Source organism: Butyrivibrio sp. AE2015 (assembly GCF_000420825.1).
GTDB lineage: Bacteria > Bacillota > Clostridia > Lachnospirales > Lachnospiraceae > Butyrivibrio.
The window spans coordinates 57,672-115,342 of the sequence record NZ_ATVR01000006.1; the positions used below are offsets into that span (position 1 = coordinate 57,672).

General features: G+C 38.3%; 50 protein-coding genes (2 of these 50 cut by a window edge). 33 read left to right on the plus strand and 17 right to left on the minus strand.

Going from position 1 to position 57,671, the window contains the following annotated elements:
• Positions 1-48 carry the 5' portion of a YgjV family protein gene (locus G585_RS0104800; protein ID WP_022773360.1) on the minus strand. The gene continues 558 nt to the left of window position 1, outside the view, so 48 of the gene's 606 nt are visible here — the first part of the coding sequence; it begins with the start codon at positions 46-48; its stop codon lies beyond the left edge, outside the window.
• A gap of 131 nt (positions 49-179) precedes the next feature.
• Between G585_RS0104800 and G585_RS0104805 the strand changes: the two genes are divergently transcribed.
• Both G585_RS0104805 and G585_RS0104810 read left to right on the plus strand, forming a co-directional pair.
• On the plus strand, positions 180-1,715 hold the full coding sequence (locus tag G585_RS0104805; protein WP_022773362.1) for a Na+/H+ antiporter NhaC family protein: 1,536 nt from the start codon (positions 180-182) through the stop codon (positions 1,713-1,715).
• A gap of 85 nt (positions 1,716-1,800) precedes the next feature.
• Positions 1,801-2,439: a phosphoribosyltransferase family protein gene (locus G585_RS0104810; protein ID WP_022773363.1), complete on the plus strand. Its 639-nt coding sequence runs from the start codon at positions 1,801-1,803 to the stop codon at positions 2,437-2,439.
• A gap of 60 nt (positions 2,440-2,499) precedes the next feature.
• Here G585_RS0104810 and G585_RS0104815 read toward each other — a convergent pair whose 3' ends face one another.
• The gene (locus tag G585_RS0104815) at positions 2,500-2,736 is read right to left on the minus strand and encodes a hypothetical protein (protein ID WP_022773365.1); all 237 of its coding nucleotides are present in this window, start codon (positions 2,734-2,736) and stop codon (positions 2,500-2,502) included.
• A 176-nt stretch (positions 2,737-2,912) separates the two neighbouring features.
• Between G585_RS0104815 and pta the strand changes: the two genes are divergently transcribed.
• The gene (pta, locus tag G585_RS0104820) at positions 2,913-3,896 is read left to right on the plus strand and encodes a phosphate acetyltransferase (RefSeq protein WP_022773366.1); all 984 of its coding nucleotides are present in this window, start codon (positions 2,913-2,915) and stop codon (positions 3,894-3,896) included.
• An 82-nt stretch (positions 3,897-3,978) separates the two neighbouring features.
• Here pta and G585_RS0104825 read toward each other — a convergent pair whose 3' ends face one another.
• The 5 genes from G585_RS0104825 to G585_RS0104850 form a co-directional block, all read right to left on the minus strand.
• Entirely contained in the window at positions 3,979-5,373 is a 1,395-nt protein-coding gene (locus tag G585_RS0104825) for a sensor domain-containing diguanylate cyclase (protein ID WP_022773367.1), read from the minus strand.
• A 103-nt stretch (positions 5,374-5,476) separates the two neighbouring features.
• Positions 5,477-6,751, minus strand: coding sequence for a nickel pincer cofactor biosynthesis protein LarC (gene larC, locus G585_RS0104830; protein WP_022773369.1), 1,275 nt, complete (start codon positions 6,749-6,751; stop codon positions 5,477-5,479).
• Between the two features lie 67 nt (positions 6,752-6,818).
• Positions 6,819-7,169 (minus strand): hydrogenase maturation nickel metallochaperone HypA, encoded by a 351-nt coding sequence (gene hypA, locus G585_RS0104835; RefSeq protein ID WP_022773370.1) that lies wholly within the window; start codon positions 7,167-7,169, stop codon positions 6,819-6,821.
• Positions 7,170-7,468: 299 nt separating this feature from the next.
• A complete protein-coding gene (locus G585_RS0104845; protein WP_022773373.1) occupies positions 7,469-8,773 on the minus strand; it encodes an ATP-binding protein in 1,305 nt (434 codons plus the stop codon).
• A 35-nt stretch (positions 8,774-8,808) separates the two neighbouring features.
• Entirely contained in the window at positions 8,809-9,975 is a 1,167-nt protein-coding gene (locus tag G585_RS0104850) for a replication initiation protein (protein WP_022773374.1), read from the minus strand.
• Positions 9,976-13,247: 3,272 nt separating this feature from the next.
• Between G585_RS0104850 and G585_RS0104855 the strand changes: the two genes are divergently transcribed.
• Together G585_RS0104855 and G585_RS0104860 are read left to right on the plus strand one after the other, a co-directional pair.
• Positions 13,248-14,072: a ParA family protein gene (locus G585_RS0104855; protein WP_022773376.1), complete on the plus strand. Its 825-nt coding sequence runs from the start codon at positions 13,248-13,250 to the stop codon at positions 14,070-14,072.
• A gap of 2 nt (positions 14,073-14,074) precedes the next feature.
• Entirely contained in the window at positions 14,075-14,740 is a 666-nt protein-coding gene (locus tag G585_RS0104860) for a hypothetical protein (protein ID WP_022773377.1), read from the plus strand.
• A gap of 59 nt (positions 14,741-14,799) precedes the next feature.
• On the opposite strand, the gene G585_RS0104865 is transcribed toward G585_RS0104860, so the two are convergent.
• Both G585_RS0104865 and G585_RS0104870 read right to left on the minus strand, forming a co-directional pair.
• A complete protein-coding gene (locus tag G585_RS0104865; RefSeq protein ID WP_013282588.1) occupies positions 14,800-15,084 on the minus strand; it encodes an HU family DNA-binding protein in 285 nt (94 codons plus the stop codon).
• Positions 15,085-15,294: 210 nt separating this feature from the next.
• Complete coding sequence (locus tag G585_RS0104870) at positions 15,295-16,665, minus strand: MATE family efflux transporter (RefSeq protein ID WP_022773378.1); 1,371 nt, start codon at positions 16,663-16,665, stop codon at positions 15,295-15,297.
• A 175-nt stretch (positions 16,666-16,840) separates the two neighbouring features.
• On the opposite strand from G585_RS0104870, the gene G585_RS0104875 reads away from it, so the two are divergent.
• The 10 genes from G585_RS0104875 to G585_RS0104920 all read left to right on the plus strand — a co-directional run bounded on the left by G585_RS0104875 (position 16,841) and on the right by G585_RS0104920 (position 27,744).
• The gene (locus tag G585_RS0104875; protein WP_022773380.1) at positions 16,841-18,460 is read left to right on the plus strand and encodes a response regulator transcription factor; all 1,620 of its coding nucleotides are present in this window, start codon (positions 16,841-16,843) and stop codon (positions 18,458-18,460) included.
• A gap of 2 nt (positions 18,461-18,462) precedes the next feature.
• Positions 18,463-19,788 carry a sensor histidine kinase gene (locus tag G585_RS0104880; RefSeq protein ID WP_022773381.1) on the plus strand — a complete coding sequence of 442 codons (1,326 nt, stop codon included), beginning with the start codon at positions 18,463-18,465 and terminating at the stop codon, positions 19,786-19,788.
• A 134-nt stretch (positions 19,789-19,922) separates the two neighbouring features.
• Positions 19,923-20,918, plus strand: coding sequence for an ABC transporter substrate-binding protein (locus G585_RS0104885; protein ID WP_022773383.1), 996 nt, complete (start codon positions 19,923-19,925; stop codon positions 20,916-20,918).
• A gap of 80 nt (positions 20,919-20,998) precedes the next feature.
• Positions 20,999-22,513, plus strand: a complete 1,515-nt coding sequence (locus tag G585_RS0104890) for a sugar ABC transporter ATP-binding protein (protein ID WP_022773384.1) — start codon at positions 20,999-21,001, stop codon at positions 22,511-22,513.
• A 3-nt stretch (positions 22,514-22,516) separates the two neighbouring features.
• On the plus strand, positions 22,517-23,584 hold the full coding sequence (locus G585_RS0104895; RefSeq protein WP_022773385.1) for an ABC transporter permease: 1,068 nt from the start codon (positions 22,517-22,519) through the stop codon (positions 23,582-23,584).
• Positions 23,585-24,625, plus strand: coding sequence for an ABC transporter permease subunit (locus G585_RS0104900; RefSeq protein WP_022773387.1), 1,041 nt, complete (start codon positions 23,585-23,587; stop codon positions 24,623-24,625).
• 27 nt (positions 24,626-24,652) lie between these two features.
• The gene (locus G585_RS0104905; RefSeq protein WP_022773388.1) at positions 24,653-25,684 is read left to right on the plus strand and encodes an ABC transporter substrate-binding protein; all 1,032 of its coding nucleotides are present in this window, start codon (positions 24,653-24,655) and stop codon (positions 25,682-25,684) included.
• Positions 25,685-25,775: 91 nt separating this feature from the next.
• Positions 25,776-26,150, plus strand: a complete 375-nt coding sequence (locus G585_RS0104910; protein WP_022773390.1) for a response regulator — start codon at positions 25,776-25,778, stop codon at positions 26,148-26,150.
• On the plus strand, positions 26,143-26,547 hold the full coding sequence (locus G585_RS0104915; protein WP_022773392.1) for an acetolactate synthase: 405 nt from the start codon (positions 26,143-26,145) through the stop codon (positions 26,545-26,547). The genes G585_RS0104910 and G585_RS0104915 overlap by 8 nt, the downstream gene beginning before the upstream one ends.
• Before the next feature lie 9 nt (positions 26,548-26,556).
• Positions 26,557-27,744: a MalY/PatB family protein gene (locus G585_RS0104920; RefSeq protein ID WP_022773393.1), complete on the plus strand. Its 1,188-nt coding sequence runs from the start codon at positions 26,557-26,559 to the stop codon at positions 27,742-27,744.
• Positions 27,745-27,861: 117 nt separating this feature from the next.
• Here the strand turns inward: G585_RS0104920 and G585_RS0104930 are convergent, their stop codons facing one another.
• Together G585_RS0104930 and G585_RS17150 are read right to left on the minus strand one after the other, a co-directional pair.
• A complete protein-coding gene (locus G585_RS0104930) occupies positions 27,862-28,824 on the minus strand; it encodes an alpha/beta fold hydrolase (protein WP_022773396.1) in 963 nt (320 codons plus the stop codon).
• Between the two features lie 4 nt (positions 28,825-28,828).
• Entirely contained in the window at positions 28,829-30,319 is a 1,491-nt protein-coding gene (locus tag G585_RS17150; protein ID WP_022773397.1) for an MFS transporter, read from the minus strand.
• Between the two features lie 161 nt (positions 30,320-30,480).
• Here G585_RS17150 and G585_RS0104940 point away from each other — a divergent pair, with 161 nt between their 5' ends.
• Genes G585_RS0104940 through sdaAA form a run of 3 tightly spaced genes read left to right on the plus strand, consistent with a single transcriptional unit; the run spans position 30,481 to position 32,545 of the window.
• Positions 30,481-30,981: a CinA family protein gene (locus tag G585_RS0104940; protein ID WP_022773398.1), complete on the plus strand. Its 501-nt coding sequence runs from the start codon at positions 30,481-30,483 to the stop codon at positions 30,979-30,981.
• Complete coding sequence (gene sdaAB, locus G585_RS0104945) at positions 30,981-31,649, plus strand: L-serine ammonia-lyase, iron-sulfur-dependent subunit beta (RefSeq protein ID WP_022773400.1); 669 nt, start codon at positions 30,981-30,983, stop codon at positions 31,647-31,649. The genes G585_RS0104940 and sdaAB overlap by 1 nt, the downstream gene beginning before the upstream one ends.
• A 17-nt stretch (positions 31,650-31,666) precedes the next feature.
• Entirely contained in the window at positions 31,667-32,545 is an 879-nt protein-coding gene (sdaAA, locus tag G585_RS0104950; RefSeq protein ID WP_022773401.1) for an L-serine ammonia-lyase, iron-sulfur-dependent, subunit alpha, read from the plus strand.
• On the opposite strand, the gene G585_RS0104955 is transcribed toward sdaAA, so the two are convergent.
• On the minus strand, positions 32,538-33,449 hold the full coding sequence (locus G585_RS0104955) for a NifB/NifX family molybdenum-iron cluster-binding protein (protein WP_022773403.1): 912 nt from the start codon (positions 33,447-33,449) through the stop codon (positions 32,538-32,540). The genes sdaAA and G585_RS0104955 overlap by 8 nt on opposite strands.
• Positions 33,450-33,628: 179 nt before the next feature.
• On the opposite strand from G585_RS0104955, the gene G585_RS0104960 reads away from it, so the two are divergent.
• Both G585_RS0104960 and G585_RS0104965 read left to right on the plus strand, forming a co-directional pair.
• Positions 33,629-35,134 (plus strand): flotillin family protein, encoded by a 1,506-nt coding sequence (locus G585_RS0104960; RefSeq protein WP_022773404.1) that lies wholly within the window; start codon positions 33,629-33,631, stop codon positions 35,132-35,134.
• A gap of 173 nt (positions 35,135-35,307) precedes the next feature.
• Positions 35,308-37,467: an ATP-dependent helicase gene (locus G585_RS0104965; RefSeq protein ID WP_022773405.1), complete on the plus strand. Its 2,160-nt coding sequence runs from the start codon at positions 35,308-35,310 to the stop codon at positions 37,465-37,467.
• Positions 37,468-37,470: 3 nt separating this feature from the next.
• Here the strand turns inward: G585_RS0104965 and G585_RS0104970 are convergent, their stop codons facing one another.
• A complete protein-coding gene (locus G585_RS0104970) occupies positions 37,471-39,282 on the minus strand; it encodes a carboxylesterase/lipase family protein (RefSeq protein ID WP_022773407.1) in 1,812 nt (603 codons plus the stop codon).
• A gap of 200 nt (positions 39,283-39,482) precedes the next feature.
• Here G585_RS0104970 and G585_RS0104975 point away from each other — a divergent pair, with 200 nt between their 5' ends.
• The 8 genes from G585_RS0104975 (at position 39,483) to larE (ending at position 48,902) form a co-directional block, all read left to right on the plus strand.
• Entirely contained in the window at positions 39,483-40,181 is a 699-nt protein-coding gene (locus G585_RS0104975; protein ID WP_022773408.1) for an ABC transporter ATP-binding protein, read from the plus strand.
• A gap of 10 nt (positions 40,182-40,191) precedes the next feature.
• Complete coding sequence (locus tag G585_RS0104980; protein WP_022773409.1) at positions 40,192-42,513, plus strand: ABC transporter permease; 2,322 nt, start codon at positions 40,192-40,194, stop codon at positions 42,511-42,513.
• A gap of 105 nt (positions 42,514-42,618) precedes the next feature.
• Positions 42,619-43,443, plus strand: a complete 825-nt coding sequence (locus G585_RS0104985) for a transporter substrate-binding domain-containing protein (protein ID WP_026663789.1) — start codon at positions 42,619-42,621, stop codon at positions 43,441-43,443.
• A gap of 20 nt (positions 43,444-43,463) precedes the next feature.
• The gene (locus tag G585_RS0104990; protein WP_022773411.1) at positions 43,464-44,120 is read left to right on the plus strand and encodes an amino acid ABC transporter permease; all 657 of its coding nucleotides are present in this window, start codon (positions 43,464-43,466) and stop codon (positions 44,118-44,120) included.
• A gap of 19 nt (positions 44,121-44,139) precedes the next feature.
• Entirely contained in the window at positions 44,140-44,892 is a 753-nt protein-coding gene (locus G585_RS0104995) for an amino acid ABC transporter ATP-binding protein (RefSeq protein WP_022773412.1), read from the plus strand.
• 96 nt (positions 44,893-44,988) lie between these two features.
• A complete protein-coding gene (locus G585_RS0105000) occupies positions 44,989-47,040 on the plus strand; it encodes a HelD family protein (protein ID WP_022773414.1) in 2,052 nt (683 codons plus the stop codon).
• Positions 47,041-47,057: 17 nt separating this feature from the next.
• Complete coding sequence (locus G585_RS0105005) at positions 47,058-48,044, plus strand: DUF3048 domain-containing protein (RefSeq protein WP_022773415.1); 987 nt, start codon at positions 47,058-47,060, stop codon at positions 48,042-48,044.
• Positions 48,045-48,059: 15 nt separating this feature from the next.
• Positions 48,060-48,902, plus strand: a complete 843-nt coding sequence (gene larE / locus G585_RS0105010; protein ID WP_022773417.1) for an ATP-dependent sacrificial sulfur transferase LarE — start codon at positions 48,060-48,062, stop codon at positions 48,900-48,902.
• 61 nt (positions 48,903-48,963) lie between these two features.
• Here the strand turns inward: larE and G585_RS0105015 are convergent, their stop codons facing one another.
• From G585_RS0105015 to G585_RS0105025, 3 genes are all read right to left on the minus strand, one after another.
• Positions 48,964-49,608 (minus strand): DUF4867 family protein, encoded by a 645-nt coding sequence (locus G585_RS0105015; protein WP_022773420.1) that lies wholly within the window; start codon positions 49,606-49,608, stop codon positions 48,964-48,966.
• A 119-nt stretch (positions 49,609-49,727) separates the two neighbouring features.
• The gene (locus G585_RS19860) at positions 49,728-50,174 is read right to left on the minus strand and encodes a hypothetical protein (RefSeq protein ID WP_034481271.1); all 447 of its coding nucleotides are present in this window, start codon (positions 50,172-50,174) and stop codon (positions 49,728-49,730) included.
• 16 nt (positions 50,175-50,190) lie between these two features.
• Positions 50,191-51,480, minus strand: coding sequence for a Y-family DNA polymerase (locus G585_RS0105025; RefSeq protein ID WP_022773422.1), 1,290 nt, complete (start codon positions 51,478-51,480; stop codon positions 50,191-50,193).
• Between the two features lie 260 nt (positions 51,481-51,740).
• Here G585_RS0105025 and G585_RS18760 point away from each other — a divergent pair, with 260 nt between their 5' ends.
• Entirely contained in the window at positions 51,741-52,118 is a 378-nt protein-coding gene (locus tag G585_RS18760; RefSeq protein WP_022773423.1) for a peptidoglycan-binding protein, read from the plus strand.
• Positions 52,119-52,203: 85 nt separating this feature from the next.
• Positions 52,204-54,771 carry a right-handed parallel beta-helix repeat-containing protein gene (locus G585_RS17165; RefSeq protein WP_022773425.1) on the plus strand — a complete coding sequence of 856 codons (2,568 nt, stop codon included), beginning with the start codon at positions 52,204-52,206 and terminating at the stop codon, positions 54,769-54,771.
• A 3-nt stretch (positions 54,772-54,774) separates the two neighbouring features.
• Here the strand turns inward: G585_RS17165 and G585_RS19475 are convergent, their stop codons facing one another.
• The gene (locus G585_RS19475) at positions 54,775-54,936 is read right to left on the minus strand and encodes a hypothetical protein (protein WP_022773426.1); all 162 of its coding nucleotides are present in this window, start codon (positions 54,934-54,936) and stop codon (positions 54,775-54,777) included.
• A gap of 172 nt (positions 54,937-55,108) precedes the next feature.
• Between G585_RS19475 and G585_RS0105045 the strand changes: the two genes are divergently transcribed.
• From G585_RS0105045 to G585_RS0105055, 3 genes are all read left to right on the plus strand, one after another.
• Entirely contained in the window at positions 55,109-55,540 is a 432-nt protein-coding gene (locus G585_RS0105045) for a hypothetical protein (protein ID WP_022773428.1), read from the plus strand.
• A gap of 158 nt (positions 55,541-55,698) precedes the next feature.
• Positions 55,699-57,018 carry an ATP-binding cassette domain-containing protein gene (locus tag G585_RS0105050; RefSeq protein WP_022773429.1) on the plus strand — a complete coding sequence of 440 codons (1,320 nt, stop codon included), beginning with the start codon at positions 55,699-55,701 and terminating at the stop codon, positions 57,016-57,018.
• A gap of 6 nt (positions 57,019-57,024) precedes the next feature.
• A protein-coding gene (locus G585_RS0105055; protein ID WP_022773430.1) for an ABC transporter permease crosses the window boundary here: on the plus strand, positions 57,025-57,671 show its 5' portion. 298 nt of this gene lie beyond the right edge of the window; 647 of the gene's 945 nt are visible here — the first part of the coding sequence; it begins with the start codon at positions 57,025-57,027; the stop codon falls past the right edge of the window.

Here is a 57,671-nt window from a genome sequence, read left to right on the forward strand (position 1 = left end):
AGCTGATCCCAAATAACCTATAGCCTCTATGATTGTCTTTGTATCCATTTTTACCTCTTTCTATTTATAACAAATTAACAATGGGAACATATCATATCAGAAAAACATTTATAGTTCAAATATATACTTTTTACACAATTACATTGTATAATTATTTAAAATTATTTAGGAGGATTGTTATGTTTACAGACTCATTTTGGTCACTACTTCCGCCAATTATAGCCATTGCACTAGCGTTGATCACCAAGGAAGTTTATTCATCATTATTCATTGGTATTCTAGTTGGGGGACTACTTTATTCCGGATTTAGTTTCACTGGGACAATAGAGCATGTTTTTGTCGATGGAATGATCGGACAACTCTCGGACCCATGGAACATTGGAATTCTTATATTCCTCGTAATTCTAGGTAGCATAGTAATGCTTATCAACCGTGCCGGTGGTTCAGCAGCCTTTGGAAAATGGGCTTCCGAACACGTAAAAACAAAGGCCGGTGCTCAGATTGCCACTATACTTCTCGGAATGATCATTTTTATCGATGACTATTTTAACTGCCTTACAGTTGGTTCAGTTATGCGTCCGGTTACTGATAAACACAAGATTTCCAGAGAAAAGCTTGCATATCTTATTGATGCTACTGCAGCTCCAATATGCATCATCGCCCCTATATCCTCATGGGCAGCTGCTGTAACTGGTTTCGTTGATGGTGCAAACGGCCTTACCTTATTTGTAAGAGCTATTCCTTACAACTTCTATGCTTTTTTGACCATCGCAATGATGTTTGGGCTCACCCTCATGAATTTCGACTATGGCGCGATGAAAGTTGCTGAGCACAACTCAAGAAAGGCATCAGAAAAAAATAAAGCTAAAAAAGAAGCAGCATCTCTTACCGGCGCCGAGGATCAGCCAACTCCTCCGGTGTCTATCAAGGGAAAAGTTATTCACCTCATTCTCCCTATTATCGCACTTATCATTTGTTGCATAATCGGAATGATATACACAGGTGGTTTCTTTGATGGCGCAAGTTTTATAGATGCCTTTTCAGGATCTGACGCATCTGTTGGTCTTGTTTACGGTTCTGTAGCAGCGCTTATAATAACAATTGTTTTCTATGTATGCACCAGAGTTCTCAGCTTTACAGAATGCATGAATGCTCTTCCTGAAGGATTTAAGAGCATGGTACCTGCTATCATGGTTCTTACTTTTGCATGGACTCTTAAATCAATGACTGACTCCCTTGGAGCAGCTACATATGTTGCAGGTCTGGTACAAAATATAGCTGACAATGCTGCTCTTATGAGCTTTATCCCTGCAATAGTATTTATCGTAGGCGCTTTCCTTGCATTTGCAACCGGAACATCCTGGGGAACTTTTGGTATCCTCATTCCTATTGTTGTCAATGTATTTGGCGGCAATCTAAACAATGAGCTCATGATAATATCAATTTCTGCCTGCATGGCCGGTGCTGTTTGTGGAGATCACTGCTCACCCATTTCCGATACAACAATCATGGCAAGTGCTGGTGCCCAGTGTGAACACATTTATCACGTTTCAACCCAACTTCCATATGCGCTAACAGCCGCCGCTGTTTCCCTGGTGGCATATGTGTTTGCAGGATTCTTGAAAAACTGGCTGATCTGCCTGCCTCTTGGTATTCTTCTAATGCTTGGTACATTGTTTGTTATCAAGAACATGAAGTCACCAAAAAATGCCTGATAAATAATTGGAATTTAGATAATATAATGATATTATTTTATATATAAAATTATTTTATCAGGCTGATGAGAAAGGATGGTTGACTATGCAAAATTATAAAAAGATGGAGTATTCTAGAAACAAAGATGTTCTTCTACGTTATACCCCCGGGCATTTTATAACACCTCATTCTCATGTTAACTATTACATCGATCTTTGTGATACAAAGGCAAGAATGAAAGAAGCCAGAGCTGCAGGCGAGTCCCTGGCGGAAATGTACATGACCTCAGATATCATCGATACTATACTGTGTCTGAATGGTACAGAAGTTATTGGTTCTTATATGGCCAATAAGCTTACAGAAGCAGGAATTCTTTCAATGAATTCTCACAAGACCATGTATATAACAAGTCCTGAGATCAATGTAAATGATCAGATCATGTTCAGAGATAACAACAAACACATGATAAATGGTAAAAAAGTCCTTATCCTGATTGATTCCGCGACGACAGGCGGTACTTTAAAGAGTGCTCTTGATTCAATCCGCTTCTATGGCGGTGAGATCGTGGGTATTTCAGCTGTATTCTCAGTTGCAACTCAGATTGAAAGCTTTCCGATAAGAGCGCTGTTTACTACAAGAGACCTTCCGGATTACGCCAGCTACGCACATGATAACTGTCCTTTATGCAAGTCAGGAGTTGCTGTTGACGCCATCTGCAATGGATTTGGTTATTCAACTGTATAAAAAATAATAAAATTTAAGCATCTCTTGGTAATGACCCAAAAACCAAGAGATGCTTTTTTATTACTGATTTCCCATATTTTTCATCATTTTAACTGTTTCAATATCATTGGCAGTAAGCTTTATGTTGGACTCTAATGTTTTTCCATCAGGAGTAGTTACCTTGATATCAATTATTGTGCCCTCCTGCATTGCATTGTCTCCAATTGCTCTAAAAAAAGGCAATACCTTTGGATGTTCCTGTGAAAACAGCCCAAAGCGCTGTTGAAGCTGCATAAGCAGCATTGGATTCATATTCATTTTTGTACCTCCGTAATAGATATACTAAATAATATATAAGTAAGTTAAATAATTATCAACCTTTTTTGGTGAATTTTTAGTAAACTTGAGTTAAATCAAGTTTTTTGCATCTTAGAAGTATTATAATCGCAATCGTCGATTAAAAATATATCTGATACATACAAGGAGGATAAATAATGTACGGATTTGGTGATATGATACAAAAGCTTAAAGCTGACCCAAAAACAATCGTTTTCCCTGAAGGATCTGACCCAAGAATTCTTGAAGCAGCTTCAAGATTACTTGCTGGTAACTTTCTTAAGCCTATTCTTTTAGGAAACCCAGATGAGATCAATAAATCAGCTGAGGATGCCGGCTACAACATCAGAGGCGCTCAGATCATTGATCCTGAGAATTTCGATAAATTTGATGAGATGGTAGATATGTTCTGCGAGCTTAGAAAGAGCAAGGGAATGACACCAGAAAAAGCTATTCCTATCCTTAAGCAGACAAACTACTTCGGAACAATGCTCGTAAAGATGGGCCTTGGCGACTGTCTTCTCGGAGGTGCTACATATTCAACAGCTGATACAGTTCGTCCAGCACTTCAGATCATTAAGACAAAACCTGAAAACACAATTGTTTCTTCATGCTTCATCCTTGTTCGCCCTTCAGCAACAGGTGAAAATGAAGTTATCGCAATGGCTGACTGTGGAATCAATATCAATCCTAACGAGGATGAGCTCGTAGAGATCTGTGGCGAAACAGTTAACTGTGCGCAGAGATTCGGTGTTGATCCTAAGGTTGCATTCCTTTCATTCTCAACAAAGGGATCTGCAAAAGATGATACTGTTACAAAGATGCAGAATGCTACTAAAAAGGCACAGGAGAGATATCCTGAGATTCCTATCGATGGTGAGCTTCAGTTTGACGCTGCTGTATCTCCACGTGTTGCAAAGCAGAAAGCTCCTGGTTCAAAGGTTGCTGGACATGCAAACACATTCATCTTCCCAGATATCAATGCTGGTAACCTTGGTTATAAGATTGCACAGCGTATGGGTAACTTTGAAGCATATGGTCCTATCCTTTTAGGCCTTAATGCACCAATCAACGATCTTTCTCGTGGATGCAATGCTCTTGAAGTATACTCAATGTCAATTATCACTGCTTCTTTAGCTTAATATATGTATTATTGATGTTATATAACAATATCCCACCGCTTTTATTGCGGTGGGATATTCTTTTCTCTTATTATTTATGGTCTTATGCCTTTCCATGGCGTCTCTCGTGATTCTTATAGTATTTCATCTTGTCATCATACATAGCTTCATCGGCCTGTTTTACCGCCCTATTTATTTCGCTGGAATTCTTGCTCCATACTGCTCCTATTGCAGCTTCTATCTTCTTATTCCTCAGTTTATCAACAAGTTCATTGAATTTAGCTTTTTCAATTTCCGGTATAATTGAGATAAATTCGTCTCCGCCTATCCTATAACAGAATTTTTTCTTAAAGACGCTTCCAAAAACATTTGCAACCTGTTTTATCAGTCCATCGCCTGCTTCATGTCCTTTTTTATCATTTATCTCTTTTAAGCCATTTATATCAACATAGCAAACTCCGACATTTACAGACATTCCGCCAAGAAGTACCAGTGTCTGATTAAGTGAGTATCTGTTGCCAAGACCTGTAAGAGGATCATGGCTTCCAAGATACATCATTTCATTAGTCAGCGCCCTGTTTCGTAACTCGTAGGAAATAAAGACTGCTGCGGATTCGATTACATCGGTGACATTTAAGGGAACGTCATTTGCAAAATTATCAACAATAAGATAACCTAATACAGTTTTTTTGTCCTTAATTGCAGCTACTATGAATCTGTGAACATGGCCTGCTAAAAACTTATCATAAAACTCTTCGTTGCGCTCTTTTAGTTTATGTGTGTCGTTTACTACTGTAATATCTTTATTCTTAAGCTGACCTTGCCAAAGAGATATAAAGTCATTGTTTTCAAAATCCTTTTTTGTAGGTAGCTTTGCTGGTGCTGATCCGCTGACCCATTCGTGTATAGCTTTTATCTCTCTATCCTGAGTCTCAACTATAAATACTCTGTCAGCTTCGATTGCAGTTCCAAGGATTTTAAGAACTTTCTTAATGCCTTTTCCAAATTCAGCAGAGGAAAGCTCTTTTGCGCATTCTATTACCAGGTTGTTACTATTTCTTTTAAGAATTTTATCGTCTTCATCTCTTTTTGCTGCAGTAACATCATGAATTATGAAAGCGCAAAATCCCTTTTGATAAACAGGTACTGCCCAAAATTCGAACCATTTATCATAATCACTATTATATGTTCTTAGAATTGTAGATTGGCGTAAAATTGCCGCCTGATAGCTATATTTGATCCAATCTTCATCCCTGTTAGTAACCGTCTCAAAATATGTACTTCCTATCAGCTCTGCAGATGGTTTTTTTACCAACTGTGCATATTTTTCATTGGCAAACAGGAAAAGCATATCTTTAACTGTTCCAAAAGGATCTGTTAAAACCTTGAAAATACAGCATGCATCCGGCAAATCCTTCAGCATGTATAAAATATCATTTGAGGTGAAGTTAGTTGTAGAAGAATACTCAATTTTCCCATGACTCTCTAATTCTGACATTCTGCATCCCCCATTTAATGTTAGGAATATTACTTTATACCGTTGATTATACAATATATATTTTAATTATGCACTATATAATTGTTCATAAAAATTGGAAGTATCAAAATGATACTTCCAATTCTTTTTTTATCTCCATAATGCTTTTTCCGGTTCTTCTTGCAATTCCTGCTATATCATCATATTCCAGCTTTTTCCGTTTTACGTCATATCCAGTCGCTTCTTTTACGCGAACCATACCATATGGAGTCTCTATAGTATCTATTGTTCTGGATAAGATATATCTGTTGCAAATGTTCTCTCGCACACCAATTGTGGTGGTGTTCTTAAATAATTCCTTTAATATATTCTCTCTATCATCAAGTCTGCACATGCAAGTTAATATGACTCCCGGCCTGTTCTTTTTCATACCAACCGGTATTGTATAAGCCTCCACTGCGCCTGCCTCGAAGAGCCTTTCAGTTGCATAACCAATCTCTTCAGCTGTCATATCATCAATGTTACATGACAACTCTACTATTCTATCATTCTCATATTCATCGCTGCTTTCGCCATATATAGTCCTTACAAAATTCCCCTGAGGAAAATCCTTTTTCCCCATACCATAGCCTATTTTTTTAACATTCATGACAGGCTGAGAAGCAAAATCAAAAGCAAAATATTTAGCTAAAGCCGCTCCTGTTGGAGTGCACAATTCTGATTTTATGCTATCACTCTCGTAACACGGAATTCCCTCCAGCAAAAGAGCTGTTGCAGGCGCTGGAACCGGTAATATACCGTGTGCACATTTCACTGTTCCTCCACCAACATTTATCGGTGACACAACAATCTTATCTGCATCAAGCTCATGCATTAAATAGCAGACTGCAGTTATATCAGCTATTGCGTCAAGATTACCTACTTCATGGAAATGTATCTCCGAAACCGGAACTCCATGAACCTTGCTTTCAGCCTGCGCGAGAAGCTCATAAACTTCTCTGACATCACTTTTTATCTCTTTTGAGATATTTAAATTCTCAATGATGTCCTCTATGTCATAGAGCTTATTGTGATGATGATGCCCTTCATGCTCATGGGTGTGCTCATCGTCATGGCTATGAGTAAACTCATGAGAATGTGCATGGTCATGTTCATATTCATGTGCATGATGATGCTCTTCTTCAGAATCAGGTTCTTCCTGACCTTTCACAAGAACTCTCATACGCTTACCGACTACGCCGCACTTTGTTGAATCCTCAAGCACAAATTCAACATTAGGTATTCCTATTTCATTCAGCTCTTTTTCTTTCTCTTTTACATCGTCAAAAAGTGAGATCAGCGCTGCTGTAAGCATGTCGCCCGCTATACCCATCTTGCACTCAATATATAATGTATTCAAAACTACCTCCCTGCATTGTGTAAGTCAATAGTTTGCTTAAACATTTGCATTGTATAACGTATAAATGTTATATATCTTCTATAACTATATTTTTTAATGTAATGCCTTTCCCTTCGATTATATGCGCTCTTCTTCCACCACATTCAGTACAAAGGTATCTGTTGTCACTGGTTGGAAAATACTCACTTCCACATTCTTCACAAAGAGCTTTTACCGGCACTTCCTCGCAAACAAGCTCTGCATTCTCAAGCATTGTTCCCTTTGCCGCTTCCGGATAATACTTATACATATAATACGGCATTACACCACTTGTTTTTCCGATCTGAACTACGATACTTTTTACATTTTTAGCATTGTTTTCTTTTGCTACATCTATGGCCAGAGCTACCATCCGTGAAATATAGCTCATTTCATGCATGATTTATATCCTCTTTATTTTCATTTAATTACAATTTAATTGATTATATACCAAATTGCTAGATAATTATATATAAAGGAGGAAATTATGGCTCATAATGTTGTGCAAACATGCATGGGATGTGGTCGAACATTTGTCGCTAGAAATAGTGGCACTCCTTTTTGCTGCCGTGCTTGCAAAATCCGCTACTCTTACCACTATTCTTTCAGGTGCAGAGACTGCAGAAACGCATCCTGTACTGTTCGAAACGAGTACTTGCAAGGCTGCGCTCCTGATTGTCCTAACCTTAAATGGGATCCTTAATTATTCCCTGATAGATGATTTATGAATTGCTGTGCACATCTTCCAGAAACACCGCCGTGATTTAACTCCCATCTGTCAGCTTCAAGCAAAAGCTCGCTTTCATCCATCTTTATTCCATTTCTCTTGGCAAGCTCTTTCACTATATTGTAATATTCCTGTCTCGAAGGCTTATAATATCCTATATTCACACCAAATCTGTTAGCAAGGGACAGTTTTTCTTCCATTGTGTCAGATCTATGTATATCACCGTCCTGCTCAACATCTCTTCTATCTTTCCATGTTTCTTTTATCAGATGTCTTCGATTGGAAGTAGCATAGATAAGAATATTATCCGGCTTAGTTTCAACGCCACCTTCTATGACTGCCTTCAAGAACTTGTAATCAGATTCATCCTCTTCAAAAGAAAGGTCATCCATATAGATAATAAACTTATAATTCCTGTTTTTTATCTGAGAGATAAGCTGTGATAAAAGCCTGAACTGATATTTATATATCTCTATCATTCTAAGGCCATCACCATAATACTCATTAACAATTGCCTTAATGCTTGTTGATTTTCCTGTGCCACTATCACCAAATAAGAGCACGTTGTTAGCTTTTTTACCTTCTACAAATGCTTTGGTGTTATCAACAAGCTTTTTTTTCTGGATTTCATAGCCTACAAGATCGCTTAAAACGACCTTATCCATATTATTTATAGGATTAAATTCTATTTTCCCGTTTGTAAGCTCTCTTATCCTGAATGCCTTATTTAGTCCAAATTCACCAACACCGATCTTTTTGTAAAAATCAGTAACTATATCAAAAAAGTCCTGGTCTGAATCTGCATTCTCAAGCCTCGAGGATAGATTCCTTACCTTCTCGCTTACATTTGAATTGTACATAAGCTCAGGCTTCTCAATAGCCTTATAATTCGTTATACAGCTAAAACAGTCAATTCCGAGCTTCTCTTCCATTTCCTTGAAATCATACTCAAACAACTGCTTAAAGGCATGAAAATCCGCGGTCGCAAAATGATTAACACTGCCATTCTTACTTCCAACCTTCTCGCAAGTAAGACTAAATGGATTCTCATCCATTATAAGTAAATAAGTAAGATAGTTATGCCAAAGATTATCATCAAAAGCATTAGCTGTACCAAGTTCAAGTAATCTTTTCACCTGCTTGTAAATTCTTGCTATCAGATCCTCTTTGTCATATTCCGGCTTATGCAAATCTTTTGAAACCTTTGCAAGCTGCATCAATATTGATTCTTCAGGCATATCCCCATAGATCAGTAATTTTGCTACAATTTTCTCCATAATTTCCCAATGTTATATAACATATATTTATTATATCAATTATCCAACAGTTGCTTTTCTAATTCTTCAAAGTTTATATCCGTTCTCTGCTCAAAGTTATTAAAGCTATTTTTCTTTGGAGAGATTGGCTTAGCCTTGTTGTTATAATACTCGTTTTTAATGCAGTCCTTCATAAATGCAATCGGGACATCAACGGTAGTGTTATAGGACTGCATGTAATCATAAGCCTGTTTTATCTTATCGATATCATAATCTGCACATTCAGCAATTTCTTTGATCTCTTTTACCTTGAAATAATCGTGCATAAGATCGATAAGATCATCTAAAACATCATCTTTATTGATCTTCTTCTCTTTTTTGATGCTATTTCCAACATCTTTTTTATCAACAAAGAACCTGATCCCAACAGTTTTTCTGCCACTTTTAATAGGCTCGTAGTCAACTATCAGGCTGGTTTTCTTATTTAATTCGTCTTTTGCCTTTGATAATACGTTCCTATTGAATATTTTATATTCTTTATACTTCGTTTGGCCTGTTTTCTCGACTAATTCATCGATTTTTTCATAATCAGGAAAGTCTTTTTCAAGCTCAGCCTTGATCTTATTATCGCCTCCGGAAGTGATTATACCAAGCTCAAGCTTTAGCTCTGTCAGATTATAATCAAAAACCTGCTCTCCATCTATTTTTTCAATGGCTTTTTTATAGTCAAATGCAGATTTTAACATCTCATATAAGCGCAAAGAATACACACTCTTAAGACTAAGAGTATCTGATAAGCTAAGTACTGTATAATCCTTTTGAAGATTGACTATTTTATCCGTTAGTGAGTTATTATAACGAAGTGTTAGAGTACCATTTTTAAAAGATGCGTCTGTAACTACCTGGTGTGCTTCTATCTTACCATTGGCCTTATCTTTCATAAGAAGGTTCCAATCAAAAATAGTAGCACCCTTAACCTGTCTGTCACATAACGCTTCAATGTGTTCATACAAAGATCCGGAAGTAGACTTAAACATTTTCCTTAAATCTGTACCATATATAGTAGCAACAACGTTGTTTGTTTCATCTATTTTAATATGCTGCATTCCTATGGCGAACAGTTTCTGGCTTAATGCAGTTCCTTTACCCATAGCGTTGATCAATTCATTAGACTTTTTATAACTCTGTCTAGTAATGAGTTGGTCTCGTTTTTCTTCTTTCATAAATCCCCCAGTTCTTTTATATACAGGTTCCCTTTTCATGCACCTTAGAAAAGAAATTATCTTCCTATTTTGTACACCTTTAGAATAAAAAGATATAATAACATTCCCTTTTTGTAAACCTTTTATTTTATTATATTCCTTTTTTGGTCACCTTCAAGTATTAATTGCCTATATTTTGGGGTTTTTATCAGATAAAAGCACAAAGGTTTGTTAACCATTACAGTCAATTCTAATGATTCCCTTTTTGTGCACCTTTCCCATCATCTATTCCCTTTCACTTCACTTTTGACTTTAATGGTTTGACTGATATGGTTTATTCTAATCCCTTTTTGTGCACTTTTAATACCCATTTTAGTACTTAATAATTTCATAACTTATCCCAAACATTAAAATCCATTCCCTTTTTAGTCACCTTTCATTTATATTATGCAATTTATGGCCTGATCTAAGCTCATTTTTATTATATTGAGCATTCATTACCCCAAAACATATTTTGTTTTAGTTATCTATTAGTACCTATTTATGTAATTTTTAACGTTCCCTTTTTGTACACTTAAATGTTCCCTTTTTGGTCACCTTTAATTTTGTGACTGTTTGAAACGCCCTATTTATGCGTGTTCTGGCATCTACAGATTTAGGGATCTATTAAATATTATATATTCCCTTTTTAGTCACCTATCTTCCCAAATACTGCACTTTACATCCCTAAACAGGTAACTTGGGGCATATTTTCACAGTTCCCTTTTTAGACACCTTATCTTCCCATTCATTCAACTTTATAATCCCTTTTTATCTACTTTAAATTCCTTTTTTAGTCACTCATAATAAAACAAATCGCCTATTTGTGCGGTTTTCATAGTCTATTAATTAATAAAAGAATTGTAGTTTTATATTTTTAAATAAACAACATTTTAAGGTGTCCCAGATAAATACATAAATTTCAAATAAGTAAGATCTAAATATACTTTATATATACAACATATATACAAAGTATAAAACAAAATATAAATACAATAGATACTTAAATTCTATTTATATGTTTCTAATTTTTATGCAGGGATTGTAAATGAAAATAAATAGAAATTGAAAGAGAAACAAAGATTCAGACAAAAATTAGAATACAATTTTGTATTAGATGACTTTGTTTGGATATTTCTAAGATTGTTGAAAACATTTTTTCTGTTTTTTAAATAATTATAAATAGTTTTAATTTGTATAAATTACAATTGATATACAATATTAATATTAGTATTAATAATATGAAATACTATCGGAAACTATCTATTTTATTCAAGTGACAATAAAAATGACAATAGATATTATAAAATCTGCTATTCTATTAAGCATTTTATTTTTATCTCAATATGTACTAACATTTTGACTGAAGTTTATTTTTTGACAGTATAATTATTGACTTCTTTAGTCTATAATTTTTGCAAGTTTGACGACCTTTTACATATAGAGCGTATGATATTAAAAGCAGTTTTAATAATCTATTATAATACCTTATTTTACAGCATATATCATTTGCTATATTATTCTATTTTTTTGAGTGGTAATACAAATTATGCAAGTAATCTTGCAACATCTGATTATGTTTTGCTCTTAATATTGAAATATCATATTGAAATGTCGATATTTACTGGCTTCTAATAATAGACTCGAAACAAAAGCGTTCCTGCATCTTATTGATTGCAAATTTATAATTTATTTATATTCTATTTATTCTATTTTTATAAAACTAAATCATAGAATATACTTCTAAAAGTAGCTTAAAACTTGATAGAAACAAAAATGATTAAAAACGCTGCAGTTCTTGATTAAAAATAATCATTTTTTGCTTATTTATCAGTTTTATCTTCTGGGAAACCATCTGTTTTTCCATTATCATTTCATTATTGAGATCTTCATACTTTTGATAAATCCCCAGGCCTTTTATCCATGATTAAGTTACAAATTTATGGTTTGTTAGAGTTTTTAAATGTTGCTTATATGATTCAAATGCATTTATAAATATATATCATATTTTCTATTTATTATATATTATATACATATTATAAATATAAAATATATAACAAATAATTTATAGTACATATCTTATATATATTAAGTATAAAATATAGAATACATATATAAGCAATCACTTCAATATATATTATAACAGATATACATTCTATATTCAACATAAATAATATATTATACATACGAGAAATATATAATATAATATACACATATAATAAATAAAATGCATTAAAAATATAATATATAATTAGTATGTAAATAGTATAACAAATATAAAATGTATGTATAATAAAATATATCGAATATATATAACAAGCGTACCAAATGTAACATATATGAGATATATAACATACATGTATGATATTAAGAATATAGCTAATATTATATATATAAAATATGCATAATAATGTTTTGATATAATGCATATGTATAATATAATAATAATAACATATACGAGATATATAACAAATATGATGAGATAAATAAGTTATATAACATATAACATTTTGGGTAGATTAATTCCGATGGAGAGAAAATATATACTGGATCCAGAAATACTTGGCGCAGCATAGAGATTAGTATAAAAAGATATATATGTTATATATATTATGCTGAAAATAGGATGATTTAGTTTGAGCATATTGCTGATAAACAGTGACTTTAAGCATATTTGATGTGAAGAATAAATACATAGAGAGTAGTTTGCGTTTTTCATAAACAATCAGCCAAAAATATATAAATGCAAAATATACATATATATAACATATATAAAAATCAAATATTACTTTGACTATACCATTTAGAATAATATATAGAAGAAATATATATGATATATATATTAATAACAATCTGACAAATAATGAAAATAAGCATTAAATAAATATAACATACATACGATATATAACATAAATAGAATTAGTATTTGGATAAAGCTCTTCATAAAAACTATAACATATATAACATATATTATAATAATAACATTTATATAACAATACTATTTGCTATAATGCATAAATAAATCATATTGCATGTATATATTATATAACACATAGATAAATAACAACTCGACATGTAAGATATATATAACAAATATACAATATATGAATAATATGTAACAAATATAAAATATAAGATATGGTAAGTATATTAGTCATATTAAATATTGAAAACAAATAATTTAAACGTTATAATAGCAAAGGAATATAAAAGAGATAAAAGTTATATAACAGATATATGTTATAGGAGGGGATATGCGAATTATTGCATTTAGTAACCAAAAGGGTGGAGTTGCAAAAACTACTTCCAGTTACGCAATGGCAGTAGGCCTTGCAAAGAGAGGATATCAGGTTTTAGTTGTAGATGCTGATCCTCAGGAAAATCTTTCAATGACAGCAGGAATCGATCTTAATGAGGTAGATCCTGATCCGGAGGATATTGAAGCATTAACTCCGGAGCAGAGAAGTTACTTTGAAGAGAATGTACCTGCAAAATTGTTTGAGGTAATGGCTGGCGATAAGGATATAAATAAAGCAATTATTCCTATTGCTGAGAATTTAGATCTCATAGTTGGCGGTATTGATCTTGCATCTGCAGACATGACATTCTCTATGTTGGGACGTGAAAAGCTTATAAAAGAAGCATTTAAAAAGATCAAAAAAGAGTATGATTTTTGTATATTTGACTGTAGCCCTGCTTTAGGCGTTGTTTTAATGAATATACTTACAGTTGCAGATGAAGTAATTATTCCACTGGAGCCAGGAGCATTTTCATTACAGGGACTTTCAAGGTTATACAAATTTATTGGCCAGATCCACGATTTTACCAATGATAAGCTTAAAGTGGATGGAATATTAGTAACTAAGGTTAGAAACACTGCAAACGCCAAAATATGGATAAATGATATAGAAGAGAAAGCTGATCTTCTTGGAACAACAGTTTATAAGTCAAAAATAAGGCTTAATGTCTCAGTTGAAGAGGCACAGACCATGAAAATGGATCTGTTTGAATATGCGGGCGGTTCAAGCGCAGCAAGAGATTATGATGACTTTATTGATGAATTCTTAGGGGAGGATTAATTATGGCAAGCAAGGCTGATATGCTTAAAAAGAGCGTCAGGAAGACAGGAACAGGTCTTTTTGCAGGAATGCAATCAATTAAGGAAGAAGAAGTAAAAGAGGAAAAAACGAAGGCTGTTGAAAAGGCAGAGAAGCCTATTGAAGAGCCTGTTATAGAAGTTAAGGAAGAAAAAAAGATAGAGCAGGTTGTTAATCAACCTGTTCAGAAGCCTGTACAAGCAGTTAATCAAACTCAGGCACCAGTAAATGAGTATGTGGCACCACAGGTTCAGCCGGTATATCAGCAGCCGATTCCACAGCCTGTACAGCCGGTAGTTCAGCAGGTTGTACCTATGCAGCCAGAGCCACAGATACAGCAGGTTCAGCCTCAATCAGTATATGTACAGCCACAGCCCGTTCAGACAGCTCAGCCTGTACAGCCAATACAGGAGGTAGAACAGCCTGTTCGAAAGGCAGCAAAGACTGAAAAGAATAGCAGATATGAAAAAGATAAGTTTCTTTTGCTTGATATACGAGGATTAAGGGATTATGTAGAGCACATGGCAAAGGCTGCCAACATGTCAGCTACGAAATACATCAGAAATCTTATAGAAATAGATATGCAGCAGAATATGGATATTTATGAAGCTCATAAGGCTTTGGAAGAAAGATTAAAAGAAAGAAGATAAAAATAAAGGTGATTACGAAAACGTAATCACCTTTTTGGTTATGCGATAATCTTTATCAATTATTTCTTCTTGCCGTTTACAGCATCCTTAAGAGCCTTACCAGCTTTGAATTTAGGAACTGTAGCTGCAGGAATCTTGATAGCTGCGCCAGTCTGAGGATTCTTACCTGTTCTAGCTGCTCTCTTAGCAGTCTCGAATGTACCAAATCCAACAAGCTGTACTTTGCCTTTTTTCTTAAGCTCCTTAGAAACAGCTTCTGTGAAAGCCTTTACAGCCTTCTCTGAATCCTTCTTAGAAAGACCAGTTTCCTTTGCGATAGCATCAACAAGTTCTGTCTTATTCATGGTTTAATACCTCCCTCAAATTGAGTATTTTCACTACTAGAAAAAATTTTACACCCATTTTATGCACTTCACAAGTATTTAAAATCGAAAAATTGCCAAAAATAATAATATTTTTTAGTGCATTATTCTGAAAAAGCGCATATTTATGGCATATTTCAGCAAGAAGGGCTTGACATTGTAGAAAATATGGGCTACTAAACCACAAAAGTATTAAAGAACCGACATAGTAGTTTTATAAAGCTTTCTGAAATAGTATGTTGAGAGGGCAAGTGAAGCAATCTCAGCAATAGGAAAGGCAAACCATACTAAGTTTAAGTTTCCAGTTTTTGAAAGAAGCCATGCTACAGGAATAAGAACTACAAGCTGTCTTCCTACGGATACCACAAGTGAATAGAAGCTCTTTGAAAAAGCCTGGAAAATCGAACCCATGGCGATACAAACACCGGCAATAGGGAATGAAAGGCTGATTATTCTAAGGGCTGGTGTGCCTATCTTTATCATCTCATCTGAAGCATTGAACAGTGATAATAATAAAGCCGGAATAGTCTGAAAAGCTATTGTACCAACGATCATTATTGATACTGCAAGGGTAAGAGCAAATTTTAAAGCCTCTGATATGCGCTGTTTATTCTTGGCTCCATAGTTATAAGCCAATACAGGAATAAGGCCGTTATTGAGACCAAATACAGGCATAAAGAAGAAGCTCTGAAGCTTGAAGTAAACACCAAATACAGCTGTTGCAGTTGAAGAGAAAGCACCAAGAATAAGATTCATAAGGTAGGTCATAACAGATCCGATAGACATCATAAGTATGGATGGTACACCTACGAAGTAAATATCTTTTATTGTAGTCACATCGATGGTTAGAATCTTCTTAAATGAGTAATTGATCTCTTTGTTAAAGTGCAAATTGCAATACAGACCGATACAGGAACCTACACATTGACCGAAGATTGTAGCATAAGCTGCTCCAGCAATTCCAAGCTGTGGAAAAGGTCCGATACCAAAAATAAGAAGTGGATCAAAAATAATGTTGATCACAGCTCCTGAAGCCTGTGAAAGCATACTATAAAAGGTTTTGCCAGTTGACTGAAGCAGTCTCTCAAAAGTTATCTGGAAAAAGAGAGCAACAGAACAGCATGCGATTATTCTAAGGTAAATAGTGCCATATTCCGCGATGACAGGAGTGTCAGTTTGTGAATTGATAAATGCGTCAGCAAAAAAGACACCAATGATAAGAAAGAATAAATAGTTGAAAAAAGTGAGTAAAATACCGGTATTAGCAGCAGAATCAGATTTATTGAAGTTTTTTTCACCAAGAGATCTTGAAAGAAGTGCGTTAATACCAACTCCAGTTCCTGAACCTAGAGCAATCATCAAATTCTGCATAGGAAATGCAAGAGTAACAGCGGTGAGTGCATCCTGACCGGCGTTTGGAGTAGTTCCAACTATCTGAGATACAAAAATGCTGTCCACAACATTATAAAGAGCCTGAACAAGCATTGAGATCATCATAGGTAAAGACATTGATACAATTAGCTTTTTTACGGGCATTACACCCATCTTGTTTTCTTTTGTCATAAAATCATCCTTTTTAATAATAATTAAGCCGTAAAAGTATAACATATAAGATTTTATATGTATATGAGCGAAAATATTCAAAAGCATGAAATAAGTGGATAATCCATCTTTAGGAATTATTGGTTTAATGATAAAATGAAGCGGGGAAAATGTATTTCATAAAGGGGTTTCTGGTATGGTGAAAGTATTTCTTGTGGAAGACGAATTTGTTGTTAGGGAAGGTATAAAAAATAATATTGACTGGCTGGCAAATGGATTTGACTTTTGTGGAGAGGCATCTGATGGGGAACTTGCCTATTCATTGATTCAGAAAACTAAGCCGGATATTCTTATAACAGATATTAAAATGCCATTTATGGACGGTCTGACTCTAAGCCGCATGGTCAAGGCGGAATTTCCATGGATTGAGATAATCCTGCTTACGGGATATGAAGATTTTCAATATGCAAAAGAGGCAATCAGAATAGGCGTTTCAAGCTATCTTTCGAAGCCTATAAGCGGGAGTGACCTTTTAAGAGAAGTGAGTTCTGTATCTGAAAAGGTTGAAGAAAGGCGTGCGGAGAGGGAGGCCACTAAACGCTACGAAGAGGAAATGAAAGAGAGGAATGAGCTTGATAAGCAGGCCTTTTTTGGAAAGCTTGTCAGTTCAAGCTGCGGTGCGTCTGAACTTATCGAGATGGCAAAAAAGCTGTCTATTGATATAACAGCTCTAAAATATAATGTTCTCCTTATGAAAGTGTGGTCAAAAAAGCATGAGATAGGGGAGTTTTCGAACAGCGTCTTAAAAATTGAAGAAGGAATAAGAACTATCGCAACTAGAAACGGAGCAATCTGTTTTAATCTGGACCTGGAAGGACTTGCTTTGCTATTTAAAGGCGATGATGACAGCACAATTAATACAAATATAGAGTCTACGATTAAGGAACTGCTTGGGCTTTTTGAAAAATACAATAACATACGATATTTTGGTGGGATCGGTCAATCAGTCAACAGGATAACAGAAATTAGTACATCTTTTTCATGGGCCAGCAGAGCTTTTGCCCATATGTACTTAACTTCTGACAATGGTTTTATGGTTGGATCAGAAGAGGGGCTCAAGGTAGAAAAAGAAGACATTATTTTGTCCGAGATCGATCCAAAACATATTGATAGAAGGCTTGTAAAAGAATTTCTGAGACGAGGAGAAGCATCTGAGACAGAGTTCTTTTTGGAAGAATTCTTTAATGGAATGGGGAAAAATGCTATCAGATCTACTATGCTCAGACAGTATATATCCATGGACCTTTATTTCTGCGTTACAGATTATATTTTAAATGAATTGGGCCTTAGCAGAGATGAGCTTGATAAGCAGATCTCAGCTCCAAATGCAGAAGTTCTAGGGGATGAGAAAAAGACCTTTGATTACATGAAGGAAATCATGAATAAAGCGCTTTTCATCAAACAAAGTAACGCAATTGGAAGATATCGCGACATTATGAATGAAGCAGTGACATATATTGAAAAGCACTACGCAGAGGAGGAACTGTCGCTTAACTCTCTTGCTGCACATGTGAATTTTTCGCCAAACCACTTAAGTGCAGTATTTAAGCAAGAGACAGGACAGCCCTTCATCAAATATCTTACAGATTACAGGATGGAGCATGCAAAAGAGCTACTTTGCAGCACGTCAAAGAGAAGTAATGAGATAGGTCAGATGGTTGGTTACAAGGATCCTCATTATTTTTCATATTTATTTAAGAAGACACAGGGAGTTACTCCTACTCAGTACAGAAATGGTACCCGTGAGGAGGAGTAAGGATGTTCAATGGACATAGGAAAAAGCAGCGATCAAAGCTGGCTTCTCAGATCAGATTATCATACATTATACTTCTTTTACCTAACCTGATCTTCATGGTGTATGCGCTTTACAATCTCTTTTTTGTAAGCGAAAGATATAATACAATGCTGAACTCAGTGGTTGCGGCAAGCGAATTCAGCCTGGATTTTAAAGAAGATTTTGATTATGAGACCTATCTTTTGATCGTTGGTAATGTCGCACCTGAAGACTCGCAGATACCGGTGCTGCTTAGCGATGCACGAGCTGTTGTTGGTGGGCTTAAAGGTTACACAAATACTGATGATAATCAAAAGAGATTATTAAGTGCAGAAAAGTACTTAAATAACCTTGAAGTCTACATAGAGAGAATAAAGAGCAATCTCAATTATGAGGATAAGTATGAGGCAAATATGCTCATATGGGAGAATGACGTTCAGATAGTAACAGCTCTTTTGCAAGAGACTATTAATGAGTACATTTATTATGAAAATAAGCAGATACAGGTCGCACAGGCTGAGAATAAGGAAGTATTTCTGGATATTATAAAGATCTCAATGATAATAACAGTTGCTATTGTATTAGTTATCCTTTTAGTGTCATTTGTAGGCCCTTTATGGATAACACGACCTATCGAAGAACAGGTAAAACAGGAACAAAAACAACTGCGAAAGGCTGAATTTGAACTCCTGCAGGCTCAGATAAATCCACACTTTCTTTATAATACACTGGATACAATAGTGTGGTCGGCAGAGGCCGGTAACCAGAAACAGGTTGTTAATATGGTTAAGAGTCTGTCTGACTTTTTCAGGGCTTCTTTAAACAGGGGAAAAGAGATTGTTTCTGTAAAAGAGGAGCTTCAGCATGTAAGGAGCTATCTGGAGATACAGCAGATAAGGTATCAGGACATATTGAGCTATGAGATAAACGTAGAAGAAACAATCCTTAAATATAGCATTCCTAAGATCACCGTTCAGCCTGTAGTGGAAAATGCACTTTATCACGGAATCAAGAATAAAAGAGGCGGTGGCCGCATTACAGTAACGGGAAAGGAATATAACACTCACTTTGAGATTTGCGTTGAGGACAATGGAAAGGGAATGACTCCTGAGAGGTTAAATGATGTTAAGCTTGCTCTCGAGGCTGAAAAACTTGAAGAGAGTGCCGTTTATGGTCTTTATAACGTAAATCAGAGAATAAAGCTGAATTTCGGTGAAGAATACGGACTTGATCTTGAAAGTACTTATGAGGAAGGAACAAAAGTTGTGATACGCCTTCCGAAAAAATTAACCGAAATCGTAGAAAAATGAAACAAAATGAAATTTTGATAAAAAAACTAACCTAATTTCAATTTTATTGAATTTAAAATTTCCTCCTGAAAATTACAATGTGTTTAAGAGGTGGGGACAACCCAAAACACATAATATTTTAGGAGGAAATTGTTATGATGAGGAAAGTATTGTCAATCGTTATGGCATCAGCCATGACACTCGGTCTTGTTGCATGTGGAAGCACAGCGCCAGCAAGCACAACTACAGAAGCTCCAGCTTCTTCAGGCGGTCTTATTAAGGTAGGTATTATCAATAACGACCCTAACGAGTCCGGTTATCGTACAGCTAACGATGCTGATCTTAAAGCAAAATTCACAAAAGAAAACGGATATGATGCATCTTTTGCTTACAGCTTGAAGAATGATGAGCAGATTCAGTACGCTCAGACATTTATCCAGGATGAAGTTGATTATCTTCTTCTTTCCGCTGCTGATACAGCAGGTTGGGATTCAGTTCTTAAGGATGCACAGGCTGCAGGAATCAAAGTAATTCTTTTTGACCGTACTATCGATGCAGATCCAAGCCTCTATGAAGCTTCAATCGTATCAGACATGGCAAAAGAAGGACAGACAGCTGTTGACTGGCTCGCTGGACAGAACCTTTCTGAGTACAATGTAATCCACATTCAGGGTGTTATGGGTTCAGCTGCACAGCAGGGACGTAGTGGTGCTCTTGATACTAAGGTTGCTGCAGAAGCAAACTGGAACATCGTTAAACAGCAGACAGCTGAGTGGAATGCAGAGAAGGCACAGCAGATTGTTCAGTCAGTTATCGATTCAAACACACCATTTAACGTAATCTATGCTGAGAACGATGACATGGCTAAGGGTGCTGTAGCTGCTCTTGATGCAGCAGGTATCTCACATGGTGTTGGAAAAGACGTTGTAGTTATGGGCTTTGACTGCAATAAGTGGGCACTTGAAGAGCTTCTTAACCAGAACTGGAACTATGATGGACAGTGCAATCCTTTCCAGGCTAGCTACATTGATGACATTATCAAGACATTAGAGAGTGGCGGAACACTTTCACAGAAGACAATCATCATGGATGAGAAGGGCTTCGATGCAACAACAATCACACAGCAGGATGTTGACACATACGGAATTTAATTAAGTAAAAAAGAAAGGACGCGGTGCGGCAGGAGTCCGTAAGGACAACCGCACCGCGTTTTTTAAAAGAAATAGAGGTAATGCCTGTGGAAGAGAAACAAGTGCTAACGATGCGAGGCATCAATAAATCATTTCCTGGAGTTAAAGCTCTTCAGAATGTGGATTTTACCCTGAACAAAGGGGAAATACATGCTCTGATGGGAGAGAATGGTGCAGGAAAATCAACACTGATCAAGGTCCTGACGGGGGTGTATTCCAAAGATGCAGGAACAATCTGCCTTGCCGGGAAAGGAGAGGTTCAGATCCATTCACCTCAGGATGCCCAAAGGCTTGGTATCAGTACAGTTTATCAGGAAATAACTCTTTGTCCCAATCTTACTGTTGCTGAGAATATGTTTATTGGCAGAGGAGAAGGCCGATTAGTGGACTGGAAGAGCATGAATGCAGATACTGAGAAGCTTTTAAAGAAGCTTGATATTCCTGCAAAGGCAACCCAGCAGCTGGCAAACTGCTCAATAGCTGTTCAGCAGATGGTTGCAATAGCCAGGGCTGTTGATATGGACTGTAAGGTTCTGATACTTGATGAACCGACTTCTTCCCTTGATGAGCAGGAAGTAGAAAAACTTTTTGGTCTTATGAGAGATCTTAAAGAAATGGGAGTTGGAATAATATTCGTAACTCACTTCCTGGATCAGGTTTATGAAGTCTGCGATAAGATCACAGTTCTTAGGGATGGTCAGCTTGTTGGGGAATATGAGATAAAAGACCTTCCAAGAGTTCAGCTTGTTGCAAAAATGCTTGGCAAAGAGATGGATGACCTTTCAGATATCAAAGGCGAGAATTCAGCATATGCGGGAAAAGATGCTGAGGAAAGAGTCTTTGAAGCATCAAAACTTCAGAGTGATGCCGGGATTCAACCTTTTGATTTTTACATTAAAAAAGGCGAAGTAAACGGATTTACAGGTCTTTTGGGCTCAGGACGAAGCGAATGTGTGCGTTCAATCTTTGGAGCAGACAGAGTTATTGGAGGCCATGTAAAAGTACATGGCAAGGACGTTAAGATAAATAAGCCCTTGGATGCTATGAAAAATGGCATAGCATATCTGCCTGAGGACAGAAAAGTTGATGGAATCATAGGAGATCTTTCTGTAAGGGATAACATCATACTTGCACTTCAGGTTTTGACAGGCTTCTTTAAGCCTTTCAGCAAGGCAAAAGCGAACGCTTTTGCGGAGGAGTACATTAAAAAACTGAATATTAAGACTGCATCGACTGATACACCGATAAAATCTCTTTCCGGTGGAAATCAGCAGAAGGTAATCCTGGCAAGGTGGCTTTTAATGCATCCTGAATATCTTATTCTTGATGAGCCTACCAGAGGAATCGATGTAGGAACGAAAGTAGATATACAAAAGCTCGTGTTAGAGCTTGCTTCAGAAGGAATGAGCGTTACGTTTATCTCTTCTGAAACCGATGAAATGCTAAGAACGTGCTCAAGGCTGGTAGTTATGCGTGACAGAAAAGTAGTAGGTGAGCTCTCGGGAGATGATCTTACTCAGAATAAGATAATGAGCACTATTGCAGGGGGAGAATAAGGTATGAATAAGCAAATATTAAAAAAAATAACGAGCAATCAGCTCTTTATTCCGCTTATGGCACTTATACTTCTGGCAGTAATTAATCTGATCAATGATCCGGGATTTTTTAAAGTAACTGTTGGAACAAATAATGCCGGAAATCCGGTTTTGTCAGGTTATCTGATAACAATTCTGGATTATGGCTCAGAGCTTGCAATCTTAGCCATAGGAATGACTCTTGTTACAGCAGCATCCGGAGGACAGGATATATCCGTAGGTGCAACAATAGCTATTGCAGGATCCGCTATGTTAAGGATTCTGTGTGGAGGCAATTCAAGGCCGGAAACAATTCAGGCTCCGATTATCGTTGCATTTTTGGTAGCCTGCATAGTTGGTATGCTATGCGGAGCATTTAACGGAATGCTGGTTGCTATATTTAAGATACAGCCCATGATAGCGACACTGATTCTTTTTACAGCAGGTCGTTCAATTGCTGCCTGGATCAACAACAATGAGCTACCCATCGTTCCAGATCCGAAATTTGCTTACTTTGGCGGCTTTATACCGGGAATTCCAATTCCGACCACAGTGTTCATAGTAATAGCCTGCATTATAGTGATCGCGATTGTCCTTAAGTTAACAAATCTTGGATTATATACACAGGCTGTCGGAATCAATGAGAATTCCTCAAGGCTTAATGGTATAAATCCTATATTTATAAAGTTCTTAACATTTGTTATTTTGGGCCTTTGCGTTGCAGTAGCAGCACTTATCAAGGTAAGCAGATTATCCACGATCAATTACTCAGTTATAGCAAAAGACATAGAGATGGACGCTATTTTAGCTGTAGCTCTTGGAGGAAATGCTCTTTCAGGAGGAAAGTTCAACATGTGGGCTTCAATACTGGGAGCATATGTCATTCAGTTTTTGACTACTACTCTTTATAAATTCAATGTGCAGTCTGATGCCCTTGCGGCATATAAAGCTGTTGTGGTTATCCTGCTTGTTATATTCTCAGCACCTACAGTAAGGGACTATATGGCAAAGCTTTCAAAACAGCTTCCAGTGACTAGAAAGGAGGCTGCATAAATGAAAAAGATAAAAGAAAACACAAGTATATTCAACAAAATGAGCGATACAAACCTGCTTCTTACAATTACAATTGTTATCTTTTTTCTGATGTATATAGGAGCAGTGCTTTTTCAGGGCGGTGGATTTACCAAGCCACAGATGTTTTTTAACATTTTAAATGCAAATGCAGCACTTATCATTACGGCATGTGGAATGAGCATAGTTATGATAAGTGGTGGAATTGACATTTCTGTCGGAGGTGTTGTGGCACTCGTGTCAATGTGCTGTGCTGTGTACCTTGACTACCATGACGGAAGCATCATAGGCTCTATTCTTATAGCTTTGGGAATAGGACTTGCCTATGGACTGGTTCAGGGCTTTTTGGTTGCTTATCTTGATATTCAACCATTTATTGTATCTCTTGCCGGAATGTTTTTTGCCAGAGGTATGACAACAATAGTAAATACAGCGCCATTTAACGTAGAAGATCCTGAGTTTAACGCACTTAAACTGACAAGGATAAATGTTCCGGGACTTGGATCGGTGAACAAAAAGGGAATATATGTACCTGCATATGTAGAAATTGGTGTGATAGTAGCACTGCTTCTTGTGGTATTATTATTCTTAGTACTTCGCTATACCAGGCTTGGAAGGAACTTATATGCAGTTGGTGGCAATAAGCAGAGTGCATTGATGCTTGGAATCAATGTTAAAAGAACTAAGTTCTTATCACATCTTATCTGCAGCCTTCTTGCGGGAATTGGAGGATATGTTTACTTCCTTCATGTAGGTTCAGGTGCTGCCAGCCATGCGATGGGAATGGAAATGAATGCCATTGCCTCATCAATCATTGGCGGAACAATGCTTACAGGTGGTGTAGGTAACATCATTGGAACATTGTTTGGCGTTTTATCACTCAGCACGATTCAGAACATAGTAGCATCCGCCGGTCTTGATCAGGCATGGTGGACTGGAATCACAATTGCAGCTATGCTCTGTATATTCCTGCTCATCCAAAGTATAGTAATGTCTCAAAAAAAGAAAGCTCTTAAAATATAAGGACATTGAGATATGAGAAAAAACGCCATGTTAGCGCTAGTACTGCTCCTGCTTTCGGTTTTCACAGCCGGATGCGGGAGCAGTGCTATTAATGATCAAAATGCAGATGTTGAAAATGAGGTTACAAAAGACCTTATAACAGTAGGCTTTTCACAGCTCGGAGCAGAATCTGACTGGAGAAGTACCAATACAGAGTCCATGCTTGAGGCTTTTTCCCAGGAAAATGGCTATAACCTGATATATAAGAATGGCCAGCAGAAACAGTCTAATCAGATAACTGCCATAAGAATGTTTATCCAGCAGGAAGTCGACTATATAGTCCTTGCGCCTGCAATGGAGACTGGCTGGGATTCAGTACTTGGAGAGGCAAAAGAAGCGGGAATTCCCGTGATAATTGTGGACAGGCGAGTAGATGTTGCAGATAAGAACCTCTATTCATGCTGGGTTGGTTCTGATTTTGAGCTTGAGGGCAAAAAGGTTGCTGCCTGGTTAAAGGCTTTTACTGAAAAACGAGGCATATCAGCCGATGATATCCACATTGTAAATATACAGGGTACTATCGGATCAACAGCTCAGATTGGCAGATCAAGGGGCCTTGCCAATGCGGCCAGAGCAAATGGATGGGAAATACTTGATGAAGTCAGCGGAGATTTTACTGAGACCAAGGGCCGCGAAGTTATGGCTTCGTTCCTTCGTAAATATGACAATGTAAATGTTGTATACTGTGAAAATGATAATGAGGCCATAGGAGCTATTGAGGCCATTGAAAATGCAGGCAAAAAGGTTGGAGCAGACATCACAAACGGTGAGATAATGGTTGTTTCTTTTGATGGTGTAAACCAGGAAGCCATAAACTACGCAAAAGAAGGAAAGATTGCCTGTATTGCGGAGTGTAATCCTCACCATGGGCCAAGGGTCAGTTCCCTCATAAAAACGCTTAATTCAGGGGAGATTCCGGACAAATTTAACTATGTATCGGAGAAACTATATAGCTCTTTTGACGATATAAGTGAAATTGTGGTGGATGGAAGCACATATACGATTGATGAACTCGAATAAAAGTGGTATTTTTATTTATATTTAATTTGTATAGGTTATAGTTTGCTGTCATAATAATATTACTAACGTTGATTCGGTTTAGGAGACTATTATGAGGAAAAAGATACTTATAGCTGATGACACTAATTTGATGAGAGAAATGCTCAAGGCTGCCCTTGATCCTGAAAAGTATCAGATAGTAGGTGAGGCGCTCACCGGAGAACAGGCAGTTGAGTATTACAAGGAGAAACAGCCGGATCTTTTGATCCTGGATATCAATATGCCTAAGATGAACGGCATTGACGCTCTTACTGAGGTCATGAAGATTGATCCTAAGGCCAATGTTATCATGTGTTCAGACCAAAAGTATGAGAACATGATAGTCCTAGCCCTAAAAAAGGGTGCAAAAGATTTTGTGGTAAAGCCATTTACATCGACTGACGTCGTTGTGGCTGTTAGAAAGGTTTTTGGGGAAGAAGATGCTTAAACAAATTTCAATCTACGCCGAGAATAAGAAAGGATGCTTGCAGAATATTACTGGAATTCTTTGCCAGAATGGAATTAATATACTTGGTTCTGTTACAAACGATTCTGCTGAATATGGAATAATCAGAATGGTTGTTTCAGATCCGGAAAAATGCATCGAGGTACTTCAGGGAGCAGGGTACCTTTGTAAGACTACACCTGTTTTAGCAGTGGAGTGTCAGGATGAAGTTGGAGCCTTTGATAAGATCTTAAAGACTCTTTTTTCAAGTAATATCAATGTAAATTATACATATCTATCATTTAACCGCGAGTCTGCAAGACCAATCATGGTTATCAGTACAGATGACATTAAGGCAGTTGAGAACATTCTTGTAAACAGAGGTTACAATTGTATTTAAGGAGTAGATATGTACGATTTTGTCACATCCAAAGATAGCATCAGCGAGAACTCTTTTAAGTATAAGGATATGCTGAAAAGAAATCCTGATGTTCCTTCGGGGATAGTTCCAATGTCAATTGCAGACATGGAATTTAGGACTGCTCCGGAGATTACAGAGGAGATAAAGAAATATCTGGACCGCAACTATCTTGGTTATACAGACATTTCTGATAGCTATCTTAACTCAATAGTAAATTGGATGGGGAAAAGACATAATTATGAAATAAAAAAAGAATGGATTGCGCCATCAGATGGAGTTGTTACAGCTATTGGAGATTTGATCCTTAGCACAACCGCCCCAGGTGATGGCGTTGTTGTTTTTTCACCTGTTTATAATCCGTTCAAAAGAGCTGTAAAGATGAAAGGCCGAAATCTCATTGAGGTTTCACTTATCCTCGATGGATCAGAATACAGAATTGATTATGAGGCATTTGAAAAAGAGGCAAAAAAGCCGGATACAAAGCTTTTGTTATTCTGCAATCCGCATAATCCTGTAGGAAGAGTCTGGACTAAGGATGAGCTTTTAAAAGTATATGAAATATGCGTGAAAAATGATGTTTTTATAATTGATGATGAAATTCATCATGACCTCATTATGCCTGGATTTGAGCATACAGTGATGGCTCTTATTACAGAGGGCGCCGGAATGCATATGGCTGTATGCACAGCTCCAAGTAAGAGCTTTAATCTTGCAGGCCTTCAGACATCTAATGTGATTATTGAAAATCCTGATATTTACAAAAAATTCAAGGCATCAAGACTTGATGGCTTTAGATCTGTGACCAATGTGCTCGGAATGGTAGCCTTAGAGGCCGCTTATACTTACGGTGAACGATGGCTTGATGAGTGTATTCAGGTTATTTATGATAATTACAGATACATTTCTGAATTTATTAAAAAAAACATTCCGGAAATCAAAATTTTCCCTTTAGAGGGCACTTATCTCTTGTGGTGCGACTGTAGGTCACTTGGTCTAAATAAAACCGAATTAGAGGCATTTATGACCGAAAAAGCATACATATTTGCGGACGAGGGTTACATTTTTGGAAATGAGGGTATTGGATTTGAGAGAATTAACATCGCATGTCCAAACCAGGTAATAAAAGAGACCATGGAAAGGTTATATAACGCATATAAGATATATATCAAGAAGTAAAGGAGAAATACATAAGATATGATTACCAAAAAGAACAAAAAGGTAGTAGCAATAATAGCACTGGCACTTATTCTCGCGATGGTCATAGGAACAGTTGCCAGTGCACTTATCTGAAGATCATAGACGTTCTAGGATTTCAAGGACATCAGAAAAGTATTCTTTTCTGATGTTTTCTTTTGCATTAAAGATTTCATGCTTTGATTCATCAAAATTTATAAATTTGGCAGATGGAACGAGTTTTTCAAATTGCCTGTACCCCTCAGGATCTATAAGATGGTCATTCCCGGCAGTAAATACAGTAATCGGGATCTGGAGCTTATCCGCATTTTTCATGATGATCTTATTGGTCTTAAGACTTGCCAATGCCCATCCTATTGAAGCACCATAGGTTTGGTAATGCTCGTCTTTTAACCTTCTTTCAAACATATAGTCGTAACGTGGCTTTGACATTGCGCTACTAGTCTCAAAAACAGGCTTTTTATCGAATCTCTTTTGTCCCGGAGCAAGAGCTTTTTTCTTACCAAAAAGAAAAGCATATATACCCAGGAGTTTTATCAGTATAGGTGAAGTATTGTTCTTCATCTTAAGCATTGGAGAGCTTAAGATAGCTGAGTCGAAGTACTGGGGATACTTTTCAAGAAAAAGTGTGCTCACAGCTCCACCCATCGAGTGTGCGATGATGGTTTTTTTCATGGAAGAAGCGTTTGGAACTACTATTTTTTCTACAAAAACGTGCAGATCTTCAACGTATGTATTGTAATTATCTATGTAGACAATATCAGGAGCCTTGAGCTTGCCGCCTGAATATCCGTGACCGCGCTGCTCCATGAAAAAGACAGCATAACCTGCCTCATATAAATACCAGGCATATTCATGAAACTTTGCCCAGAATTCACAGAAACCGTGAACTATAACGATAGCTCTTTTGGCAGAGTCCGGTATTGCGTAGTAGTAATTCATCTTGGTACCATCAAAAGAATTAAAAACTCCCTGAGAGACATGCTCCCTTCGCCACGCTTTATTTTCAGTATTCATGGCACTGATGAAGTTATCTTCTCCTAAAAGTTCGATTTTTGCCATTTGCTTAAGCATCCTTTACCAGTTTTTTTGCATTTTCAGCTTTCCAAAGATTGTCATAGGAAAAACCTGTGACTTTTTCACATATTCTTTTTTCTTTTTCTGTTGTAGAAGAGGTATCTTCGCCTTTTCTACGGGCAATTTCCTTCTGGATAATATCAAATTCCCTGCCTGTAAGTGGGAATACCACTGCAGTGATGAACAATAAGGTAATAAGTATTGCAGGAACTATGATATAGATCATAGCTATTCCCTTCTGAGTCGAAAGTGCCTGTCTCTGTCCGGCATTTGCAATGTTTTCATCAAATCCAACAGCAGCTAAAAGGAAACCGATTCCTGCAGCGGACAGACCTGATGAGATTTTTCTTGCAAAAGTAGCCATTCCTGAGACAATTCCGGGGCGTCTGATGGATGTAATAAGCTCATCTACTTCTGCCATATCAGCCATGATCGCGAAAATGCTGGTGAGAGTTGCTGCATTACCAAATCCGATAAATGCTGTAAGTACCAGAACCGGAACAATGCTTGCCCCCTCATATGAGAATGCAAGAAGTCCTAAAGTACCAATGAGCCTTGTAGGTGCACCGATGAGAATAGTCGTTCTTTTTGAAGTCTTGCTCATAATAGGGCCCCAGAAAACCATACCGACAAGCTGAGATACTAAAATTGTGGCCATTAAGTAGATAAAGTAGCCATTTGAATAGCCATTTAGAACATCGTCGATATAGTAGACCGCCATTCCTGAAACAAAGTCCATACCGCACTGACCAAAGAGATATATTCCAAGGAAGAGTTTGAAAGATCTGCTTTTAAGAACGCTTATTGACTGAGGAAAGCTTTCTCTTAAAGTTGTCTTCACAGGTTCTTTTTTCTTTTCCCAGGTACCGATGAAAGTAACGGTAGTTGTAATGAAGAAAAGAATACTGAAAAGAACTGCACAGGTCATGTACTGAGCAGGCTTAGTGTTGTCTTTTATGATAAAAGACGGAACAAGTCCGCAGACCATAGAACCAAGAGTAGACCATACCATACGAACAGTAGAAAACTTGGAACGCATAGTATAATCGTCGATCATATCAGGCAACAGCCCATTATATGGAACCATCAGAATAGTAAAACCTGTAGAAAACAGGCAAAACATGATCAGATAAAAAAAGTACATTGCCCATATGGATCTGGATGGAATTGTGAGCCATAGCAGTAAGAAAGTAACTGATGAAGCTATTCCGCCAACGAAGATATAAAAGCGCTTTGCGCCGAATTTAGACACGGTTCTGTCTGTAATGTTACCCATCATAGGGTCAGTTATCGCATCCCAGATTTTTCCTACAAGTGGAATTGTTCCGGCGAGAGCAGCCGGCATACCAAGTGCTTTGATAAGGAAGACGGTAAAGAACGTATTTATGATGACAAAAGCACCGCCTCCATAGAATTCAGCCATTCCAAACATTATCCTGTGCGCCATGTTGTAGTTTGGCTTTTTTCCGTAGTATTCCATTGATGTAACCCCCTAAAATCCCCAAGTTTTAATATATTTAAGTATATCATTTTTAATAATTCTCAAATATGGCAATAATAGATAGATTCTTTTTATGTTAATTAGTCACATTTCTATAATCTATGCTATCATTAGATAAACTTGATTCGAGGATAAAAATAATGAATGATAAGGCAATAAGAGAAAAATATAACACGATCACAGATCTACTCATATGCAAGGGGCTTACAATTACGACTATGGAGAGTTGTACAGGTGGGCTTATTGCATCTCTTTTAACAGATATAGAAGGGGCATCAGCCGTTATCAAAGGCGCATTTGTTACATATTCAAACGAAGCCAAGATAATGGAAGGAGTTCCGCAGGATATTATTGAGGAATACGGAGTATATTCAAAAGAAACTGCTGATGCCATGGCAGTGGCTTGCAAAAAATCTTTTGGCGCTGATATCGGAATAGGTGTAACAGGAACCATGGGAAATAAGGATCCTCAAAATGAAGATAGCGCGTTGGGGCAGATATATTATACTATTGCTTATAAAAACGAGTGTTATTCAAAAGATACGATAATAATGCCGCAGAAGACCAGATACGATTACAAACTTGAAGTTGCGGATATCATTGCTGATGATCTTCGTTCAATAATAGAAGAGAGGTTTTAATGAACGTATTTGATATGATCGGGCCCATAATGATTGGACCATCAAGTTCTCATACAGCAGGTGCTGTCAGACTTGGAAGAGTAGTGAATAAGCTGATAGATAACAGACAGTTAAAGAAGGTTGAAATAACTTTGTCAGGTTCTTTTGCCCAGACCTATAAGGGGCATGGAACAGACAGAGCGCTTTTAGCCGGCATCATGGGATATAAAAGCTATTCTCCGGAAATCCGAAGTGCTCTTGATATTGCTTCGGAGCAGGGGATTGATTATGAGTTTATTACAGAGAATATAAAAGGTGCCCATCCTAATACTGCCAGGATCCATTATTTTTTAAATGATGGAACTGAAGGAGTCATGCAGGGGGCAAGTATAGGCGGCGGAAACATATTGGTTAACCAGATCAACGGCATGAATGTTGAGTTTAACGGTGAAAATAATACAATTCTGGTAATGCATGAAGATAAGCCCGGCGTTATTGCCAGTGTGACCAATATGATGCATTGGGAGCATGCAGAGCTCAATATTTCTAATTTTCATTTATCCAGACAGGAAAAAGGCGGCGATGCCATCATGACTATTGAGATTGACAATCAGCCTCCGGATACACTGGTGGATGATATTAGAAAGATTGACCATGTTACAAATGCAATCTTGATAAGAAGAGTCTGAATTAGAAAAGGATATTTATGCTTAAATACGAATCTGTCAGCGAATTAGTAGCTGAAGCTGAAAAAAGGAATATAAAGATAAGTGAACTGGTCTTGGAAGATCAGGCTAAAAGCATGGAAAAAGAGCCACTTGAACTCTATGAAAAAATGGAGATCAGCTTTCAGGTCATGAAAGATTCAATAAAAGAAGGTATGAAAAAAGACCAGAAATCCATGTCAGGTCTTACCGGTGGCGAGGGCTATCTTATGAACAAATATGCCGCTACAGGTGGGATTAGCGGGAACTTCATGACAAAAGCAATGGCCAGAGCTTTGGCAGTAGCAGGATGTAACGCTTCAATGGGAAGGATTGTTGCAGCTCCTACAGCCGGAAGTTGTGGTATTTTACCTGGATGTCTTGTGTCGCTTTATGAGGACAGAGGCTTTGAAGAGAAAGACGTGGTCATGGCCATGTTCACAGCCGGCGCAATCGGGATGGTTATAGCAGAAAAATCAAGTGTGGCAGGAGCTCAGGGAGGTTGTCAGGCTGAGTGTGGAAGTGCTTCAGCTATGGCTGCAGCAGCACTTGTAGAAGTAATGGGGGGAACACCATCTCAGTGCGCAGATGCCTGTGCGATGGCAATTTCCAATCAGATGGGACTTGTCTGTGATCCTGTAGGCGGACTTGTTGAGATACCATGCATAAAAAGAAATGTATCAGGCCTAGCAATTGCTTTTTCAAGTGCAGATATGGCACTTGCGGGAATCAGGGCCAATATTCCGGCTGATGAATGCATTGATGCAATGAAAGAAGTTGGAGATGCACTTCCGGCTTCATTAAAAGAAACCGCTGGCGGTGGACTTGCCACAACGCCAACGGGTCGAAAACTTCGTGATAAAGTTTTTGGTCTTACTTAACTTCTACAAGTTCAATCTTGAAATTAAGCTCTTTGCCAGCCATTTCATGGTTGGCATCTAATGTGATAGTTGTATCAGTCTTACCTACAACTTTAACAGGGAATGGTCTTCCGTACATATCCTGAAGGTAAACCTTTTGATCAACTGTCAGGTCCTCTGAACCGGGAAGCTCAGCGATCTCTACAGTGAAGATAGCTGTAGGATCTGCTTCTCCATAAGCTTCTTCAGGCATGAGATGCACATCGAGTGTCTCACCTACGTTCATGTTAGCAACTGCCTTGTCAAATCCATAGATCATCATGCCTGCGCCACATACGAACTCAAGAGGCTCTCCTCTGTCATAGGATGAGTCAAACTTTGTTCCGTCGTTGAAAGTACCAATGTAGTGTGTACGGCATGTCTTGCCAACATTTTTTCCTTCGAACGAAGGAGCTGAATGACAACCGCTGCATCCGCCACAGCCACCTGAAGCACAACCGCCTTCTTCATCTCCGCAGTCGCTTCCGCAACCACCCTCATCATGGTGTCCACAGCTATGTCCATCCTCGTGGTCGCTGCATGTGTGGCCCTCACCGTGATGGTCGCAATTTACACCAGAGCTCTCAAGGTTTCCGCTAAGGTAAGCTTCTACTACTTCATCAGTATTTCCAGATGTTCCGGCGCATACTTCAATGCCGTTCTCTTCAAGAGCTGAAAAAGCTCCCCCGCCGATTCCACCACAGATAAGAACATCAATTCCCTTATCGCCAAGAAGTCCGGCTAAAGCACCATGACCGCTTCCGTTTGAACTTATTACTTCTGAGGATACGACTTTTTTGTCCTCTACTGTATAAATCTTAAACTCGCTTGTATGTCCAAAGTGCTGGAAAACTTCACCGTTTTCATAAGTAACTGCAATTTTCATTATCATTATCCTTTCTTATTAAGAGTCACTAGAGCATATTATCATAAATCGCCAAAAAAGCAAAATACAGTAAAAAAACGCGCAATAGTGCATGTTTAATGCTAAAATGGGTAGTTGTACAATTTTTGTATCAATAAAAAAGTATTGTTTTAGGGCAGAGCTCTAAGAAAGGTGGAACAATGACAATTTCAGCTATTATTTTAGCAGCACTTATTCTACTTGTAGTGATGGTAATTGCTACAGGATATGTAAAGGCTCCTCCAGACAGAGCCTATATTATTTCCGGTATGCGTAAGACCCCACGAATCCTTATTGGCCGAGCAGGAGTTAAGATTCCGTTCTTCGAGAGGGTTGATAAACTCTATCTTGGACAGATGACTGTAGACATCAAAACAGAGCAGTCAGTACCTACTAACGATTTTATCAACGTAAATGTAGATGCAGTAGCAAAGGTAAGAATTGGAACAAATCCTGAATCAATTCAGCTTGCTGCCAAGAACTTCCTTAACAAAGATCCTCAGCAGATCACAGAGGACCTTCAGGATTCTTTACAGGGAAACATGCGTGAGATTATTGGTACTCTTGCTCTTAAGACTATCAATACAGACCGCGACAGCTTTTCAGACCAGGTAATGGAAAAAGCTTCAAGAGATATGAGTAAGCTTGGTATCGAGATCCTTTCATGTAACATTCAGAATGTTACAGATGAAAATGGTCTTATAAATGACCTTGGTATGGATAACACAGCTAAGATCAAAAAAGATGCAGCCATTGCTAAGGCACAGGCAGACAGAGATGTGGCTATCGCAAAGGCAGAAGCTGATAAAGCTGCTAATGATGCAAGAGTTCTTGCACAGACAGAGATTGCTGAAAAGAACAACGCTCTTGCCATCAAGCAGGCAGAACTTAAAAGAGAAGCAGATACAGCAAGCGCTGTAGCTGATGCAGCTTATGAGATTCAGCAGCAGGAACAGCAAAAATCCATTCAGACAGCAACTGTTAATGCTCAGATTGCTAAAGCAGAACGTGAAGCAGAACTTAAACAGAAGGAAGTTCTTGTTAAACAGCAGGAACTTGCAGCTGAAATCGAGAAAAAAGCTGATGCTGAAAAGTATCAGGCAGAAAAGAAAGCTGAAGCAGAGCTTGTTCAGAGACAGAAAAAAGCTGAGGCTGCCAAGTATGAGCAGGAGAGAGAAGCTGATGCTAAAAAAGCTCAGGCTGAGGCTCAGAAATATGCGGCTGAACAGGAAGCTGCAGGTATTAAGGCAAAATATGATGCTGAAGCAGCCGGTATTGCCGCAAAAGGTAAAGCAGAAGCTGAAGCAATCAAGGCAAAAGGTATAGCTGAAGCTGAAGCGATGGAAAAGAAAGCAGAAGCTTATAAGAAGTACAATGGTGCTGCTATGGCAGAGATGATGATTAAGATCATGCCTCAGATGGCAGCTGAGATTGCAAAACCTCTTTCACAGATTGATAAGATCAATATTTATGGAACAGGTGATGGAACAAACGGTGCAAGCCAGATCTCAGGAAATATGCCAATCGTCATGAAACAGGTATTTGATACAATGTCAGAAGCTACAGGCGTTGACTTTACAGAGATAATGAGAGCCGGAACATACGATGCAAAGGTAAATAAGAACATCAATATTACAGGTGCAGATGTATCGGTAGAGACAAAGTAAGATAAAATCTGATAGTAATTGAAAAATTAAGATTGGATCAATAATAGCCATATATAACATATGTCATATATATGTTATATATGGCTATATTGTTCTTTATTCACAAATTTAACAAATATGGATGAAGTGATATTTACTTCACTAGCTGCGATTATTATTGTATAGTAGACACCATGAATGAGAATTACTTTTTTGAAAAATATACGGCTAAACTTAATAAACAGCAGCTCGAAGCAGTAAAAACCGTGGAAGGGCCCGTACTCCTGCTGGCAGTTCCGGGAAGCGGAAAGACTACGGTTCTTGTCCACAGGCTTGGATATATGCTTTTGGTAAAAGAGGTAGCTGCTGAAAATATACTTACACTTACGTATACAGTTGCAGCAACAAGGGATATGGCGGAAAGATTTGTTAAGGTCTTTGGAGAAGACGCTGCAAGAAATCTTGAGTTTCGTACTATAAACGGAATCTGCGCCAAGATAATCAGCCATTATGCGAGGCTTATAGGCAAAACATCTTTTGAACTTATAACAGATGAAAAGATATCCGGAAAAATCCTGACGGATATTTATGTTAATGTAATGAAGGATTATCCTACAGAGAGTGATATCAAGGCTGTAAGGACACTTATAACTTATTGTAAAAATATGTGTCTTGATAAAGACGCCATAGAAAAACTCGGAAAAGATGAGGGCTTGGAATTACTGAAGATCTATGAAGCATATAATAAGGAGCTTAAAGCAAGGAGCCTGATGGATTATGATGATCAGATGATATATGCTTATAGGATGCTCAAAAGTTCGCCTGATCTACTAAAGTTTTACCGCGATAAGTACAGATATATCTGTGTTGATGAAGCGCAGGATACATCCAAGATCCAGCATATGATCATAGCTCTTTTGGCCGGAAACAGCGGGAATCTGTTCATGGTTGGAGATGAGGACCAGAGCATATATGGATTCAGAGCCGCATATCCTGAAGCTCTTTTAAACTTTGAAAAAGAGCATGTGGGTGCAAAAGTCCTTGTAATGGACAAAAATTACAGATCAAATGCAAAGATTGTTGAGACAGCTGATAAATTTATTCAGAAAAACTTTAACAGACACAAAAAGCACATGACAGCAACTAGGGATGAAGGGGCTGATATAAGCTATATCACTTTAAACAGCAGAGAATCCCAGTATAGCTTTCTTTTGGATATTGCCAGGAATATTTCCGTGCAGACAGCGGTTCTTTATAGAGATAATGAGTGTATTTTGCCTCTTGTAGATATATTGGAGAGGGAGAATGTTGATTATAGGATAAAGAGCTCTGATATGGCCTTTTTTAGCCACAGAGTAGTTGTGGATGTCGAGAACATGCTCAAATTTGCGCTAAATCCAATGGATCCTGAGCTTTTCTTAAAAATATATTTCAAGTTTCAGACTTTCCTTCGAAAGCAGGATGCCCTTTTAATGTGCGATATTGCGGACAGAAGGCATTGTGGTATTCTCGATGCAGTTGAGGAGATTGACATAAACAAGCGTATACTTGGGAATGTAAGATCTCTCAGAACTCATTTTATGCATATGTCTCAGGAAACACCTGCAAAAGCAATAGGCAGGATTCAAAAGTTCATGGGCTATGGAGAGTATCTAAAGGACAATAATATAGATGATAATAAGCTGTTTACCCTGAAAATGCTCGCCAAAAATGAAAGTACTATAGCAGGATTCCTGGACAGACTTCAGGAGCTGAAAAATACTCTTACTCAGAAAAAGGAGAACTATAGAAGTAAGCTTATTCTTTCGACGATTCATTCAAGCAAGGGGCTTGAGTATGACACAGTTATTCTGATGGACGTGGTAAATGGTGTATTCCCAGGAAGGATCATCAAGTCTTTTGCTACGGCAACTCCTGAGGAGAAAAGAGAAAACGAGGAAGAGAGGCGCATATTCTACGTCGGAGTGACCAGGGCAAAAGATAAACTGATCATATTTAAATATAAAGACAAGCCGTCTGTATTTGTTGGTGAGCTATGTCCTAAGGAAAAATGGGCCAACGAAGAGCAGGAAGTACCTGTAAAAAAGAGTAAGAAGAAGGTAGGCAACGAGCTTAAAAAGCCAATTTCCTACCTAAAGCAAAAGAAGGCTCCACTTTCCTTAGAAAATGTGCCTTCTAATCTTGTTATAGGTGACCGTGTAGCCCAGACTAAATATGGCGCCGGTACAATCATCGATGTTGATTGGGACGAAGATGAGATCCCAACAAAGTTTGTTGTTGAATTTGATGACAAGACCAGGAAAAAATTCATGTTCCCTGTTGCATTTAATATGGGAATGAAGCTTGAAGATTAAGCATTATTCCTGACTTTCCATGTAATGGTCAATAACCTTATAAAGCGGTAAATTGGGGTCCTCAATGGGCCCTATTTTACTATCTAATTGTAAAAGAAGCTGGGTGTCAGCAGTTACTAAAGGCCACTCGGGAAGCCCTTCTCCATTAGGATTTCCGGTTTTCACAAAGTTTACCCAGTAGTTTTGCATTATCTCAGAAAGCTCAAAATCGCTTTCATCATAATTTCCGGCATGTCTGTGAAGATTTCCGTAAGCGTAGGGCAGTTCTCCTGCGTGATGATTAGAAATTCGGCTGTTAGTTTTTGTGAAATAATATTCGTAAACCGGCTTATTTTGCTGCACCATGTAATTCGTCCATACATAGTGGGAATAAGTGAACCACATTGCGCTGTATGCGGCATTTAGAGACCCTTTTGCTTCACCTTTTTTGTCGATAATAATATATTCATCTCTTTCAACGGCGTCATATGGGAGCACATCAGCCATTTCCTGGGCATAGCTTCCGAGATCCTCTGCAAGAAGTTCAACATAGTTGTCTTTGGTTGCTTTTGTTCCAAGCATAAATGCATCAGCTTCTTTCACATTAAAGCCGTTTAAAAGAGCTTTTTCATGATTTTCACCTTTTTCGTATGTAAGATAAGGCATTTCTGTTATAGCGTAGCCGTCAAGTGTCATGGCTGAATTGTTAGCTGAAGTCTTAACGAGCTTTTCGGCAGGTATGTTTCTTAACTCAGCAGAAGAGGAAACAGAGAATTCTTCCTTTACAATATTGCCCTGTTCTACAGCTTCATCGTAGGATCTGAAGGTATGGAAAGGCTTTTTGGCCACAATTCCACTGGACTCAGCGATTGCGTAGTTGAATAATCCATCTGTAAGTGGTGATACGCAAATAGCGTTAACACTGGAAGCACCTGCAGATTCGCCTGCAATTGTTATTCTGTTTGGATCTCCTCCGAAAGCTTCGATATTATCACGTACCCACTTAAGAGCTGCTATCTGATCTAAAAGACCGTAGTTACCGGTTGTGCCATTTGGAGACTCAGCCTTTAGATCATCAGAGGCATAATAACCAAAAACACCAAGGCGATATGCGCAGTTAACGAAGACTACACCTTTTTTAGCCAGATCTTCTCCGCGATATTCTGTGTAGGAAGGCTGACCGGTGGTGAGAGATCCGCCGTGAATATAGAATATGACAGGCAGAAGCTCGTCAGATTTCTTTTCCGGTGAAAAGACATTAAGATAAAGGCAGTCTTCGCTCATTTCTTCGCGATATTCATCTCCGAATTTTACGCGGTAGTCATTCCAGCCAAGAATGTGGGAAAGAGAATCATAGAGAGCTGAACTTCTCGGCTGCATAGCCATAGGACCAAAGTGATCACACGCAAGTACGCCATCCCAGGGTAGCGCCGCCTGTGGCTCTTTAAAGCGCAGATCACCTACAGGAGGCGCTGCGTAAGGAATACCTGCGTAAACTTTTACTGATCTGTCTGCATTGTATACGCCCGTCAAGACGCCCTGATCTATTGTTATTTCTTCTGTGATCTCGGGATTTTTGTTGTCAACCGCAGGAACTCTCTTGAATGGAGGAGCTGTAAATTTGTAGTTGAGCACCAGAATGGCTATGAAGATGAGCCACATGAGGCAAGTAGAAAGTGCTTTATTTGTTATTTTTTCCCTGATCGTGTTTTTTAGTGCGATCATCAGTACTGCAGCGATGATTGCAACGGCCCATCCTGCAAGGACGTTTTTGGATAACTCTAAAATGACGATGTACAGAAGAGTTATCAGTATTATCGATATATTGAAAAACATAGTGTCTCCTTTTTAGATGATAATTTAAATTGTTTACAATATTATAACATAAAATTATATTACTTTATTCGATATTTGTACAGCACCAATTTATTGACAAGGAATTTTATTAGGAATATTCTATGTATTAAGGTTAGCGGTAGCTAACATAATACAACACAGCTATCTACATTAGTTATCAAAAAAGAAGGTAATGAAATATGCAATTGGAATTACAAAACATTAAAAAGTCCTATGGAGAAAATGAAAGCAGGATAGAAGTTCTAAAAGATATAAGCCTTAGCATTGAAAAGGGCGAATTTGTTGTACTTCTTGGGCCATCCGGGTCAGGAAAGTCCACTTTACTTAATATAATCGGAGGAATAGATAATGCGGATTCAGGTAAGATAATAATCCGCGAAAAGAGTATGTCTGATATGGACGAGAAGGCTCTTACAAATTATAGAAGGGAACATTTGGGATATATTTTTCAGATGTACAATCTTATACCAAATCTGAATGTAAGAGAGAACATTGAAGTGGGGGCATATCTGTCTAAGAATCCCCTTGATATAGATGAGCTGCTTGATGTCTTGGGGCTGACCGATCATCAGAATAAGCTTCCAAGCCAGCTCTCTGGTGGACAGCAGCAAAGATGCGCTATAGGAAGGGCTATTGTAAAAAATCCCGACATTCTTCTTTGCGATGAGCCCACAGGAGCTCTTGATTATAAGACGTCAAAAGAAATCCTGGCCCTGATAGAAGAAGTAAATCAGAAATACGGGAATACTGTGATCATGGTAACTCATAATGATGCCATCAAGAACATGGCAGATTTTGTGGTTAAGCTAAGAGATGGCGTAATAAGAAAAAGCTATAGAAATGAAGTAAAGCAGAAAGCAGAAGAACTTGACTGGTAAGAGGCGTTTCATGAAGAATCCATTAAATAAAAGGCTCTTTAGAGAGCTTAAAAGCGATATAGGTAAATATTTTGTAATTTTTGTGCTCCTGGTTCTTTCAATTGGATTTGTATCAGGATTTCTTGTGGCAGGAGAGAGCATGATCAAGGCTTATAACGACAGTTTTGAAAGCTACACCGTAGAAAACGGCAATTTCAGGACTGAAGAAGAGCTTACTGATGCTCAGAAGGAGTGGATTGAGAAAAGAGGAGTCTCTTTATATGAGAACTTCTATATAGAAAAAGAATTCAGCAATGATACGACCATAAGGATATATTCAAACAGAGAAGAAATAGATAAGGTCTGCGTGATGGAAGGAAGACTTCCAAAGGCTAAAAATGAAATAGCCATAGATAGGATGTATGCAGAGAATAACGGACTCTTAGTAGGAGATGAACTGGTCTCAGAAGATATCCCCTACAAAATAGTTGGGTATATAGCGCTTTCTGACTACAGCGCACTTTTTTACAGTAACAATGACATGATGTTTGATGCATCAGCCTTTGGAGTCGCAGTCGTAGACAAAACGCAGTTTAATGATTATCTGGATGAGGGCATTAGATACAATTACTCATGGATTTATGATAATGAACCTGAGACGGAAATCGAAGAAAAAGAAGTATCAGATGACCTCATGGAAGCAATAGCCCAAAAAGTATCATTGGAAAGTTTTATCCCAAGGTATTTAAATCAGGCAATCACTTTTACAGGTGAAGATATTGTTGGTGATAAGGCTATGATGGAGGTTCTTCTTTATATAATCATAATCATTACAGCCTTTGTTTTTGGAATCACAATAAACAATACAATACATAAAGAGGCCTGCGTTATTGGGACTCTCCGGGCATCAGGCTACACAATAAATGAGCTTATAGGGCACTACATGAAAATGCCGGTTATTGTGACATGCTTTTCTGCCGTTATAGGCAATATCCTTGGATATACTGTGTTTAAGAATGTATGCGTAAGTATGTACTACGGAAGCTATTCACTTCCTACATATGTGACCATATGGAGTGCAGAGGCTTTTTTTAAGACAACCCTGATACCACTGGCAATAATGCTTGTCATCACTTATGTGATATTGAGAAAAAAGCTTTCTCTCAGCCCACTTAAACTTATCAGAAGGGATATTTCAGGAAAAAGAAGACTTAACTCCATAAGGCTTAATAAGTCCATAAAATTTTTTGACAGATTCAGGATAAGGATCCTAATCCAGAATAAAAGCAGTTATATCACTCTTTTCATAGGTCTTCTTTTTGCAAATTTGCTCCTGTTTTTTGGAATGATGCTGCCTCCTTTACTTGTGCATTTCCAGGGAATTGTTACAGAGAGTATGCTTGCAAAGCATATTTATATTTTTCAGGTGCCGGCAGGTGCCATAGATACTGATGACCAGCTTTCTGCAGCCTTTTCTTATATTTTTTATGAGAATAAGATTACGACGAACAATTCAGATGCCGAGAAGTTTTCAGCATATAACCTGAAAACAATAGGTGAAAAGGGCGCGAGAGTCGAAGATGTGACTTTGTATGGCGTTGTAGATGACAGCAGTTACATAGATGCTAATCTCGATGATAAGACTGTGCTTATATCATCGGCCTATGAGGATAAATATGGGCTAAAGGCAGGGGATGTCATAACACTTAAAGAACCTTACGAAGACAAATATTATGGGTTTAAGATTACCGGTACCTACGATTATGACGGTGGAATTGCGGTATTTATGAGCAAGAAACACCTAAATGAAACTATGGGCCTTGGAGAAGACTATTTCTCCGGATATTTCTCGGACAGTGAGATAACAGATATTGATAGTAAGTACATTGGAACAACTATTGATGAAGAATCTCTTACAAGAGTATCAAGGCAGCTTATGATATCCATGGGTAATCTCATGTATATGGTTGATGGGTTTTCAATCATTCTTTTTATTGTCCTTATGTACCTTTTATCCAAACTTATTATTGAGCGCAATGTACAATCTATATCCATGGTAAAAATACTTGGATATTCCAGAAAAGAAATAGCTCTCCTATATATTCTGCCAACGGCAATTGTTGTAGTGTTGTCACTATTGATCTCATATCCGATCCTGTCCTATGTCATGGTTGGTATATTTAGGGCGATGCTAAAGCAGATGATGAGCGGCTGGATGATAATATGGCTTGACCCGACAGTTTATGTAAAAATGTTTTTGATGGGAATAATTACGTACGCTGTGACAGCCATTATAGAGTATCGAAAGATAGGTAATATTCCGATGAGCGAGGCTCTTAAGAACGTGGAGTAACAAAAAAATATTCTTTTTTTAAAAGTCTTCTTTACACGGACAGTTTAGTATGATAATGTGGTAAAGTAAAAGCAGATTAAAATGTTAATTGAAAGAGGAGACATAATGAAAAAGAAATTTGTATCTGTGCTTATGGCTTTAACTACAGTTATGATGTTTACAGCTTGCGGACAGGCAGCTGCTACAGAAAATGCAGAAAGTGCTAAAGAGAGCGTATCTACAGAGAGCGATCTTGAGTATATTAAGGGAAAAGGGAAACTTATTGTTGGTATCACGGACTTTGCGCCTATGGATTATAAAAACGACAACGGAGAGTGGATCGGATTTGATGCCGATATGGCAAAAGAGATTGCAAAAGCTCTCGGTGTAGAGGCAGAGTTTGTAGAGATCGATTGGGATAACAAGCTTCTTGAGCTCAACAACAAGTCAATTGATGTCGTATGGAATGGTATGACACTTACACCTGAAGTTACAAGCTCAATGAATTGTACTAATGCATATTGCAACAATGCACAGGTTGTAGTTGTTAAGGCTGAAGATGCTGATAAATACAGCACACTGGAATCTTTGTCTGACCTTACATTTGCTGTTGAATCTGGTTCTGCCGGAGAGGCTGCAGCAAGAGAAAACAATTTCAATACAACAGCTTTAAAGTCTCAGGCTGATGCTGTTATGGAAGTTGCAGCTGGAACATCAGATGCCTGCATTATCGATCTTTTGATGGCAGGAGCAATGGTTGGTGAAGGCACAGGATATGCAGAACTCACACACACTGTTGAGCTTACAACAGAGGAATATGGAATTGGATGCAGAAAAGATTCAGATCTTACAGCATTTATCAATGATGAGATGAAGACGCTGTATGCTAACGGCACCATGAAGGAAATTGCTACAAAATACGGAGTGCAGGATGCACTTGTAGAGCAGTAATATCAAAGGAATATCTATATATGTTTTCAACAGTTACATTATCCCTTATTGAGGGATTTTTAGGCACGTTAAAACTCTTCATTCTTACGCTTGTTTTCTCATTGCCGCTGGGACTTTTGATAAGTTTTGGCTCAATGAGCAGACGTGCGTTTATAAGACTGCCCATCAGGTTCATTATATGGGTAGTCAGAGGTACGCCTCTTATGTTACAGCTTCTTGTTATTTTTTATGGCCCGGGGATTTTCTTTGGGAATAACCTCTGGGGATCAGGATCAACGGGAAGATTTTTGGCTGCTCTGGTAGCCTTTGTATTCAATTACGCATGTTATTTTAGCGAAATATTCAGGGGCGGGATTCAGTCTATTCCAAAGGGACAGCGAGAGGCTGCAGCAGTTCTCGGTCTTACAAGAAAGCAGACATTTTTTAAGATAATACTCTTACAGGTAGTAAAAAGAATTGTGCCACCTATATCCAATGAAGTTATTACCCTGGTAAAAGACACTTCTCTAGCCAGGGTTATTGCGTTCTACGAGATTATTTGGGAAGGAGAACGCTTTATCAAAAGTAGCGGGATCATTTGGCCTTTGTTCTATACAGGGGTATTCTATCTGATATTCAGCGGACTTTTGACACTTCTTTTCGGATATATTGAAAAGAAACTGGATTATTTTAAGTGATCGTTAGGCGGTGCATATTATGGCAATACTTGAAGTAAAAGATATAACAAAAAGCTTTGATAATATAGAAATACTAAAGGGTATAAGCTTTGATCTTGAAAAAGGAAAGACACTCTCGATACTTGGGAGGTCAGGAAGCGGAAAAACTACTCTTTTAAGGTGCCTCAATTTCCTTGAAACACCGGATAGTGGTACTATCAGCGTAAATGGAGAGCTTTTATTTGATGGCAAAAATCCTGTTTCCAGCGATAAGGAACTTAGAGAGAAAAGACTTCATTTTGGCATGGTTTTTCAGCAGTTCAATCTTTTCCCTCAGTATACAGCTCTTGAAAATGTTACCCTTGCTCCGGGGATACTTAAACCTGAAAAAGACAAGACAGAGCTGCTAGTGGAAGGAAAGGCAATTCTAAGTAAGATGGGATTGCTAGACAGAATGGACAATTATCCCCATCAGCTCTCCGGTGGACAGCAGCAGAGAGTTGCTATAGCGAGAGCTCTTGCATTAAAGCCTGATATTCTCTGTTTTGATGAACCTACATCTGCGCTTGATCCGGAACTGACAGGAGAAGTTCTTAAGGTTATAAGAGAGCTTGCACAGCAAGAAACGACAATGGTAATTGTTACCCATGAGATAGAATTTGCAAAAGAAGTCTCTGATGAGATTATTTTCATGGATGAGGGCGTTATTGCTGAAAAGGGCAGTCCATCCCAGGTAATTGATAATCCTCAGAATGAGCGAACAAAGCAGTTTTTACTTAATTATCATATGTGATTTTTTCAGACCGGAATCGTTAGTTTCCGGTCTGATTTTTTCTATGGTATACTTAAAAGATACCAGCGACTTTTTTGTAATTTTAAGGTGATATTTATGGAAAAAGAAATACTTATTAAAGAACAGGAGCATCTGACATTAGTTTATGATAAGCTCTTGGAAATGAAGAAAAAACTTGAGGATCAGATAGCTGCGCTTGATGAAAAGGCAGTGGATGATAAGAATGATATACGCGATAATATCCGTTTTGATTATGCAGATATCGAGACAACAATGGAAACTCTTGCGGAGATTGAGGTATGGAATCGCTATATTGATACCTATAACGTAGAGAGTTCCTCGTTGGGAAAGCGTTTGGATACAGTGAACAAACTGCTTGAATCCCCTTATTTTGCCAAGATAGAGCTTCAGTTTGATCCATCTGAGGAGCCTGAAAGCTACTACATTGGAAGAGCGGCTATATCTGAGAATGGTTATGATCAGATGGTTGTTGATTGGAGATCTCCTATTGCCGAAGTTTACTATAATCAGGAAATGGGAAACACTCACTATACTGTTGAGGACAGGAAGATTCCTGTTGATCTAAAGCTTCGCAGGCAGTTTGACTTAAAGAAAGATAAGCTTCTTTCTTATTTTGACACTCAGATTGCTATTGAAGATCCTATGCTCCTGCAGTCCTTATCACAGATACGATCAGACAAGATGCAGGCAATTACTTCAACTATTCAGAAAGAGCAGAATACCGTCATCAGATATCCTGATGTTCCTGTTCTTTTAGTAAATGGAATTGCGGGAAGTGGAAAAACTTCTGTTTTGCTTCAGAGAATAGCATATCTCTTTTACCAAAAGAGAAAGACACTTCGCCCTGATCAGGTATGCCTTATGACCTTAAATCCGGTGTTCCGCGACTATATTGACAATGTCCTTCCGGATCTGGGTGAGTCCAATCCACTTACCATAACATGGCATGAGTTCCTTGATATGGTGAGCGTTCCGTTTATTGATAACGACTACGACTACACAGAGGCAGAGAACCTCAAAAAGATCCATGATACATTGCCAACACTTACACCGGAAGTGGACGACTTTTTTGATATAACTCAAAAAGAAACCATGGTGATGCCCAAAAAAGATGTACTTTCTGTTATTAACAGATTTAGCCAGTTTCCTATGGGCGTTCGACTTTTCCAGATTGCATCTGATGAGCTTTTGGAAAGAGCTAAAAATATACTGAAAAACTCTGATAATTACGTTGATAATGAGTCCGACAGTGTTGCAAAGTCAGAAAATGCAGATAATAATCGTCTGGAAAATGACTTTGGCGGAGCTATTCGAACCATCAAAAAATGCAGTTTTATCAATGTTATGCATATAGCCCAGCGTATTCTTGGAACATCGCATATTACAGCGGCTGAATGGTTGTATACCAAGATGGAGCTCACAGGTGAATGTGACAGAAATATGCGTTATGTGATGATCGATGAAGTGCAGGATTATACCATGGCGCAAATGATGGTATTTAGAAAATTCTTCCCAAATGCACGTTTTATGTTACTTGGAGATGAATACCAGTCAATTCGCGAAGGCACGATCTCTTTTGCCGAAATAAAAGAAATGGCAGAAAAAGACGACAAAGAATTCGTGGAACTACCGCTTATGACAAGCTATAGAAGTTCTCCGGAGATCACAGAGATGTTTTCATCTTTGTTACCTGCAGAGAAAAAGATGTCAGTCTCTTCTGTTAAGAGGCCCGGTGAAAAGACAATTGTAAAAGAATGCAGTTCAGAAGCTGAATACTATTCGGAACTAGAGGCACACATAAATGAGTTTGGCAAAAAAGATGGCATAACGGCTGTTATCTGTAGAAATGCTTATTCTCTTGAAAAAATCAGTGCGTCATTGAAAGGTTTAGATATAAAGATCATATCTGAGCAGGATGCTCTTCCATCAAGCGGAGCTGTTTTAATGGAGTTATCATTGGCAAAGGGGCTTGAATTTGACAATGTTATTCTCGCTGATGTGGACCAGGAATCTTATCCGGACAAAGAACTGGGAAGACATTGCCTGTATACGGCTATGTCACGTGCAACACAAAGGCTTGTTGTATTGTCCTGTGGTAAGTTATCTGATACATTAAAAAAATTTTAATCTAAGAGGGGAATGTTATGAAATTAAAAAATGTTGTAGCTGTTTTTGCTGGTATTATTGGGGCGCTGACTCTGTCAACCACTGTTTATGCGGGAACTTCAGAGCTTACAGGACTTGAGGTGGATGATGCTATTGCTGGTCAGAGACCTGTCGCAATCATGGTAGATAATGAAAAGAAGGCTCTTTCTCATTATGGAACAGCAGAGGCTGATGTGGTTTATGAGATGATGAACAGTACAGCTAATGGACGCATTACAAGACTTATGTGTCTCTACAAGGACTGGGCTAATCTTCAGCAGACTGGAAGCATCAGAAGCACCAGAACAACTAACATCATGATAGCTGATGAATACAATGCTGTTTTGATCCATGACGGGGGTCCATTTTACATTAAATCCTATCTTGCACAGCCTTATGCTGAGCACATCAGTGGCGGATTTAGCAGAATAAAGAATGGAAAGCCCACAGAGTACACTGAGTATGTCTTTGGTTCAGAGCTCGTGAACAGATTTGCAAAAAGTGGTATTTCAACTACCTACAATATGCAGATGGAGAGGAGCACACACTTTTTATTTAACGAAGCGGATACAGAGCTTCCAAGTGATGTAGTTGCTGGAACTGTAGATATGTCTGGGGCTTTTGCTCATAATAAGAGCCAGCTTGTATTTAATCCTGAGACCAGAACCTATGATTACTATGAGTATGGTGCTTTGCATCAGGATGCAGAAGATGGACAGGCTATGACATTCAAGAACGTTATTTTACAGAACGTATCTTTCAAGCAGCTTGATAAGAACGGATATCTTACATATAACGTTATTGGTTCAGATAAAGGTTACTATATAACTAATGGCAAGGTTATACCTATAATGTGGTCAAAGGCCAGCGAAACAGGCATGACGCATTACTATAGCTCTGATGGACAGGAACTTTCAATAAATAAGGGAAAGACCTATATTGGACTTATTCCTTCAGACTCATGGGATAAGCTTGTATTACAGTAAAAATAAGAGGATTTTATGACACAGGCACATTTTGACGCTCCAAGCGAGGAACTTTTGGGCAAGTACAGTCAGCTTAAGGATTATTTAAAAAGTCTGGGGACTGTTGCAGTAGCATATTCTAGTGGTGTTGATTCCACTTTCCTTTTGTATGCGGCCAGCGCTGCGCTTGGAGAAAATGTTATTGCACTTACTGCTTCATCCTGTCTTTTTCCAAAAAGAGAACTTCATGAAGCTACAGATTATTGTAAAGAACTCGGAGTAGAGCATTTTGTTGTTGAAGCTGATGTTTTTTCAATAGAGGGCTTTTCAGATAATCCGCCTGACAGGTGCTATCACTGCAAAAGGAGGCTTTTTGAGAAATTTCAGGAAGAAGCTAAAAGGCATGGAATAACAAGTGTGGTCGAGGGATCAAACCTCGATGACATGGGAGATTACAGGCCGGGCCACAGAGCGATTGCTGAACTTGGTATATTAAGCCCATTGAGAAAAATAGGTTTCACTAAACAGGAAATAAGGATAATGTCTGCATATTTAGGGATTCCTACCGCTGAAAAAGCTTCTTTTGCCTGTCTTGCCAGTCGTTTTCCGTATGGAGAGCTTATTTCAGATAAAAAGCTTAGCATGGTAGATAAAGCAGAGCAGTACCTTTTAGATGCTGGATTTAAGCAGTTCAGAGTCAGGATCCATGGCACAGATGTTGCTAGGATCGAGGTCCTTCCTGAAGATTTCGATCGTTTTATGGAACCGGATTTCAGGAATGCTGTATATAGTACATTTAAAGAGTATGGATTTAATTATGTATCTCTTGATCTTAAAGGTTATAGAACCGGAAGTATGAATGAAATTCTAGCAAAATAAAAAACTGAGCAGTCTGTTGTGGCTGCTCAGTTTTTATTTTGCTAATGAATATGCAAGGATTTTACTGAATGTCTCCGGCAATATCGATGTTTTCACCAGTTATGCCGATCCATGCTCCGTCCTTTGCTTCTTTTGAATCTGCATGAGCAAGGAGCCATTTATTGGTAGCTCTAAGAAGCTTATCTTCCTGGTTTACAGCTGTGTACTCAGGCTTACCAACATTTGTGCCCTGTGGAAGACCAACAAGAACCTGGAATCCAGAGTCCTTATGAGCCTGACATGGAGCGTAGTGGAGAGCTGTTGCATATACCTCTACCATTACTCCCTTTGGAACGAGGAAAGCCTTAACTTTGCTTGAATCCAGCTTATAATCGGAGATCTCTTCTCTTTTTGCTAAAAGGAGAATAAAATCTGTTGCGCCGAGATTGATCTCGCTTGAACGATGATACTCAAGGCAATTGAGCTTTGTGTTGTGACCATTGCACCATCCGTACTGCATTGGTGATCCACCAAAGAGTGTGTTTGTCATCTTAGCTGAAGCTTCAAGTTCCTGAAGAACCTTTTCCTCAGCAACATATTCAGTTCCCTCAGGTATTGGTGTGTTGGCACCTAAAGCTTCCATGATCTGTTTCTTTTCTTCTTCGTACCCCTCAATGATTCGTCCATAGTTAGTAAACTCTGGATCTGTAACACTTATTATTTTCATTTCGCCCTCCTTAAAAAGCCAAAAATACATTCTCAAATAATAATATACATCTACCAGACAAAATTTGCTTATCAATATGCATCTAAAACAATTCAAAAAATGCTATATTTTAATGGACTTCAGATTGCAAGTCGCCACGTTGTGTTAGTTCTGGGATCGTAGTAGAGTTTTACAACTCTTTTCATTCCCAAGACAGTGATCATACATTCAAATATGGTGGTGGAATCGGTGGCGTAGATCCCATCTGCTGTTGTATAGGTGCTTTTTCTTTTGGACTCGCGATACCCCTTAACGGTGAAGGTGTCATATTCTCCGTCCTCGTTCATAAATCGGAACTTAAGTGGGATTATGCTGCCATCTGACTTGTGTTCGCAGATCACATCTACTTCATTTATAATCTTACTCATAATAAAAATCTCATGCTCCTCATGTTCCTGATTGTCTAAAGTTCCATTTGTAAGTGTGACTTTTTTTATCTCTTTTTTCTCGCGTTCTCTAAGTGCTTCTTCAAAGCCCTTCAGGGCGGCAAAAGGCAGGAACTGGCTTGCTCTGTCTGCTCTTGGCATGGCTACCTCCTTTTAGTTAAAATCCGGCTTTGTGGCCTCCAATCTGGACATTTCTTTGTATGGAGGTGCCAGCGTCGTACAGATCCATACCCTTGATCACAGAATTTTTACCGTAGCGGTCCTTGATTTCATTTACTGATTGGAGGACCTTTCTGTCTTTCTCCATTACAGATGGATCAACAAAAAAGCTGTATTGCTCAAAGCATTCGTCCAGGACAGAATTGGCACTGACATTTACCCGTCTTATGGGCACATCTCGCATGGCTGACCTGGTATAAAGCTGCACAAATGCATCCATAAGTATTCTGTAAGAGTTGGTTGTTACCTGCAAAGTGGCGCTTACTCCGGTGGGAGGAAAAGTCTCGGCGCTGTATCCGATGAAAAGCGAGATGTTGTTGCTCACTACATGGGCGGCTGTCATATCAAGCGAGAGCTCATCAGCCATTTCCTTTACGATGATCAGCGCTTCATCAAAGCTATAATCCCGCATAAGCACCTGTCCGCAGGATAAAGATTTGGACCGGGACTGGTAGTTTTTTATATCCTGCATTGTGCAGGACTCCCGCCCCCAGGCATGGTCAATGATGTATTCTGCATTAACGCCGAACTGCTTGTACAGGATATTTTCCGGAAAGTGAGCTATGTCTTTTTGGGTGTACATACCAAGAGAATTGAGGTGTCGCTGTGTCCCGGGGCCGATTCTCCAAAAGTCTGTTAGCGGGCGATGGGTCCATAGTCGCTGTTTAAAAGTGTCTTCGTTTAATTCGGCAATGAAATCCGGCGAATGTTTAGCAAGGATATCAAGGGCTACCTTGGCGAGGTACAGATTAGTACCGATACCGCAGGTAGCCCTAAGTCCCAGCTTTTCTTTTATGTCATTCATTATCTTAAGGGCCAGATCGTGGGCGGATAACCCATAGAGCCCAAGGTAGTGTGTTACATCAAGAAAAGATTCATCGATGGAATATACATGTATGTCGTCCTTTGAAACATAACTGAGATATATCTCGTAGATGTCGGCAGAAATATCGATATATCTCTTCATTCTGGGAGTTGCGATTATATAGTCCAGGTGCTTGGGAATCTCATGGATCCTGCAGCGGTTTTTAATTCCAAGGGCTTTCATCGCCGGGGTGATGGCAAGGCATATAGTGCTCTTGCTCCTGTCCTTGTCTGCGACGGCAAGGAGCGTAGTCATGGGGTCTAACCCTCTGTCCACGCATTCCACGCTGGCAAAAAAGCTCTTGAGATCTATGATGAGATAACAGCGATCATCCGGTTCTATGATCTTGAAATTATTGTTCATAGGCATATCCTTACTTCAGAATCGAATATATGTTCCGAACATATGTTGGGTATTTTTATAATACATCTATCGAACGAATGTTTCAATCGAACAGATTATAAAATTTTTGTTATAACCAGAAAAATACCGTAGAAGTCCAATAAAATGTACTGTACTTTTTATAACTCTGCACATCTGTAATTATAATACCATCAGAAATAAGAACTTTAACTTAGTACTTGAAATTGGTAGAGATCAGTGTGTTTAAGGAGGGATTTGTTATGGATCAGGCATATATGACTTATAGGGAAATCAGAATAGCAGAGAATAAGAAAAGAAGACTGAAAATAGTAAGAAGACAACGTTTTTTGTTGGGAGCGGTTATAGCAATACTGGCTGTGATAGCCGCATTTATCGCATCTACACTTGTGACAGAAGCTCGTTCTGAAGCGGTTAAATATAAATACTACACATCTGTTACGGTACATTCGGGAGACACTCTGGAGAGTCTTGCTGATGAATATATTACTGAAGATTACAGAGATCATACATCTTATATAAGAGAGGTATGTGGAATAAACAACCTTGAAGATGCGGATTCAATTGTTGCAGGAGAGTGCATAATTTTACCGTATTATTCAGAGGAATTTAAGAAGTGAACTACTGGTAAAAAAGAAATAAATTATTATTATAGTTTTCTAAACAGGGGTCACAGGACCGGGTTCTTCGTATAAACTATACACTATGAAAAGAAAACTTTTTGCACTAATATTTATACTTTGTCTAACTGTAAGTAATCTTGTTCAGCCGGGTAATGTTTCTTATGCAAAGACAGAAGAAAGCCTGGCTGAATGGAATTTTTCGACCTTTGGACAGGGAGTTTCAGGTAAAGAAGATTCAGGATTTAAACTAAATGACGATGGTTCTGTTACTGTATGGAGCCTAAATGGGAAAGGAAAGATTGTTCCGGCCAGTACGGATGGTCTTTCTTTTTATTATATCCCAATTCCTGCTGATAAGAATTTTACTCTTACAGCAACAGTAAAAGTTGATTCCTGGACCTTTACTAATGGGCAGGAAGGCTTTGGGCTTATGGCTGCAGACAGAGTGGGGGAACATGGGGACAATAGCGTTTTTTGGAACAACTCATACATGGTTATGGGGACTAAAGTCGAATATTATTTTGACCCCTTGAAGGGTGAAGTTGTAAATGATGGAAATTTTGAGAGAATAACAATGAAGGATGGCCTTGGTGCACAGGAGAAAAAAGGTGTTACTAAAGAAAATCTTTCTTTATTTGAATCAAATGATACAGCTACGGTCAATCAGTTCTTTTCATCAACCATGTACACTCTTGAGAATTCCTGCGCGAGAAAGGGATCAGGAGTATACAATCTTTGGGAAAATGAGCAAACTGGCGCTCAAAACACTATCGATGATTCAAAATCTGAGGTTAGATTGCGTATTCAGAAAAATAACACCGGATATTTTTTAAGCTACCTCGATAATAAAGATAATGTTTTTTGCACACAAAAATTCTATGATCCAGAGGCACTAGAGCAGCTGGATGAAGAAAATGTCTACGTAGGATTTTTTGCTGCCCGCACCGTGACAGCAACTTTTAGTGATATAGATATTTCCGTTACTGATCCTAAAAATGATGCGCCGGCAGAAGAGAGGCCTATCACCTATGTAAATCCTGATTACAAAGTTGTTTCAGCCCCATATGCAAATTCTGATCTATATTTGTTAGAGTATGTAGGCAATGCTGACGGGTACCTTACTGTTACAAACTCATACGGAGAAAAGCTGCTTGATGAACAGGAAGTAATTGCAGGTGAGACAGTAGGCATTGAAACAATGCTTAAGGAGGGTATTAATTCCTTTAAAGTTTCTGTAACGCCTTTAGAGGATTATTTACCTGATAATGATGAATATAAGCGTCTTTCGTCATATGAGACGAAAGAATTTAATTATGCAGTGAAATATGAAACTATAAATAACGATGATAGTATATATGTTTCACCGGATGGTACACCTGAGGGAGATGGAAGCACAGGAAATGAAGTAGATATTTATACCGCTGTTAAATATGTTAAACCGGGCCAGACAATTGTTCTGCAAGCAGGAGAATACAGTCTCGATGAGACAGTAACTGTGTATAGGGGAATCAATGGAACTGAAGATGCTCCTATAAATATGATGTCTGAAGGTGGAAGGGCGATATTTGATTTTAACAGTGCTTGTGCCGGCTTTGTTTTTGCCGGTGACTACTGGCATGTTAAAGGAATTGACTGCACTCATTCAGGTAATGGGAAAAAGGGAATACAGGTTTCCGGAAGCAGCAATATTTTGGAAGATGTGTATGCTTATAAAAATGGTAATACCGGCATTCAGATAAGTAGATTTTTAAACAGCGACAGTTATGAGAAGTGGCCCTGTGACAATCTTATTACTAATTGCATTTCATATGGTAATGCAGACTCAGGTTTTGAGGATGCTGATGGTTTTGCTGCCAAGCTGACCGTTGGTGATCGAAATGTATTTAATGAGTGTATATCTTATAATAATGCTGATGATGGCTGGGATCTGTTTGCTAAAGTTGAAACAGGCATCATTGGAAAGGTCACGATTCAGAATTGTGTAGCCTTTTCCAATGGATATGGACTTGATGGATCAGAACAGGGAAATGGCAATGGATTCAAAATGGGTGGGTCCAATATGCCTGGCCAGCATATGCTGATAAACTCTGTTGCCTGGGGAAACAAAGCAAAGGGAATCGATTCTAACTCCGGCCCGGATATTCAGATATATGACTGCAAGTCTTTTAACAATGGTGCTAACAATGTGGCTCTTTACACGAATAGCACACAAGATACAGATTATTATGTGGACGGGCTTATTTCCTATAGGACTGAGAACAAGGATGTTGATGAAAAGATAACGCCTGAAGGGACTCAGAATAACGAGGATATCTATAGAAATAATAATTTCTTCTGGATAAGAAAACAGTCAAGAAATGCTGATGATGTAATAATTGAAGATGACTGGTTTGAATCCCTTGAGGCACCGGTAGCAGATGTTAATGATCCTTTAGCTGTGGCTATGAATATGAGGACAAGCGAGGGGAGTATTGACCTGGGCTCCTTCCTAAAACTCAGCGCCAAGGGTACTTCTGAACTTGAAAATGCAAGCAAAGCTGTGGAAGAAGGCAGTGAAGAAATCTCATTAGATTCGCTAGTACCTATAACAATAGCAGCAATGCTTATTTTGGCAGCTGCAATAGTAATAATTAAAGGGAGCAACACGTAAGTGTTATGCTCCCTTTTTTAGCTCTTTAACCAGGTCTTTGAGTTTCTCTACAGTTTTGTAGTAATCGTACCCGTGAACCTGAATATGCGTATCTATATCTTCGGCAATGTATCCGTTTTTACCACCATTGCATGTAAGAACAATATAATTTAACTCTTCCCCCATAAGATACTCTCCCCAAACAAAAAAATCCTTAGACCTATTTTAACCGAATCTAGGGAAAATAATTATAAAAAAACTATAAAAAAAATCCAAGGAAATTTTATTGCCATTTCCACAATGCGATTCGTATATATTATTGCAATCAAAAATACACGATAAGGATGGTGAAAGTATTATGGGAAAGTTTATTAAGCTCTTAGCTGGTATAGTTCTTGCATTATCGATGGCATTGAGTGGAAACCTGATGTCTACGAATGTATTGGCGGCAAATGACGCTGCGCTTTACATAAGTGGCGCGAGATTTTTAACTGCACTTCATGGCCAGGCTGATGATAATAGCGAGATAGTCGTAGCCCTTTATGAGAAAAATGGTGAAGACATTGCCTATATCAACGACGGAATAAGCCATGTGTATACCGATTATACTCAATCCAATACGACAATTAATGGCATTGGTGCTGTAGAGAGATATGCATTTGAAGGAACACTGGTATTAAACTTCTTTATGGCAGGAGATATTCCATGCCTCATGACAGATGAAGGCAAGATTTATGCTTGTGAGTATCTGAATAATTACTATGTGACACAGATACAGAATCAGGATTAATAAGTTAATAACAGGCCTCTCATTATTAAGCTGTCATTTCAGGTGGTAAATCTGGGATGGCAGCTTTTCATTGCTATTTGTGAGCTTGGCGATTGATTTTGTGGATGATAAAATAATAATAACAAAACGTCATATAGTAGATTAAAAAGGAGAACGTTATGTTTGAACCACAGATTCTAAAAGATGTATTCCCTACATGCAATAATATTCTCATGATCTTTGGCTGTTGGTTTCTGTTCAAGAAATGTGGTGTTAAAAGAATATGGGCTTTGATCCCTTTTGCCAGAGAGTATCACATGGCTCTATGTGCCGACAAAGAGAAAGAGGGAAGGGTTTTTGCCGTAACTACATTTTTTTATTATCTGATCACGCTGACCCTGATTGTTATTGACGGTCCGGAAGAAGTTGAGCTACTTATTTCAATTCCGCTTATAGCCTTATATGTAACAAATGTTATCTATACAATCAGGATCTATTTAGGGCTGATCAAGATGTTCGGCCTTAAAAAGAGGTGGATAATCCCACTGATCATTTTCGATGGCCCGGTACTAATACTTTGGGGAGTGGCTCCAAAGTATGTGCCTGAAAAAAAGGTAGTTCAGGTCGCTAAAAATGGTGCAAAAGAGCTTGGAAAGGACATTGTGGCTGCCTCGGAAGGACTTACGGTCAATATCACGGAGAGGACAGTCATAGACTTTTTCAGGAAAAAGACTCTGCTTAAAGACATTCATATGGCAATACCAAGAGGACATATGGTACTTCTTCTTGGAGGGTCAGGAGCAGGAAAAACAACCCTGTTAAATGCAGTTACGGGCTATGAAAAAGCCGATGCCAGCGTAATGCTGGATGATAATGATGTATATAAAGATTACCAGAAAATGAAATATGATATAGGTTTTGTTCCTCAACAGGATCTGATGAGAGGGAATGATACCGTTGAAATGACCCTTACAGATGCTGCTCTTATGAGGTTATCTGCAGATGCATCTATTATGGAAAGAGAAAACCGAATCGCAAATATGTTGGACCAGTTTGGGCTTACAACTGTAAGGAATTCCTTGGTGGAAAAGCTCTCGGGAGGGCAAAGAAAAAGGCTGTCCATTGCCATGGAGTTTATTTCCAATCCGTCTCTTTTTATTCTTGATGAACCTGACTCAGGTCTTGATGGTGTTGTAGCAAGAAGCCTTTTTGAAAAGCTGAGGGAGATAGCGGATGAGGGAAAAATAGTTTTAGTTATAACGCACACTCCTGACAGAGTCATAGATCTTTTTGACGATGTGATCGTTTTGGCAAAGGATGCCACGAGAACAGGGCGCCTTGCCTGGTATGGGCCGGTAAAAGAAGCCTATGAGTTTTTTGGCAAAAACTCAATGGAGGAGATACTTCTTTCCATAAACCAGAAGGATGAAGGCGGAGAAGGAAAAGCTGATGAATTTGTTGAGAAATATGCTGATCGCATCAAAGAAAAGGTGGGGTGACTTTCGATGAAAGAATACAAAGTCAGACATAGAGGAAGGTTTTTCCAGACACTAATTTATCTTGGGAAGTTCTTCAGGATGTTTTTATTCCAAAATGACTGGAAGGTTCTGCCCATGGCGGCAGTAATCGCGGGGCTGGTGGGATTTTCTGTAGGGCAGAATATTTACAAGACCATGGAGGGTACTCTTATGGGTACCTTTGCTATTTCCTGTATATGCATCTGGAATGGATTCTTTAATTCAATTCAGGTTATCTGCAGAGAAAGAGCTATAGTAAAAAGAGAACACAGATCAGGCCTTCACATAAGTGCCTACGTTGCTGCGCACATGATTTATCAGGCATTTTTGTGCATATTGCAGGTTGTGATAACAATTGGTGTATGTATGCTCATGAGAGTGGAAATACCACAAAAAAGCTTGATAACCCCTTGGGCAGTGGTAGATTTTGGTCTGACACTTTTCCTTATAACTTATTGCGCAGACATGCTGGCACTTTTGATCTCAGCTTTTGCCAAGACGACTACAACAGCCATGACTATAATGCCATTTCTTTTGATAGTACAGCTGTTGTTTTCAGGAGCATTTTTTAACTTGCCTCAGGAAGCTATGCCATTTACCAATCTGACAGCTACAAAATGGGGACTGACAGCTCT

What these genes read in the sequence shown, in the direction of transcription:
- G585_RS0104805 (WP_022773362.1), top strand. Translation starts at nt 180, where the DNA reads ATGTTTACAGACTCATTTTGGTCACTACTTCCGCCAATTATAGCCATT.
- G585_RS0104810 (WP_022773363.1), top strand. Translation starts at nt 1,801, where the DNA reads ATGCAAAATTATAAAAAGATGGAGTATTCTAGAAACAAAGATGTTCTT.
- G585_RS0104815 (WP_022773365.1), bottom strand. Translation starts at nt 2,736, where the DNA reads ATGAATATGAATCCAATGCTGCTTATGCAGCTTCAACAGCGCTTTGGG.
- pta (WP_022773366.1), top strand. Translation starts at nt 2,913, where the DNA reads ATGTACGGATTTGGTGATATGATACAAAAGCTTAAAGCTGACCCAAAA.
- G585_RS0104825 (WP_022773367.1), bottom strand. Translation starts at nt 5,373, where the DNA reads ATGTCAGAATTAGAGAGTCATGGGAAAATTGAGTATTCTTCTACAACT.
- hypA (WP_022773370.1), bottom strand. Translation starts at nt 7,169, where the DNA reads ATGCATGAAATGAGCTATATTTCACGGATGGTAGCTCTGGCCATAGAT.
- G585_RS0104845 (WP_022773373.1), bottom strand. Translation starts at nt 8,773, where the DNA reads ATGGAGAAAATTGTAGCAAAATTACTGATCTATGGGGATATGCCTGAA.
- G585_RS0104850 (WP_022773374.1), bottom strand. Translation starts at nt 9,975, where the DNA reads ATGAAAGAAGAAAAACGAGACCAACTCATTACTAGACAGAGTTATAAA.
- G585_RS0104855 (WP_022773376.1), top strand. Translation starts at nt 13,248, where the DNA reads ATGCGAATTATTGCATTTAGTAACCAAAAGGGTGGAGTTGCAAAAACT.
- G585_RS0104860 (WP_022773377.1), top strand. Translation starts at nt 14,075, where the DNA reads ATGGCAAGCAAGGCTGATATGCTTAAAAAGAGCGTCAGGAAGACAGGA.
- G585_RS0104865 (WP_013282588.1), bottom strand. Translation starts at nt 15,084, where the DNA reads ATGAATAAGACAGAACTTGTTGATGCTATCGCAAAGGAAACTGGTCTT.
- G585_RS0104870 (WP_022773378.1), bottom strand. Translation starts at nt 16,665, where the DNA reads ATGACAAAAGAAAACAAGATGGGTGTAATGCCCGTAAAAAAGCTAATT.
- G585_RS0104875 (WP_022773380.1), top strand. Translation starts at nt 16,841, where the DNA reads ATGGTGAAAGTATTTCTTGTGGAAGACGAATTTGTTGTTAGGGAAGGT.
- G585_RS0104880 (WP_022773381.1), top strand. Translation starts at nt 18,463, where the DNA reads ATGTTCAATGGACATAGGAAAAAGCAGCGATCAAAGCTGGCTTCTCAG.
- G585_RS0104885 (WP_022773383.1), top strand. Translation starts at nt 19,923, where the DNA reads ATGATGAGGAAAGTATTGTCAATCGTTATGGCATCAGCCATGACACTC.
- G585_RS0104890 (WP_022773384.1), top strand. Translation starts at nt 20,999, where the DNA reads ATGCCTGTGGAAGAGAAACAAGTGCTAACGATGCGAGGCATCAATAAA.
- G585_RS0104895 (WP_022773385.1), top strand. Translation starts at nt 22,517, where the DNA reads ATGAATAAGCAAATATTAAAAAAAATAACGAGCAATCAGCTCTTTATT.
- G585_RS0104900 (WP_022773387.1), top strand. Translation starts at nt 23,585, where the DNA reads ATGAAAAAGATAAAAGAAAACACAAGTATATTCAACAAAATGAGCGAT.
- G585_RS0104905 (WP_022773388.1), top strand. Translation starts at nt 24,653, where the DNA reads ATGTTAGCGCTAGTACTGCTCCTGCTTTCGGTTTTCACAGCCGGATGC.
- G585_RS0104910 (WP_022773390.1), top strand. Translation starts at nt 25,776, where the DNA reads ATGAGGAAAAAGATACTTATAGCTGATGACACTAATTTGATGAGAGAA.
- G585_RS0104915 (WP_022773392.1), top strand. Translation starts at nt 26,143, where the DNA reads ATGCTTAAACAAATTTCAATCTACGCCGAGAATAAGAAAGGATGCTTG.
- G585_RS0104920 (WP_022773393.1), top strand. Translation starts at nt 26,557, where the DNA reads ATGTACGATTTTGTCACATCCAAAGATAGCATCAGCGAGAACTCTTTT.
- G585_RS0104930 (WP_022773396.1), bottom strand. Translation starts at nt 28,824, where the DNA reads ATGGCAAAAATCGAACTTTTAGGAGAAGATAACTTCATCAGTGCCATG.
- G585_RS17150 (WP_022773397.1), bottom strand. Translation starts at nt 30,319, where the DNA reads ATGGAATACTACGGAAAAAAGCCAAACTACAACATGGCGCACAGGATA.
- G585_RS0104940 (WP_022773398.1), top strand. Translation starts at nt 30,481, where the DNA reads ATGAATGATAAGGCAATAAGAGAAAAATATAACACGATCACAGATCTA.
- sdaAB (WP_022773400.1), top strand. Translation starts at nt 30,981, where the DNA reads ATGAACGTATTTGATATGATCGGGCCCATAATGATTGGACCATCAAGT.
- sdaAA (WP_022773401.1), top strand. Translation starts at nt 31,667, where the DNA reads ATGCTTAAATACGAATCTGTCAGCGAATTAGTAGCTGAAGCTGAAAAA.
- G585_RS0104955 (WP_022773403.1), bottom strand. Translation starts at nt 33,449, where the DNA reads ATGAAAATTGCAGTTACTTATGAAAACGGTGAAGTTTTCCAGCACTTT.
- G585_RS0104960 (WP_022773404.1), top strand. Translation starts at nt 33,629, where the DNA reads ATGACAATTTCAGCTATTATTTTAGCAGCACTTATTCTACTTGTAGTG.
- G585_RS0104965 (WP_022773405.1), top strand. Translation starts at nt 35,308, where the DNA reads ATGAATGAGAATTACTTTTTTGAAAAATATACGGCTAAACTTAATAAA.
- G585_RS0104970 (WP_022773407.1), bottom strand. Translation starts at nt 39,282, where the DNA reads ATGTTTTTCAATATATCGATAATACTGATAACTCTTCTGTACATCGTC.
- G585_RS0104975 (WP_022773408.1), top strand. Translation starts at nt 39,483, where the DNA reads ATGCAATTGGAATTACAAAACATTAAAAAGTCCTATGGAGAAAATGAA.
- G585_RS0104980 (WP_022773409.1), top strand. Translation starts at nt 40,192, where the DNA reads ATGAAGAATCCATTAAATAAAAGGCTCTTTAGAGAGCTTAAAAGCGAT.
- G585_RS0104985 (WP_026663789.1), top strand. Translation starts at nt 42,619, where the DNA reads ATGAAAAAGAAATTTGTATCTGTGCTTATGGCTTTAACTACAGTTATG.
- G585_RS0104990 (WP_022773411.1), top strand. Translation starts at nt 43,464, where the DNA reads ATGTTTTCAACAGTTACATTATCCCTTATTGAGGGATTTTTAGGCACG.
- G585_RS0104995 (WP_022773412.1), top strand. Translation starts at nt 44,140, where the DNA reads ATGGCAATACTTGAAGTAAAAGATATAACAAAAAGCTTTGATAATATA.
- G585_RS0105000 (WP_022773414.1), top strand. Translation starts at nt 44,989, where the DNA reads ATGGAAAAAGAAATACTTATTAAAGAACAGGAGCATCTGACATTAGTT.
- G585_RS0105005 (WP_022773415.1), top strand. Translation starts at nt 47,058, where the DNA reads ATGAAATTAAAAAATGTTGTAGCTGTTTTTGCTGGTATTATTGGGGCG.
- larE (WP_022773417.1), top strand. Translation starts at nt 48,060, where the DNA reads ATGACACAGGCACATTTTGACGCTCCAAGCGAGGAACTTTTGGGCAAG.
- G585_RS0105015 (WP_022773420.1), bottom strand. Translation starts at nt 49,608, where the DNA reads ATGAAAATAATAAGTGTTACAGATCCAGAGTTTACTAACTATGGACGA.
- G585_RS19860 (WP_034481271.1), bottom strand. Translation starts at nt 50,174, where the DNA reads ATGCCAAGAGCAGACAGAGCAAGCCAGTTCCTGCCTTTTGCCGCCCTG.
- G585_RS0105025 (WP_022773422.1), bottom strand. Translation starts at nt 51,480, where the DNA reads ATGAACAATAATTTCAAGATCATAGAACCGGATGATCGCTGTTATCTC.
- G585_RS18760 (WP_022773423.1), top strand. Translation starts at nt 51,741, where the DNA reads ATGGATCAGGCATATATGACTTATAGGGAAATCAGAATAGCAGAGAAT.
- G585_RS17165 (WP_022773425.1), top strand. Translation starts at nt 52,204, where the DNA reads ATGAAAAGAAAACTTTTTGCACTAATATTTATACTTTGTCTAACTGTA.
- G585_RS19475 (WP_022773426.1), bottom strand. Translation starts at nt 54,936, where the DNA reads ATGGGGGAAGAGTTAAATTATATTGTTCTTACATGCAATGGTGGTAAA.
- G585_RS0105045 (WP_022773428.1), top strand. Translation starts at nt 55,109, where the DNA reads ATGGGAAAGTTTATTAAGCTCTTAGCTGGTATAGTTCTTGCATTATCG.
- G585_RS0105050 (WP_022773429.1), top strand. Translation starts at nt 55,699, where the DNA reads ATGTTTGAACCACAGATTCTAAAAGATGTATTCCCTACATGCAATAAT.